58 protein-coding genes, 4 tRNA genes and 1 other annotated feature are annotated in these 55,491 nt (G+C 56.5%); of the genes, 15 read left to right on the forward strand and 47 right to left on the reverse strand.

Annotated features, from left to right (window positions below; genetic code table 11):
* The 6 genes from IDH41_RS15850 to IDH41_RS15875 form a co-directional block, all read right to left on the reverse strand.
* The coding region (locus IDH41_RS15850) for an NAD(P)-binding domain-containing protein (RefSeq protein WP_190862691.1) at positions 1–104 on the reverse strand (104 nt) is incomplete at its 3' end.
* A gap of 195 nt (positions 105–299) precedes the next feature.
* Positions 300–896, reverse strand: a complete 597-nt coding sequence (locus tag IDH41_RS15855) for a hypothetical protein (RefSeq protein WP_190862693.1) — start codon at positions 894–896, stop codon at positions 300–302.
* A gap of 211 nt (positions 897–1,107) precedes the next feature.
* Positions 1,108–2,817 (reverse strand): proline--tRNA ligase, encoded by a 1,710-nt coding sequence (locus tag IDH41_RS15860; RefSeq protein ID WP_190862695.1) that lies wholly within the window; start codon positions 2,815–2,817, stop codon positions 1,108–1,110.
* Between the two features lie 339 nt (positions 2,818–3,156).
* Entirely contained in the window at positions 3,157–4,308 is a 1,152-nt protein-coding gene (locus IDH41_RS15865; RefSeq protein WP_190862696.1) for an ABC transporter permease, read from the reverse strand.
* Positions 4,301–5,464: an ABC transporter permease gene (locus IDH41_RS15870; protein ID WP_190862698.1), complete on the reverse strand. Its 1,164-nt coding sequence runs from the start codon at positions 5,462–5,464 to the stop codon at positions 4,301–4,303. The genes IDH41_RS15865 and IDH41_RS15870 overlap by 8 nt, the downstream gene beginning before the upstream one ends.
* A gap of 13 nt (positions 5,465–5,477) precedes the next feature.
* Positions 5,478–6,422, reverse strand: coding sequence for an ABC transporter ATP-binding protein (locus IDH41_RS15875; protein WP_190862699.1), 945 nt, complete (start codon positions 6,420–6,422; stop codon positions 5,478–5,480).
* Between the two features lie 189 nt (positions 6,423–6,611).
* On the opposite strand from IDH41_RS15875, the gene IDH41_RS15880 reads away from it, so the two are divergent.
* The 3 genes from IDH41_RS15880 to IDH41_RS15890 are packed head-to-tail and all read left to right on the forward strand — an operon-like array spanning position 6,612 to position 9,110.
* Entirely contained in the window at positions 6,612–7,757 is a 1,146-nt protein-coding gene (locus IDH41_RS15880) for a sensor histidine kinase (RefSeq protein WP_190862701.1), read from the forward strand.
* A gap of 30 nt (positions 7,758–7,787) precedes the next feature.
* Positions 7,788–8,423, forward strand: coding sequence for a response regulator transcription factor (locus tag IDH41_RS15885; protein WP_190862703.1), 636 nt, complete (start codon positions 7,788–7,790; stop codon positions 8,421–8,423).
* A gap of 39 nt (positions 8,424–8,462) precedes the next feature.
* Positions 8,463–9,110, forward strand: coding sequence for a DUF1054 domain-containing protein (locus tag IDH41_RS15890; protein ID WP_190862705.1), 648 nt, complete (start codon positions 8,463–8,465; stop codon positions 9,108–9,110).
* 67 nt (positions 9,111–9,177) lie between these two features.
* Here the strand turns inward: IDH41_RS15890 and IDH41_RS15895 are convergent, their stop codons facing one another.
* The gene (locus IDH41_RS15895) at positions 9,178–10,371 is read right to left on the reverse strand and encodes an MFS transporter (protein WP_190862707.1); all 1,194 of its coding nucleotides are present in this window, start codon (positions 10,369–10,371) and stop codon (positions 9,178–9,180) included.
* A 186-nt stretch (positions 10,372–10,557) separates the two neighbouring features.
* On the opposite strand from IDH41_RS15895, the gene IDH41_RS15900 reads away from it, so the two are divergent.
* Positions 10,558–12,027: an aminotransferase class I/II-fold pyridoxal phosphate-dependent enzyme gene (locus tag IDH41_RS15900; RefSeq protein ID WP_190862709.1), complete on the forward strand. Its 1,470-nt coding sequence runs from the start codon at positions 10,558–10,560 to the stop codon at positions 12,025–12,027.
* 126 nt (positions 12,028–12,153) lie between these two features.
* Positions 12,154–12,570 (forward strand): DUF1885 family protein, encoded by a 417-nt coding sequence (locus IDH41_RS15905; RefSeq protein WP_190862710.1) that lies wholly within the window; start codon positions 12,154–12,156, stop codon positions 12,568–12,570.
* A 72-nt stretch (positions 12,571–12,642) separates the two neighbouring features.
* On the opposite strand, the gene IDH41_RS15910 is transcribed toward IDH41_RS15905, so the two are convergent.
* Both IDH41_RS15910 and IDH41_RS15915 read right to left on the reverse strand, forming a co-directional pair.
* Positions 12,643–12,951, reverse strand: coding sequence for a DUF1292 domain-containing protein (locus tag IDH41_RS15910; protein WP_190862712.1), 309 nt, complete (start codon positions 12,949–12,951; stop codon positions 12,643–12,645).
* Positions 12,952–13,071: 120 nt separating this feature from the next.
* Positions 13,072–13,635 carry a stalk domain-containing protein gene (locus IDH41_RS15915; RefSeq protein ID WP_190862714.1) on the reverse strand — a complete coding sequence of 188 codons (564 nt, stop codon included), beginning with the start codon at positions 13,633–13,635 and terminating at the stop codon, positions 13,072–13,074.
* Between the two features lie 494 nt (positions 13,636–14,129).
* Between IDH41_RS15915 and IDH41_RS15920 the strand changes: the two genes are divergently transcribed.
* Complete coding sequence (locus tag IDH41_RS15920) at positions 14,130–14,855, forward strand: MBL fold metallo-hydrolase (protein WP_190862716.1); 726 nt, start codon at positions 14,130–14,132, stop codon at positions 14,853–14,855.
* A 102-nt stretch (positions 14,856–14,957) separates the two neighbouring features.
* Here the strand turns inward: IDH41_RS15920 and IDH41_RS15925 are convergent, their stop codons facing one another.
* Positions 14,958–15,215 (reverse strand): DUF3892 domain-containing protein, encoded by a 258-nt coding sequence (locus IDH41_RS15925; RefSeq protein WP_190862717.1) that lies wholly within the window; start codon positions 15,213–15,215, stop codon positions 14,958–14,960.
* Positions 15,216–15,352: 137 nt separating this feature from the next.
* Entirely contained in the window at positions 15,353–15,520 is a 168-nt protein-coding gene (locus tag IDH41_RS15930; RefSeq protein ID WP_190862719.1) for a hypothetical protein, read from the reverse strand.
* A gap of 164 nt (positions 15,521–15,684) precedes the next feature.
* Here IDH41_RS15930 and IDH41_RS15935 point away from each other — a divergent pair, with 164 nt between their 5' ends.
* Both IDH41_RS15935 and IDH41_RS15940 read left to right on the forward strand, forming a co-directional pair.
* Complete coding sequence (locus IDH41_RS15935; protein WP_190862721.1) at positions 15,685–15,888, forward strand: DUF2524 domain-containing protein; 204 nt, start codon at positions 15,685–15,687, stop codon at positions 15,886–15,888.
* A gap of 52 nt (positions 15,889–15,940) precedes the next feature.
* Positions 15,941–16,114: a YjfB family protein gene (locus IDH41_RS15940; protein WP_190862723.1), complete on the forward strand. Its 174-nt coding sequence runs from the start codon at positions 15,941–15,943 to the stop codon at positions 16,112–16,114.
* Positions 16,115–16,160: 46 nt separating this feature from the next.
* Here IDH41_RS15940 and IDH41_RS15945 read toward each other — a convergent pair whose 3' ends face one another.
* Positions 16,161–16,511 (reverse strand): hypothetical protein, encoded by a 351-nt coding sequence (locus tag IDH41_RS15945; RefSeq protein ID WP_190862724.1) that lies wholly within the window; start codon positions 16,509–16,511, stop codon positions 16,161–16,163.
* 195 nt (positions 16,512–16,706) lie between these two features.
* Here IDH41_RS15945 and IDH41_RS31420 point away from each other — a divergent pair, with 195 nt between their 5' ends.
* The 3 genes from IDH41_RS31420 (at position 16,707) to IDH41_RS15955 (ending at position 17,786) form a co-directional block, all read left to right on the forward strand.
* A complete protein-coding gene (locus IDH41_RS31420; protein ID WP_223829778.1) occupies positions 16,707–16,823 on the forward strand; it encodes a YjcZ family sporulation protein in 117 nt (38 codons plus the stop codon).
* Between the two features lie 225 nt (positions 16,824–17,048).
* A complete protein-coding gene (locus IDH41_RS15950; protein WP_190862725.1) occupies positions 17,049–17,459 on the forward strand; it encodes a LysM peptidoglycan-binding domain-containing protein in 411 nt (136 codons plus the stop codon).
* 174 nt (positions 17,460–17,633) lie between these two features.
* The gene (locus IDH41_RS15955) at positions 17,634–17,786 is read left to right on the forward strand and encodes a hypothetical protein (protein WP_190862726.1); all 153 of its coding nucleotides are present in this window, start codon (positions 17,634–17,636) and stop codon (positions 17,784–17,786) included.
* Between the two features lie 140 nt (positions 17,787–17,926).
* On the opposite strand, the gene IDH41_RS15960 is transcribed toward IDH41_RS15955, so the two are convergent.
* Positions 17,927–17,999: transfer RNA gene (locus IDH41_RS15960), tRNA-Val, on the reverse strand.
* 203 nt (positions 18,000–18,202) lie between these two features.
* Between IDH41_RS15960 and IDH41_RS15965 the strand changes: the two genes are divergently transcribed.
* Positions 18,203–19,153 carry an S-layer homology domain-containing protein gene (locus tag IDH41_RS15965; protein WP_190862727.1) on the forward strand — a complete coding sequence of 317 codons (951 nt, stop codon included), beginning with the start codon at positions 18,203–18,205 and terminating at the stop codon, positions 19,151–19,153.
* Positions 19,154–19,216: 63 nt separating this feature from the next.
* Here the strand turns inward: IDH41_RS15965 and IDH41_RS15970 are convergent, their stop codons facing one another.
* Positions 19,217–19,891, reverse strand: coding sequence for a uracil-DNA glycosylase (locus tag IDH41_RS15970; protein ID WP_190862728.1), 675 nt, complete (start codon positions 19,889–19,891; stop codon positions 19,217–19,219).
* 29 nt (positions 19,892–19,920) lie between these two features.
* Complete coding sequence (locus IDH41_RS15975) at positions 19,921–20,409, reverse strand: hypothetical protein (RefSeq protein ID WP_190862729.1); 489 nt, start codon at positions 20,407–20,409, stop codon at positions 19,921–19,923.
* 154 nt (positions 20,410–20,563) lie between these two features.
* On the opposite strand from IDH41_RS15975, the gene IDH41_RS15980 reads away from it, so the two are divergent.
* On the forward strand, positions 20,564–21,109 hold the full coding sequence (locus tag IDH41_RS15980; RefSeq protein ID WP_190862730.1) for a CBO0543 family protein: 546 nt from the start codon (positions 20,564–20,566) through the stop codon (positions 21,107–21,109).
* A gap of 102 nt (positions 21,110–21,211) precedes the next feature.
* Here IDH41_RS15980 and IDH41_RS15985 read toward each other — a convergent pair.
* The 4 genes from IDH41_RS15985 to IDH41_RS16000 form a co-directional block, all read right to left on the reverse strand.
* Positions 21,212–21,297: transfer RNA gene (locus tag IDH41_RS15985), tRNA-Leu, on the reverse strand.
* Between the two features lie 21 nt (positions 21,298–21,318).
* Positions 21,319–21,395: transfer RNA gene (locus IDH41_RS15990), tRNA-Ile, on the reverse strand.
* Between the two features lie 37 nt (positions 21,396–21,432).
* Positions 21,433–21,509 (reverse strand) — tRNA-Met (locus IDH41_RS15995).
* A gap of 110 nt (positions 21,510–21,619) precedes the next feature.
* Positions 21,620–21,784 carry a hypothetical protein gene (locus tag IDH41_RS16000; RefSeq protein ID WP_190862731.1) on the reverse strand — a complete coding sequence of 55 codons (165 nt, stop codon included), beginning with the start codon at positions 21,782–21,784 and terminating at the stop codon, positions 21,620–21,622.
* A gap of 188 nt (positions 21,785–21,972) precedes the next feature.
* Between IDH41_RS16000 and IDH41_RS16005 the strand changes: the two genes are divergently transcribed.
* Complete coding sequence (locus IDH41_RS16005) at positions 21,973–22,485, forward strand: 2'-5' RNA ligase family protein (protein WP_190862732.1); 513 nt, start codon at positions 21,973–21,975, stop codon at positions 22,483–22,485.
* A 90-nt stretch (positions 22,486–22,575) separates the two neighbouring features.
* On the opposite strand, the gene IDH41_RS16010 is transcribed toward IDH41_RS16005, so the two are convergent.
* The 16 genes from IDH41_RS16010 to lspA form a co-directional block, all read right to left on the reverse strand.
* On the reverse strand, positions 22,576–24,081 hold the full coding sequence (locus tag IDH41_RS16010; RefSeq protein WP_223829779.1) for an ABC transporter substrate-binding protein: 1,506 nt from the start codon (positions 24,079–24,081) through the stop codon (positions 22,576–22,578).
* Positions 24,082–24,085: 4 nt separating this feature from the next.
* The gene (locus IDH41_RS16015; protein ID WP_190862964.1) at positions 24,086–24,970 is read right to left on the reverse strand and encodes an ABC transporter ATP-binding protein; all 885 of its coding nucleotides are present in this window, start codon (positions 24,968–24,970) and stop codon (positions 24,086–24,088) included.
* A gap of 5 nt (positions 24,971–24,975) precedes the next feature.
* Positions 24,976–27,900 (reverse strand): ABC transporter permease, encoded by a 2,925-nt coding sequence (locus IDH41_RS16020; RefSeq protein WP_190862733.1) that lies wholly within the window; start codon positions 27,898–27,900, stop codon positions 24,976–24,978.
* Between the two features lie 3 nt (positions 27,901–27,903).
* Positions 27,904–28,965 carry an efflux RND transporter periplasmic adaptor subunit gene (locus tag IDH41_RS16025; protein ID WP_190862735.1) on the reverse strand — a complete coding sequence of 354 codons (1,062 nt, stop codon included), beginning with the start codon at positions 28,963–28,965 and terminating at the stop codon, positions 27,904–27,906.
* Positions 28,931–29,698, reverse strand: coding sequence for an ABC transporter ATP-binding protein (locus IDH41_RS16030; RefSeq protein ID WP_223829780.1), 768 nt, complete (start codon positions 29,696–29,698; stop codon positions 28,931–28,933). The genes IDH41_RS16025 and IDH41_RS16030 overlap by 35 nt, the downstream gene beginning before the upstream one ends.
* A 181-nt stretch (positions 29,699–29,879) precedes the next feature.
* Entirely contained in the window at positions 29,880–31,607 is a 1,728-nt protein-coding gene (locus IDH41_RS16035; RefSeq protein ID WP_190862737.1) for a methyl-accepting chemotaxis protein, read from the reverse strand.
* Positions 31,608–31,787: 180 nt separating this feature from the next.
* Complete coding sequence (gene pyrE / locus IDH41_RS16040; protein ID WP_190862739.1) at positions 31,788–32,435, reverse strand: orotate phosphoribosyltransferase; 648 nt, start codon at positions 32,433–32,435, stop codon at positions 31,788–31,790.
* The gene (pyrF, locus tag IDH41_RS16045) at positions 32,428–33,165 is read right to left on the reverse strand and encodes an orotidine-5'-phosphate decarboxylase (protein WP_190862740.1); all 738 of its coding nucleotides are present in this window, start codon (positions 33,163–33,165) and stop codon (positions 32,428–32,430) included. The genes pyrE and pyrF overlap by 8 nt, the downstream gene beginning before the upstream one ends.
* Before the next feature lie 125 nt (positions 33,166–33,290).
* Complete coding sequence (gene carB, locus IDH41_RS16050) at positions 33,291–36,512, reverse strand: carbamoyl-phosphate synthase large subunit (RefSeq protein ID WP_190862745.1); 3,222 nt, start codon at positions 36,510–36,512, stop codon at positions 33,291–33,293.
* Positions 36,499–37,644 (reverse strand): carbamoyl phosphate synthase small subunit, encoded by a 1,146-nt coding sequence (locus IDH41_RS16055; RefSeq protein ID WP_190862751.1) that lies wholly within the window; start codon positions 37,642–37,644, stop codon positions 36,499–36,501. Before IDH41_RS16055 ends, carB begins: the two co-directional genes overlap by 14 nt.
* Before the next feature lie 56 nt (positions 37,645–37,700).
* Positions 37,701–38,990, reverse strand: a complete 1,290-nt coding sequence (locus IDH41_RS16060; RefSeq protein WP_190862753.1) for a dihydroorotase — start codon at positions 38,988–38,990, stop codon at positions 37,701–37,703.
* A 42-nt stretch (positions 38,991–39,032) separates the two neighbouring features.
* Positions 39,033–39,932, reverse strand: a complete 900-nt coding sequence (locus IDH41_RS16065) for an aspartate carbamoyltransferase catalytic subunit (protein ID WP_190862755.1) — start codon at positions 39,930–39,932, stop codon at positions 39,033–39,035.
* A complete protein-coding gene (pyrR, locus tag IDH41_RS16070; RefSeq protein ID WP_190862757.1) occupies positions 39,929–40,504 on the reverse strand; it encodes a bifunctional pyr operon transcriptional regulator/uracil phosphoribosyltransferase PyrR in 576 nt (191 codons plus the stop codon). The genes IDH41_RS16065 and pyrR overlap by 4 nt, the downstream gene beginning before the upstream one ends.
* 342 nt (positions 40,505–40,846) lie before the next feature.
* Positions 40,847–42,082 carry an LL-diaminopimelate aminotransferase gene (locus IDH41_RS16075; protein WP_190862759.1) on the reverse strand — a complete coding sequence of 412 codons (1,236 nt, stop codon included), beginning with the start codon at positions 42,080–42,082 and terminating at the stop codon, positions 40,847–40,849.
* A gap of 113 nt (positions 42,083–42,195) precedes the next feature.
* Positions 42,196–43,134: an RluA family pseudouridine synthase gene (locus IDH41_RS16080; RefSeq protein WP_190862761.1), complete on the reverse strand. Its 939-nt coding sequence runs from the start codon at positions 43,132–43,134 to the stop codon at positions 42,196–42,198.
* Positions 43,115–43,633, reverse strand: coding sequence for a signal peptidase II (lspA, locus tag IDH41_RS16085; protein WP_190862763.1), 519 nt, complete (start codon positions 43,631–43,633; stop codon positions 43,115–43,117). Before lspA ends, IDH41_RS16080 begins: the two co-directional genes overlap by 20 nt.
* Before the next feature lie 172 nt (positions 43,634–43,805).
* On the opposite strand from lspA, the gene IDH41_RS16090 reads away from it, so the two are divergent.
* Entirely contained in the window at positions 43,806–44,549 is a 744-nt protein-coding gene (locus IDH41_RS16090; RefSeq protein WP_190862765.1) for a TraR/DksA C4-type zinc finger protein, read from the forward strand.
* On the opposite strand, the gene IDH41_RS16095 is transcribed toward IDH41_RS16090, so the two are convergent.
* The 12 genes from IDH41_RS16095 to spoIIGA all read right to left on the reverse strand — a co-directional run bounded on the left by IDH41_RS16095 (position 44,546) and on the right by spoIIGA (position 55,379).
* Positions 44,546–44,884 (reverse strand): DUF5665 domain-containing protein, encoded by a 339-nt coding sequence (locus IDH41_RS16095; RefSeq protein ID WP_190862767.1) that lies wholly within the window; start codon positions 44,882–44,884, stop codon positions 44,546–44,548. The genes IDH41_RS16090 and IDH41_RS16095 overlap by 4 nt on opposite strands.
* A gap of 139 nt (positions 44,885–45,023) precedes the next feature.
* Complete coding sequence (ileS, locus tag IDH41_RS16100; protein WP_190862769.1) at positions 45,024–48,122, reverse strand: isoleucine--tRNA ligase; 3,099 nt, start codon at positions 48,120–48,122, stop codon at positions 45,024–45,026.
* A 46-nt stretch (positions 48,123–48,168) separates the two neighbouring features.
* Positions 48,169–48,470 (reverse strand) — a binding site (T-box leader).
* A gap of 76 nt (positions 48,471–48,546) precedes the next feature.
* Positions 48,547–49,050 carry a DivIVA domain-containing protein gene (locus IDH41_RS16105; protein ID WP_190862771.1) on the reverse strand — a complete coding sequence of 168 codons (504 nt, stop codon included), beginning with the start codon at positions 49,048–49,050 and terminating at the stop codon, positions 48,547–48,549.
* Positions 49,051–49,147: 97 nt separating this feature from the next.
* Positions 49,148–49,930, reverse strand: coding sequence for a YlmH family RNA-binding protein (locus tag IDH41_RS16110; protein ID WP_190862773.1), 783 nt, complete (start codon positions 49,928–49,930; stop codon positions 49,148–49,150).
* A gap of 14 nt (positions 49,931–49,944) precedes the next feature.
* Entirely contained in the window at positions 49,945–50,214 is a 270-nt protein-coding gene (locus IDH41_RS16115; protein ID WP_397328050.1) for a YggT family protein, read from the reverse strand.
* 10 nt (positions 50,215–50,224) lie between these two features.
* On the reverse strand, positions 50,225–50,677 hold the full coding sequence (locus IDH41_RS16120) for a cell division protein SepF (RefSeq protein WP_190862775.1): 453 nt from the start codon (positions 50,675–50,677) through the stop codon (positions 50,225–50,227).
* 3 nt (positions 50,678–50,680) lie between these two features.
* Positions 50,681–51,400: a YggS family pyridoxal phosphate-dependent enzyme gene (locus tag IDH41_RS16125; RefSeq protein WP_190862777.1), complete on the reverse strand. Its 720-nt coding sequence runs from the start codon at positions 51,398–51,400 to the stop codon at positions 50,681–50,683.
* Between the two features lie 3 nt (positions 51,401–51,403).
* Positions 51,404–52,255 (reverse strand): peptidoglycan editing factor PgeF, encoded by an 852-nt coding sequence (gene pgeF / locus IDH41_RS16130; RefSeq protein ID WP_190862779.1) that lies wholly within the window; start codon positions 52,253–52,255, stop codon positions 51,404–51,406.
* Between the two features lie 120 nt (positions 52,256–52,375).
* On the reverse strand, positions 52,376–52,657 hold the full coding sequence (locus IDH41_RS16135; RefSeq protein WP_190862780.1) for a YlmC/YmxH family sporulation protein: 282 nt from the start codon (positions 52,655–52,657) through the stop codon (positions 52,376–52,378).
* Between the two features lie 152 nt (positions 52,658–52,809).
* On the reverse strand, positions 52,810–53,592 hold the full coding sequence (gene sigG, locus IDH41_RS16140) for an RNA polymerase sporulation sigma factor SigG (protein ID WP_028611215.1): 783 nt from the start codon (positions 53,590–53,592) through the stop codon (positions 52,810–52,812).
* A 105-nt stretch (positions 53,593–53,697) separates the two neighbouring features.
* A complete protein-coding gene (sigE, locus tag IDH41_RS16145) occupies positions 53,698–54,420 on the reverse strand; it encodes an RNA polymerase sporulation sigma factor SigE (protein WP_190862782.1) in 723 nt (240 codons plus the stop codon).
* Between the two features lie 35 nt (positions 54,421–54,455).
* A complete protein-coding gene (gene spoIIGA / locus IDH41_RS16150; RefSeq protein ID WP_190862784.1) occupies positions 54,456–55,379 on the reverse strand; it encodes a sigma-E processing peptidase SpoIIGA in 924 nt (307 codons plus the stop codon).
* Positions 55,380–55,491: the final 112 nt, after the last annotated feature.

The raw sequence follows: 55,491 nt of genomic DNA on the forward strand, positions 1-55,491 counted from the left end.
GAACGGTTGTATACCGATACCGTGAAGCCTCTGCTTTCAATATTAAGGGCCAAATTTTTGCCCATGACGGCTAGTCCGATAACGCCAATTTGCTGTTTCGACATCTGGTTCTTCCATCCTTCATCTTTATTTTTTGGATCGCAATAGTTTTATTTTACTCTTTTTGCGATCAGAAGGAAACTGTTTGCATGGAAAAATGTCGCTTTCTGAAACGGACAACATAAAAACGACCAAATCCTGCAGCCTGGCGCGCAGCATCCGGTCGTCTCATGTTTTCGTATAGGGGCCGACATCCATCATCAAAGTTCCAGCTGCAGCATTTCCGAGCGAAGCGCAGCCAGCTTCTCCTTCGAAGCCGCGACCGCTTCCTCGTCATGATCGCGCAAGGCGTCGGACAAGACGGAGAGCTCGTAATCCAGCTCGTAGCGGAGCACGACCGCGCGCTCCTCCGCGCGCTTGGATTGAAACGCTTTAATCATTTCCTCTATCGTAACGAGCGGCTTCTTCTGATAGATGATCCGATGTTCCATGCCCGACACCTCCACGAGTCTTATAATCTCGCCGAACATAATGCTCTCGATGACGATCTGACGATCCTTGATGCGCTTGACTACCGCATGTCCACGTGTGTCATTGATCAGTTTCTCAATCAGCTCCGACAGCTTCTCGTCTTTAATAATATAGTCCCCGACAATTTTGTACCGGCTCTTCATGCGTTGGAACTGCAGCTTGACGAGCTTGCGGCCAGTCCGGATGGATACGAGAAACTGACCTTCCGTCTCGCTCCAGTACAAGGAGTACCCTTCCTGAATAAGATCTCGGATGAGATTTTGGATTTGCCGGCGGTCAAATCGCAGCTCCAAATTGCAATATTCGACTTCATAGCTCTTGTTCACGGCAATCCCTCCTGACTCCAGTATAGTTGACGAAATGTTCTGATAATTTGTTCTTACTAATATCTTATACTCCATCTTATGTTCTGGCAACTTGGATTATTGACTAATTTTACGCTTGCGAGCGACTTAACTTAAAAAAGGGCTCGACTGCCGCCTATTGGCGGCGGCCAAGCCCCAAGCTGTTCCAACAGGCCCTAGCGGGGCCTATTTTTTATTTTGCCCCCGCGATCGCGAGCGCTTCTTCCAGGCTGAGCGTCTCCGCGTCCGCCTCGCTTCTACGCTTCAGCTCGACCAGCCCTTCGGCCGCGCGCTTGCCGACCACGATCCGAATCGGGATGCCGATCAGGTCCGCGTCCTTGAATTTGACGCCCGGCCGCTCGTCCCGATCGTCCAGCAGCGTCTCAATTCCCGCTTCCGCAAGCCGGGCCGCGATATGCTCGGCCATGTCCGTCTGCACCCGGTCCTTGGCCGAGACGGGTATGACGTGCACCGCGAACGGGGCGATCGACTCCGGCCATACGATGCCGCTGCCATCATGGTGCTGCTCGAGCACGGCGGACAGCAGCCGCGATACGCCGATGCCGTAGCAGCCCATAATGAACGGGCGCTCTTCGCCTGCTGCATTCACAAACTTGGCGTTCAGCGCTTCGCTGTATTTGGTGCCGAGCTTGAAGACGTGGCCGACCTCGATGCCGCGATGGAAGCGAAGCCTGCCGCGCTCGCAGCGCGGGCAAGCGTCTCCCGCCGCCGCGTTGCGGAAATCGCCCGCCTGCGCACCGGCCAGATGGACGGCCGGAATAATGCCTTTTATATGGTAATCCTTCTCGTTTGCTCCCGCGATGCCCTCTTCCATCTCCATGGCCGCATAATCGGCCAGAACCGGAATGCCAAGTCCGATCGGGCCGGCAAAGCCGACGGGCGCTCCCGTTACGCGCTCAGTCGTCTCCGGATCCGCCAGTTCGAGCGCAGCTGCGGCCAGCGCATTTTTCACCTTGATCTCGTTAACCTCGTGATCGCCCCGGACGACGACCGCCACCGGGCGGCCGTCCGCCATGTAAATCAACGTTTTCATGAACGCCTCCGCCCCTTTTTGGAACAACGCGGCCAGCTCTTCGATCCTCCTCGCGTCCGGCGTATGGACTTTTGCCGGTACACCTGCCTGCGGGGTTATCCCTGCCGACCCTTCGGAAGAAGCCCGCTCATATTCCGCCTTCTCCAAATTCGCCGCGTAATCGCAGCAGTCGCAGGCCGCGATCGTATCTTCTCCGATTTCGGCCAATGCCATGAACTCATGCGTACCGCCTTCGCCGCCGATCGAGCCGGGATCGGCTTCGACCGCCCGGTAGCGCAGGCCCGCGCGGGTAAAAATCCGGTTATACGCATCGTACATACCCATATAGCTGCGGTGCAGCCCTTCCCAGTCCTCGTCGAAGGAATAGGCGTCCTTCATCAGAAACTCCCTGCCCCGCAGCAAGCCGTAGCGGGGACGCTTCTCGTCGCGGAACTTGGTCTGAATCTGATACAGCGTCATCGGCAGCTGCCGGTACGAGCCGACCTCGCCGCCGACGAGCATCGTAACGACCTCCTCGTGCGTCGGCCCAAGCGCAAACTCCCGGTCATGCCTGTCGCGCAGGCGGACGAGCTCCGGCCCATATACGTCGTAGCGGCCGGATTGCTTCCACAGCTCCGCAGGCTGCATCGCGGGCAGCAGCGTCTCCTGCGCGCCCGCTTCGTCCATTTCCTCGCGCACGATTTGTTCGAGCTTCCTCAGCACCCGCCGCCCGAGGGGCAAATACGTATATACGCCGGCTGCAAGCTGCCGGATCAATCCCGCGCGCAGCATCAGCCGGTGGCTGGCCGCTTCCGCGTCCGAAGGCGCTTCCCTTAAGGTCGGCAGCAATAACTGGCTTTGTCTCGTCATTTTACTTGTCCTCCGTTCGTTCGGATAATAAAAAAAAGAACGCATTCGCAAGGGACGAATGCGTTCGTGGTACCACCCTCATTTAGCCGGCCGCGCCAAAGCGCAGCCCTGCTCTCCAAGATTAACGGAACGATATTCCGGCAGCGCGCATCCAAAGACCGCGCTGCAGCTCGCAAGGTGGGGATCATTCAATCGTTCATGGAAGCCTCGCAGCCTGAGGGCCTCCTCTCTGTCATGAACGGGCGCTGAATGTCATAGCCTCGGTCGGCGCTGTTGCTATATGTGAATTCATTTTTGACAAATTTACAATAGTTCGCCCGCGAAAGTCAAGACCCATTATCACGTGCGGTTCGGCCTAAGCACCGCCGCGCCGAACGCCAGCAGCACCGCCGCGAACAGAACCAGGATGGCAAGATGAAGGCCGATCTCCCCGATCCCCTGTCCTCCGCCAAGCCGATCGATCGCTTGCAGCGCCCATTTCTGCGGCATGAAGTTCGCGAGCTTTTGGATAAAATCAGGCAGCATCGACAAGGGGAAGAAGCAGCCGCTGATCATGCAGGTCGGTAGAATGATCAGCGTATTGAGCTGCTGAAGCTGCGTTCGGTTGCGGACAAGCCCCGCTGCGGCGGAGACGAGGCCGAGCGCCGCAAGCAGGAAGCATTCCAGGACGAGCAGCATCGAACCGAACGGAATGCCCGGCGCATAACCGAATGCGAAATAGGTTAGTCCGAGCACGATCGTCAGCTGAAGCGAACCGATGATCAAGCTGCCCGCGAAATTGCCGACGGCGATGTCGATCGCCCGCAGAGGGGCGGTGAACATTCGGGCCATGGTCCGCTTCTCGCGGTCCTCCAGGACGAAGCCGATCGTCTGGCCGAGCAGCAGCATGACGAACATCAGCATAAGTCCGATCACCATCGGTTCGGACAAGACGCGGCCAAGCTTCATGCTGACGTTGTCCGCCGTGACCGCCGGCGATTGCTGCGCCTTCACGAACTCGGCCAGCATGCCGGCATCCGCCGTACCGCCTCCGCCCGCGCCGCGTACGATGCTCGCGGACGCCGCAAGCCGACTCGTCTCCGCTTCGAGCAGCATGGCAAGCGAAGCGTTCCACAGCTGCTCGTCCAGCCGGTACAGAATCGCCTTCGTATCCCCGCCGCCTGCGATTTGTTGCGTAAAGTCCGTAGGTACGTAGATCGCGGCGTCCGCCCCCCCTTCCTCGACCGCGTCTTTGACCGCTTGCTCGTCCCAATCCGTTTCCCGTCTTACGTCGTACAAGCTTTCGTTTTCCACGGCTGCGGCCAGATAAGCGCCCAACGGACCCGCGTCGGCATTATTTACGACGATGACGGGTTTGCCGCCCTGCAGTCCCGCGAACAAACCGGCCATGACGGACAGGATGGCCGCCGGAAGCAATACGTTCATCAGCAGCCCGCGGCGGGTGCCCATCGTCCTTCTTATTAAATGAGCTGCGATATGCAAGCTAGGCATGCCGCATCACCACCTTCGGCAATCGGAATATCGCGATGAGGGACAGGACGGCCGCGATGGCGGCCAGCACGCCGATCGCATTCCAGGCGGCCGCGGCGTCCGAGCCGCTCATGATCGCGCGCAGACTGATATTCGCCCAGTGATTGATCGTCAGCTTGCTTGCGATTCCGACCATATTTTGAATGCCGGCCATCATCCCTCCGCTCAGGAACGTCATCGTCGTCACAAGAATCGTAAACAACGTTTGCGTCGATTTGCTCGTGCCGGCTACGGACGCGACAATGATCGCCAGCCCCGTACCGGCCGCAGTCGTCAACAGGCATACCGCAGCGATCGCCAAATAATGGCCGCTCCACTCCACGTCGTACACGTATTTGGTAAAAACAATAACGACGAGCGATTGCAAACACGCCAGCATAACGGCACCCGTTACGACGCCGAATACGGCGGCGCGGAACGAGGAAGGCATTGCGTAGAGCCGGCGCAGCGTCCCGTCTTCCTTCTGACCCAGCAGCGCGAGCGCCGCCGACATGCCGCTGAACAGCAAAAACATGATCAAATAAGCCGCCGCGTAATATTGCATGGCGGACGTCTCCCCGAACAGGCGGTCTTCCGTGTTGCCGAGGTTGCCAATCGCTACTAGCGATTGCCGCCGGGCGTCCGCATTCCCGATTCTCACGGGCGCGTCCGTCCCTAACGTCGCCATCGCCGCGAACTTCAGGTTAAGCTCCGCCATATAGCGGCCTATAACGGCATCCGCCGCGACGTTCTTCTCCGCATAACGGCCGGAGAAGGTTTTCCATACCGCCTTCTCTCCGGCCAATACTTTCTGGGAGAAATCGGCGGGCACATAGACGCCGTAATCGGCGATGCCCTCCGTCACGTAATCTTCGACCTCTTGCCCGGAATCGGTCTTCAGCACGAACACGAAAGGCTTGATCGCTTCCCCGTTCCAAAATTCGCCGATGCTCCCGCTAAGCTCCCCTTGATCGGCTACGTACAACGCCACTTTCGCCGGCTTGAGGTCGGTATCGAACGCGCTTCCGAGCAGCAGGATCAGCAGCAGCGGTAGTCCGATCAAGATGACGAGAACGGACTTCATTCGGCCGTACTTCACCAGCTCGTAATAAGCCGTCGTCAGCCATACCCGTATCATAAATGCATCCCTCCTATTCGTCCCTAAGCGTGCGCCCGGTCATTTGCAGAAAGAGCGACTCGAGGTTCGGCTCGATCCGAGTCAGCTGGCGCAGCGCAATGCCGTGCTTTTGGATAATGAACAACAGATCCTGCAAAATCGACGGCGAATCCTTCACGGTAACGATGAGCGTCCTCCCGTCATCGCTCTCTTCTACGCGCTTGACGCCGGGATGGCCCTCCATTTCCGCCAGCGCCGGCTCGTCACGCCGATCGATTTCGAATACGAGCCTCTCCGCTTGGCCGGCTTGTCGCTTCAATTCCTCTTTCGTGCCGACCGCGATCAGCTTCCCTTGGTCGAGAATGCCGATTCTCGAGCAAATCGCGTCTACCTCCTCCATGTAATGGCTCGTATAAATGACAGTGGAGCCCAACCTGTTCAGCTCTCTTACCGATTCCAGAATATGATTGCGTGACTGCGGATCGATGCCTACCGTCGGTTCGTCCATAATGATGAGCTTCGGCCGGTGCATAATGGCGCAGGCGATGTTGAGCCGGCGCTTCATGCCTCCGGAATAGGTGGACGGCTTATCCTTCGCCCGATCCAGCAAGCCGACGAACCGCAGCGCTTCGTCGACCCGCTCGCGCAGCAGCTTCCCGGGGAGTCCGTACAGCTTGGCGAAGAACGTTACGTTCTCCCTGGCCGTCAACGTCTCGTAGATCGCAAGCTCCTGAGGAACAAGGCCGATCCTCCGTTTCACTTCGAGCGGCTGCTTGCGGATCGAGCGGCCGTCGACGGCGATGTCTCCTCCGCTTAACTCGAGCAGCCCTGACAGCATGTTGATCGTCGTGCTCTTGCCCGCGCCGTTCGGGCCGAGCAGCCCGAAAATTTCTCCTTCTTCGATCTTAAAATTAAGGTAATTAACTATTAACGACGTATCGTATTTTTTGACTACGTCGCGAAACGTGATGAGACCCATATGCCGCCCTCCCCTCCCCTTCAATTCGTATTCATTAACTTCATTTTAACCAACCCTTAGCGGTCCCGCAGGTCTACAAAGTCACCTTTCGAAGGTGACGAAAGTCATATCGCTCGCGAAGGCGAGGCGCTCGTCGGTCTTGCCGCCGTATGCTATAATGAAGCAAATTCATCGTTGGAGCTAACCGATATGAATATGCTGCTGTACCGGATTCGGATCGGCCTGGCGGCGGTGCCCGCTCTCGTCAGCATCGCGGGCGTCGAGGCAGGAGCCTACGGTCCTTATGTCGCCTATGCGCTGCTTGCCTTGCTTCTCGCGAAGGCAGCCACCTTCATGCCGAAGTATGCATCCTTGCTGCTGTTCGTCGAGCTGATCGGCTTTGCCTGGTTCGCCTATGCTTACGGCGGCATCTTGTACCTGCTCCTCTTCTCGACGCTCGTCGCGATATTCCGGACCGGACCGGATAAGCTGCCCGCGGTCGGCTGGACGGCGCTCGGACTTGTCCTGCTCGCGGCCTGCCTTTACGGGAGCGCGGACAACGGGACGATGCTGGCCGTCGCCGTGCTGTGGATCGCGACCGCGGCAATCTTGCATGCGGCCAACGATTTCGAGGACAAGCGCCACCGGTTCGAGGATTTGTACGAGGCGCTGGCGGCAAGCCATGAGGAGCTTGACGCCGCGAGGCGCCGGATGCTTGATTACGCGTCCCAAATCGAGCGCTACGCGCAGTCGGAGGAACGCAGCCGGATCGCGAAGGACATTCACGACGACCTCGGGCACCGGCTGATTCGCGTTAAAATGATGTCCGAAGCGGCGCTTCATCTGTTCGATGCCGATACGGCCAGGGCGAAGGGGATGGTCGAGCAGATGCGCGATCAGCTGCAGGACAGCATGGAGCGAATGCGACGCACGGTGCGAAGGCTTGCCGCTGTGGACGAGCGGGACGCAAGGCGTTACGCGCTTGACCGGCTCGTGCAGGAATCCGCGGACGCGCTTGGCATCGAGATCCGCTTCGAGGTGAGCGGCAGCCCTCATCCGTTGTATCCGAGCTTGGAGCTTATCCTGTTCAATAATGCCCGTGAAGCCATTACGAACGCCGTGCGCCACGGCCAAGCGACCGAGGTGGCCATCGAGCTCCGCTTTCGGGAAGACAGCGTCTCCTTGACGGTCGCCAATAACGGCGCTCTGCCGGATGAGCCGATTGAACCGGGACTCGGGATGCGCGGAATGAAGGAACGAATCGCGTTAATCGGAGGAAGGCTCGAATGGCACCGCGGGGAACGATTCTCGGTCACGACGGTATTGCCGCTCCTGGGCGGTCGAACGCCGCCCTGACCGATAATAGGAAATGGAGATGCAGACCCAATGATAAGAGTACTGGTCGTCGACGACGACCCCTTTATCCGCGAAAGCATGAGGGTCATCCTCTCCCTTGATCCGGAACTGGAAGTAGTCGGCGTATGCGGCAACGGGAAGGAAGCGGCCGAATTCGCGCTCTTGCAGCAAGTCGACGTCGTCCTGATGGACATCCGGATGCCCGTCTGCGACGGCGTGGAAGGCGCGAAGCTGCTGCGGTCGCTCGATCGGCCGCCTGCCGTCCTCATCCTGACGACGTTCGACGACGACGAATATATCGCGCAGGCCATTCGCAACGGCGCGAACGGCTACCTGCTTAAGAACGTCCCGCCGAGCCGCATTATTAGCGGCATCAAGACGGTGCATGAAGGCTCGGTCCTCATTCATCCGGACGTCGCGCGGAAGCTGGTGGGCATGCTCGACGCGACGCGCGGCGGCGACCCGGGCAAGGCGCTCGCGATTCAAGGGCTCACCCAGACCGAATCCCAGATCGTCCGGCTGATCTCGGAAGGTCAGTCGAATAAGGAAATCGCGGCTGCCTTGTTCTTGAGCGAAGGGACGGTCAAAAATTACATTTCGGATATTTTAAGCAAGCTCGAGCTTCGGGACCGCACCCAAATCGCGATCTATTATTTGAAATTATGACAGACCGCAATGACCGATCAGGAGAGGAAGAAACCTACTATGACGACAAATACGACGACCGCCGGGGTACCCGGCTTCACGCAGCAGGATTTCGACGTCTTCCGGCTTCAGGGGCTTGAGGAGCGGATGGCGGCGATCCAAAACCGGATTCAACCGAAATTCCGCGCGATCGGCGAGCGGCTCGCCGCCGACGCAGCCGTTCATGCCGGCAACGAAATGCATCTGCACATCGCGAGGCACCTACGGCGCAAAGTGAACCCGCCGAAGGACACCTGGCTTGCCATTTGCGGCAATAAGCGGGGGTACAAAGCGCATCCGCATTTTCAACTCGGACTGTTCGACGACCATTTGTTCATGTGGCTTGCGTTTATATACGAACTGCCGAACAAGTCCGGGATCGCGACGGCGCTCTTGAACCGGATCGACGACGTCATTGCGGCCGTTCCGGACGATTTCGTCGTCTCGATGGACCATATGAAGAAGGATTCCGCGGCGGTCAGCGGCATGACGAAGCGGGATTGGACAGAAACGCTCATCCGCTTCAGAGACGTGCAGAAGGCGGAGCTTCTCATCGGCCGGCATGTCTTAGCGGGTGACGAGCTGCTCCAAGACGGCGAGGCGCTGCTCGGGCTCGCGTCTTCCACCTTCGAGACGCTGATGCCGATTTATCGGATGGCGAGCGTTTAATCGAAATAGAGGCTATGCCCGAAGGTTCGAGTGACCTTTGGACATAGCCTCTTTTCTTGTTTGACGATTAGTCGGTATTGCCCGCTTGTTCGGACTGCAGCCCGTTCTTGTCCAACTGGCGGAATCGGATGAGCAGCAGCAGCGCCGCAAGGCACAGAATGCCGCCGAGCAAATACGGCAGCCCCATCTGCACCGTGAAGATAAACGAGCCGAGCAGCGGTCCCGCGATCCGCCCGAGGCTGTCCATGGAAGAGCTTAAGCCGGAAGCGACCCCTTGTCCGACCGTCGTTTTCTGGGTAATAAGCGACGTTACGCACGGACGGATAAGCGCGTTGCCGATCCCGAATACGGCCAGCGACATCGTCGCCCACCACAGCGTATGGGCGGCGAGCAGCAGGAAGAAGCCGAGCGCCGAGATCGCCAGTCCGATCGCGATATACTTCGTCTCCTCGCCAATCTTGATTCTCCGCCGCACGAAGCCGCCCTGGACGAGCGCCCCGACGAAGCCGCACACGAAAAACAAAATGCCGACCTGCAGAGGCGTCACGTCGAAGCGGCGCATTCCGAAAAACTGCAGCGTCGCTTCCATTCCCGCCAGCGTGAACGTAACGAAGAAAGCGAGCACGTACAAATATTTGAGCGGGCCCGTAAAAGCCGTCCAGCGGGATACCCGCTTCGCTGCCCGCTCCTTCCGCTTCTCCGGCGCCAGCGACTCCTTCAGCTTGGCCGCCGCCAGTGCGAAGGTGACGAGCGCAAGCGCGGACGCCGCGTAGAACGGCGTCTCAAGCGAGACGACGCTGAGCAGGCCGCCGAAGCCGGGACCGATCGTAAAGCCGAGGCCGATCGACATGCCGACGAGCCCCATCCCCTTGGTCCGGTTCTCGGCCGTCGTAATGTCCGCGACGTAGGCGACGATGACGGAAGCAACCGCGCCGGAGAAAAATCCGCCCAATATTCGGGACAAGTACATAAGCGGCAAATGGCCTGCGGACAGCCCGAACAATAGAAAGCTTGCCGCGAAGCCGAGCACGCCGACGAGGATGATCGGCCTGCGCCCGATCCGATCCGACATGCCGCCCCATAGCGGCGACAGGACGAACGATATGGCCGAATAGACGGCCAGCATCCAGCCCGTATGGATTTCCGCGTTCTCCGGGTCGGCTTCCTGTATAATTTCCGGCATAACCGGGATGATAATTCCGAATCCAATAAAGGTCGTCATTAATATGGCCATTACGACAAGCAAGCGTTTATCTTTCATGATGCAACCCCTCCACCAACCTATGTTACCATAATCGTCCTGCCGTCATGTATGAACAATTCAAGAACAAATCCCTACCCGGTACGGAAATATCGGAAAATCAAGCTTGCAATCGCCCCCGTATTTGCTATACTCAAGCTTGTTTGTTATCTCGAATTTTTGAAGCGAAAGGCAGGGACGAACGTCATGGATCATAACAAAACCCCGCTCTTCAGCGCGCTTCGCCGGCATGCGGAGCAGGATCCCGTTCAATTTCATATACCCGGACATAAAAAAGGACTCGGCAGCGATTCGGAATTCCGCGAATTTATCGGCGATAACGCGCTGTCCATCGATCTGATCAATATTGCCCCGCTGGACGATTTGCACCAGCCGACCGGCGTCATCGAGGAAGCGCAGCAGCTCGCTGCGGACGCTTTCGGCGCCGACTACACGTACTTCTCCGTACAAGGAACGAGCGGCGCGATCATCACGATGATCCTCACCGTCTGCGCGCCCGGAGAGAAAATCATCGTGCCGCGCAACGTTCATAAATCCATTATGGCCGCGATCATTTTCGCCGGAGCCAGACCCGTCTTTATATCGCCGGCGCGCGACAATAACCTCGGCATCGACCACGGCATCACGACCCGCTCGGTGCGAAAGGCGCTGGAACGCCATCCCGATGCCAAAGCGGTGCTCGTCATCAATCCGACCTATTTCGGCATCTGCGCCAATTTGAAGGAGATCGTCGATCTCGTCCACAGCTACGACATACCGGTTCTCGTCGACGAAGCGCACGGCGTGCTCATCCACTTTCACGAGAAGCTCCCGATGTCGGCTATGCAGGCGGGCGCGGACATGGCCGCGACGAGCGTCCATAAGCTTGGCGGCTCCATGACGCAAAGCTCGGTGCTTAACGTCAAGAAGGGACGGGTCAATCCGCATCGCATTCAGACTGTCATCAGCATGCTGACGACGACCTCGACCTCGTATATATTGCTCGCGTCGCTTGATACGTCGAGGCGCAATCTCGCGCTTAACGGACATGCCTTAGCGGAGCGGGCCATCGAGCTCGCCCAGGATGCCCGGCGGCAAATCAACGAAATTCCGGGCTTGCAATGCTTCGGGGAAGACATTCTCGGCGGAGAAGCCACCTACGACTACGATCCGACCAAGGTGTCGATCCATGTCCGGCATCTCGGCATAACCGGCTACGAAACGGAAAACTGGCTCCGCGAGCATTATAATGTAGAAATCGAAATGAGCGATATGTATAACATTTTGTGCCTTGTTACGCCGGGAGATACATCCGAATCCGTGGCCAAATTAATTGCCGCGCTGCGCGGCTTGTCGGACCGCTTCTTCGAAGGCGCGGAAGCGAGGGAGCTCGTCGTCAAAATTCCGGATATCCCGCAGCTGTCGCTGACGCCGCGCGACGCCTTCTACGGCGAGACGGAAATTATCCCGTTCAAGGAATCGGCCGGACGGATCATCGCGGAGTTCATTTACGTCTATCCGCCGGGCATTCCGATTTTGCTGCCGGGCGAAGTCATTTCGCAAAAAAACATCGATTACATCGTCGACCATGTCGAGGTCGGGCTTCCGGTCAAAGGGCCCGAAGACCGAAGCATCGAATTCGTCAAAGTCATCGTCGAGGAAACCGCGATTTCTTAATGGCATTAATAAACAGCCGCCGCCGTCTGCGCATGACGGCGGCGGCTTTTTGGCGTTCCGATCGGCGCTGCCGATTATTGTAAACCCAATAGGCGCATGCTATGATGTTGTCAGAGGTGAGATGCAATGAGTCAAAGCGCTTACATAAAATTCGTGCAAGGGTCGACCGTCGAACGATTGACCGTGGAGGACATTCGAAGCAAGCTGCTTCATTACCGGGAGCAGACCGCATTGACCGGCTCGCAGCTGGATTGGGACTACTCGGAAGCCGCCTTCCCCTATACGATCGAATCGAAGCAGGACGACCGCTGGTTTTATTTAAAGGGAATCAATCCGTTATACAAGCATATTATTTTCGGTCCCGGCGAGACGCTCAGCACGGACGGGCAGACCGTTCCGTGCGTCCAGGTCGTCCTACCCGACGAAGCGACGCACGGCGACAAAGCCAAAGCGAACGAGCTGTGCAAATATATGGCGAAGCACTACCAAGCCGAACTTACCATGTTCAACGGACGAACGATTTACTACAATCCGAGAAAATAGTCCAAAGAAGAGATCCGCCGGCATGCGCCCGCGGATCTCTTCTTCCCTATTAACCGTCTTTGAAGGAAGGCGTTACTTGCCTTCGTTCTCCGTGCGGGCGATTTCCTCGTAGATCGCCGTGACGCGATCCCACTCGGCGTCGTCTTCGATGCCTACAAGGAAGGACTCGTCGTTTTCTTCTTCAATACGGAAAATGACGCCGTCCGCTTCAGGATCGTTGCGATCCAGCAAAACGGCATACACATTGTTCTCGGATTCAAACGTGTAGACCATGACCATCTCGCGTTCCTGGCCCTCGTCGTCAGTCACGATAAAGACGTGCTCCTCATGCTCGTGGTCGTGGCCACAGCCGCAATCGTCCCCATGCTGATGCTCGCTCATGCAATTCCCTCATTTCAAAAGTATATACAGACTACCGTATCGTACCATGTCGGCCCATAAGCGGTCAAACCAAACGCCTCTTCAGAAGAAGAGGCGTTTGAAGAAGAGAAGACGTAGCGGCTACAGCGAGGAAATGATTTTCTCCGATACGGGCGTCCATTCGTCCGAGCCTTTCAGCTTGACGAAGAAGCGAATCGGGTATTTCCCGCTGGATTCGAATTTGTATTCGATATCTTCCGTCGCGTACCAGAAATTGTCGTTCGTAGGACTCACGTTCCCCGTTTGGATCACTTTCTCTTTGCCGGCCGGATCGAAGATGGACACTTTGACGGCCGTAATGTCGGTCTTCAAATTATCGATTTGGGCAAATACTTTGAAGTTTCCTTGATAGCCTTTCGTTACGTTCCCGAAGACCGTATTGTTCCGGAATAGAAACATGTGCACGTTCGGCTTATATACGGTCGCTCGTTTAGCTTGGTTATCCCATTCCACGATCGCCTGAAGCGACGTAGCGATTTGGCGAAGCGGCAAATACGTCCTGCTCTCGCTTACCAGACCGCCGTCGTCCTGCTCGATCCCGTTAATGAATACGCGAACCTTCTGCGTGGCGGCGTCGGCGAACAGCATCGTACCGCCCCACAGCGACAGCAACATTAGCAATAGAACTACTTTTCTGAACTTCATAGCTGTAAAACCTCCATCCGATTGCCTGGATGTATGGTTATACTCGCCAATTTCCGCAAAGTTGCGCCTGTCCTTAAACTTTTTTTTGGCCCGGCGTCATTCGACCGGACCTGTCACTTCGTGTTGAATGCTGCGCTTGCCGGGGAAATATTCGCGAATTACCCGTATGTCCTCGTCAGAATGCACGGAACGCCCTTTCCGACCGCGCCCGGCTGCCGCATCCTCGCCAAATAGCTCATACCGCGCGCGCACGGGGTTTTGCATACCGCGCATGTATCCGAAAGGACGAGTTTGTAAGAGTACTGCTTTCGATCGCTCGAAACCTTCTTTTTCTTTGCCGTCTTCCCTTTGCCCTTGCTGCTCATCCTGGCTTCCCCTCCACTAAGCGTATCGCTATTGCATTGTATGTAGGAAAGGGCGTTTGCGCATCGGCGTTTGTCAGGGATTCTCCACATTTGGTACATTAGAGTTGGAAACGATAAGGAGGTTATCCCATGCAGATTCGAATGGTCGGCACCGGAAGCGCTTTTGCCAAAAAATACGACAACAACAACGCCTTGATCGAGACGGACGGCTATCGCCTGCTCGTCGATTGCGGCATTACGCTGCCGAAGGCTTTGCATCAGATGGGGCACACGTTCGAGGACATCGATGCGGTGTTGATCAGCCACATTCACGGCGATCATGTCGGCGGACTTGAGGAGTTCGCGTTTCAAATGATGTTCAAGTACAATCGCAAGCCGGTGCTCTTTATCGCCGACACGCTGATCGAGCCATTATGGGAGCAAACGCTGCGCGGCGGATTAACGCAGGACCCGCTCAACAAGCTGGAGCATTTTTTCGATGTAAGGCCAATCGCCGAAGGGGTTGAAACGGAGCTTCATCCCGGGCTGAAGGTTAAGCTGCTTCAAACGAAGCATATCCCGAACAAGCGGAGCTACTCATTCTTGTTCAATGGATGTTTCTTCTACTCCGCCGATATGAAGTTCGACAGAGAGCTGCTGCTTCGGCTTGCCGACGAAGGAGTGAAGGCGATCTATCACGATTGTCAGCTCGAAGCGCCGGGTGCGGTGCACGCTACGTTGGACGAGCTGCTGACGCTTCCCGAGAACGTTCAGAAAATAACGTGGCTGATGCATTACGGCGACGCGATGGAGCAATATGCCGGCCGAACCGGGCATTTGCGCATCGTCGAACCTCGCAAGCGATACGATATTTAGCCCGAGCATTCAAAAAACCTCCAGCTGCGTCATGCCGCAATTGGAGGTTTTGGTTTGCCATCGTTCGAATCGGTCCGTCATACGCTTCCGTCTTCGGTTCCGTCAGAAATTAGGCAGGTTGTCCAGGTTGTTCGACGGATCGCCGTCGGCGTCGCCGCGGATGTGCAGCTCGCCGTCCCTGCCCTTGAACGCGTTCACGCCGGCGATATGGCCGGCTTGCACTTCCTCCAGCGCGGTCTGGTAATCAAGCACGCGTCCGCCGGACGTCTTGAAGGCCGTCAAATCGCCGTCCCCGTTTTTCTGCACGGCCACGATTTGCTCTCTCGCATCTTGTCCGCCCGCTTGGTTCTGTTCATTCATAGCTTCCAGCTCCTTCTTATTGACAGATTGTACAGCCAACCTTTATTTTGCGCAGCTAGCGTCCATTTCTATGCATGAAATGCGCATAAAAAAATCCGGTTCCCGCAAATTTGGCGCGGAAGCCGGAAGCCGGACGCTTATTTCGTTTTTTTTCGATCGGCCGGCACTTTCCTTCCCCATACGAATTGCTCGTCATAAGCAAGCGTATCCTCCGCGACGAGCTTGGCGACCGCCCCGAGCACGATCCCGATAAACCCGAACATCCCGATTACCCATACCGCCAAAAAAGCATATTGTGCAGCCATTCGAAACCGCCTCCCGAGCGCTTTCTAGTATCGTATGCCGGGGCCAAACCGTCTAGAATGCGTTTACGCGACGAATAGCGCGGGAGGATCGGATCATACTAATCGAGTCAATCGAAAATCAATCGAATTGCGGCGCGCAGCCCAATCTAAGTGGAGGGATCACGATGCTTGAAAATTTGGAAAGCGGCTACGATTGCGCGAGTGCTTCAACCGATCTGCCGAACCTGTTAAGCGAGCTCGAGCAGCTGGAGCAAGCCGGTCACGCCGGACATTCGGAAGAACAGAAGCAGCAGCTTAATCGGCTTCGGAATCAAATCGACTTCATCCGGAACAAATGCGATATCCCGCATGCGCATGGCGAGCAATAAACCGTAAAAATTTTCCTCCCGCCAGCCGATAACAATGGTAGGAGGTGTCACGATGGATATTGCGGCATTATCGATGTCCTTGAGTCAAAACAGCTTACAGCTGTCGGCCAGCCTCCGCGTCATGGCCATAGCCAAAGACCAGGCCGCCGAGCAAGGACAAAATCTCGTTCAAATGTTAAGCAGCGTCCAGCCCCACTTGGGCCGAAACGTGGATATTCGCGCTTAACCGGCAAACCCCTAACGCCCGCGAAGGAGCTTAGGGGTTTGTTTCGTTAATCGCCATAGAAGTCGATGGCGTTGCTGTCATCCTTAACGGCGGAAAACGCGAACCGCAGACCGAAGCTGTCGGCCGCTTCCGCTGCGTCCGGGTGCTCGAATGTTATGGCCGAAATCGCGCTGTCCCATATTTCGATCGCATCCTCGCTCCCCTCGCCGTTAAGGAAATTTATTCGAAAAATCATCGGATCCGTCTCGTCATCGTAATGGTCCGCAACGGAGAACCCGGTATACCGCCGCACGATAAGCTTGTAATCGACGTCGTTTTGCAAATGGATCAAACCGGACCTTCCGATCAGCTTCCCGACCTCGTCTTTAAACACATTAAATACCTCTTGCGTATACATGCCGATCCCTGCCTATCTTTTTCATTTTTTAGGGACTGTCCCTTTTATTTATACCATTTTACGGCAGATCGATTCAAGATTGCGCGCAGAGGACTCCGGCAGGGCGAATGCCCCTCCGGAACAAACACCCAATCATCGTACATCTATCATGCATAACCTACATTGTACTCAACAAACAAGGAGGTGCATTCAACAATGTCCGGTCTTGTAGGTGGTGCTTTTACTAGTACTGGCGCAATTCTCGTATTGTTCATCTTGTTGGTGATTATCGCTTGTAGCTGCGGATTCTTCGGCGGCGGTCTGGGCTATTGATCTCTCTCGCGACGCAACCTACGTGCGTCCACTCCCTAAGATAGCCTTAATGAGAAAGCCCACTCGATGGGCTTTCTTTTGCTTTCAATGGAATAAGCGGCGCCTCGGCGCCGTTTTCTGTTCCAACCTCCGAACGAGCCTATTTTTATAGGCGAATGGAACCCTTTTTGGGCTCCTTCATAAGGTATATAGTCAAATGACCAAACACATACGGAGGTACAAATGATGAACCGAGCCTTTTTCCCGCACGGCGGCTTCGGTCGGCCGTTCCGACCGTTCCCCCACCCTTTTTTTCCCGGACGCTTCCTGTTCCCGTTCTTCTTCTTCTCGCCGTTCTTCTTTCCTTTTTTCCGGGAGGAAAACGGCGGCGACCCCAACGATTACTTTGCCCAGCACCAAGCGCAGCAAGGCGATACGTTCGATAAAATCGCGCATATGTACAATATTCCGAAGCCAATTCTCGAAGAAGGGAATCCCCACATCGGAAAACAGGGCATGATCCAGCCGGGATCGACCGTCTACATCCCCCGCATTTCCCATATGTACTGCCACAAAACGTACATCGAACGGGAAGTGGAAGGAACGGCGCAGAAGCAGCACGGCCAGAATATGCCTTATCCAGGCGTGCCGTACTAATCGCGCAAGAGCAATATCCATGCAAAGAGCCTATCGCCGCCGATAGGCTCTTTGCTCGTTAAAGAGCCGCATTTGCGCCATTTACCCAAATTGCACCGAATGATCAAGCGTCCAATCAAAACCATTTGCCGCCGAATAATATTACATTACCTTGATGAAAAGGAGATGATATGAATGGGTTACTGGAAATGCGACGATCACAAAAAAGAGAAAAAGGTAAAAGTCGTTTTCGTTAAGCCTGGCCACAAAGTTCTTATTATCGGCAAAAAAATGAAGAAAAAGCATCACGGCAAAAAGCATCACGGCAAAAAGAAACACTACTACTAAAATCGCGGGGCGCTTGAGCTTCAAGCGCCTTTACATAGGCGAAACAGGAGATCCGGTACAGCCTTAGCACGCGCGGACGATTTCGCCAAACAAAACGAAAAACCCGCAATCCGTAAGGATTTGCGGGTTTCTCTGTCGTATGATCTGGACAGGGTTCGAACCTGTGACCCCTACCCTGTCAAGATAGTGCTCTCCCAGCTGAGCTACCAGATCGCATCGGCGACAATTAATAATATATCAGGTTCATAGAATGAAGTCAACCTGTTGATCACATTTTTTTAACAAAATTTTAATCGCTTGTACTACCCGTTTTATTGCGGTCAAAGGAGACGATAATGTTTCTAATTCCATTGCAACTTTTTTTTATCCGCTTTCGTCAAGTAAGTGCTGCAGCAATATACAAAAGAGGTGAACGTATGAAAAAAAGATCGATCATCATGCTGGCACTCGTTTCCTTGCTTCTTCTCACGCTCGGTCAGACCGTTTGGGCGTTCAAGGACATTAAGAACGACGCTAACGAGCAAAAAATCGCCGAGCTACAGAAGCGGGGTATCGTAAACGGAGACAAGCACGACCGCTTCAATCCGAAAGGCAAGCTTACTTACGCGGAAGGCGTAACGCTGCTCGTTAGAGGCTTCGATCTCAATATCGACAACATCCGGTTCATCAAGGAGCCGAAGGCGACCGATTATTTCCCGAATCTGAAGGATAACGCCTGGTACTCGCAAAGCTTCATTATCGCCCAGCTGAACGGCCTCGAGATTCCGAAGGACGTGAAAGCAAGCGACGCGATGACGCGCGAGCAGTTCGCCCATCACCTGTTCAAGGCGATTATGAAGCAAGGCGATTATGCGTTTATCGAGATCTTCCTGCTTATCGCCGACGTGGCCGACGTAGACAAAGCGTACATGGACAGCATTCAAAAGCTGCTCATCAGCAAAATCGCGACGCTCGACGATACGAACAAGTTTTATCCGAAGCAGGCGATTACCCGCGGCATTGCCGCAGGCTGGCTGTATGACGCGCTCAAATTCGTGAAGGAAACGGAGCCGATCCCTCCGCAGCCCGAAGTGCCTGCCTTTGATTTGAAGCTTGCCGTAACGCCGGTTAACGACGAAGTGAACAAAGTAACCGTCAGCACGCAGGTTCCTCATCCCGGTTACGGCATCCGCATCGCCTCGATAGCTTTCGAGGGTGAGGAAGCCGTCATTTACGTCGAAACGGTGCTTCCGGATCCGGACAAAATGTATCCGCAAGTCGTGACGGACGTTTCGGCGGTCACCTATGTGGATGCGGCGTTCAAGCCCGTACTTCCGGCAACCGGAGGCGGCAGCGATCCGTCCGTGGGCAGTGAATCCGCGCAATAACAACAAAGAAAGGCTTCTCGAATCTGTCTGAGCATCGCTACAGACGGCCGAGAAGCCTTTTTTCTATGATCGGATCGACCAATCGACCGGACTAATGCCTGCGTCCTTCAGGAAAGCATTCGCCCGCGAGAAAGGCCGGCTACCGAAAAACCCTTTGCGGGCAGCCAGAGGGCTCGGGTGGGCGGAGACGATCAGATGATGCTTGTCCGCGTCTATGAACGCCGCTTTCGCCTCCGCATTCTTGCCCCACAGCATAAACACGACCGGCTGCTTCCGCGCGCTCAGCGCGCCGATAATCGCGTCCGTCAACCGTTCCCAGCCGATTCCCCGATGGGAATTCGGACTTCCCTCCTCGACCGTCAGCACCGTATTGAGCAGCAGCACCCCCTGCTTCGCCCAGCCTTCCAGACTGCCGTGATCCGGGATCGGACAGCCGATGTCCGCCTGCAGCTCCTTATAAATATTTTGCAGCGACGGAGGCACCTTGACGCCTCTCTGGACGGAGAAGCTGAGCCCGTGAGCCTGCTGCGGGCCATGATACGGATCCTGGCCCAAAATGACGACCTTCGTTCGTTCGAACGGTGTATAGTGAAGGGCATTAAAGATATGCTCCTTGCCCGGGTAGACGGTAGCCGTATCGTACTTCCGCTCGATCAAGCCGAGCAGTTCCTTCATATAAGGCGCCGCCAGCTCGCTCTCAAGCACCTTCGACCAGTCGTTGGATAACGTAATATTCATCATGCCCGCTCCCTTGCGTTCCCGATGCCTTACTTCGCCTCGTCAAACCAATTGAAGAAATTGTTGTTAATGAACTGCGCGACCAATAAGTAAGGCGTAGTCTCGTCGATCATTAGCTGTTCCTTGCCCCTGATATGGAAATAAAGCCATAACGCGATCGTATCCGTGAACGCGATCGGATCGTAATCCGTCCGGTTCATAAAGTCAGCGATCAAGCCGATGCATTCCTCGATGGCCGATTCGCCGCCCGACGAATGTTCGCTCAGCTTTATTTTAAAATACGCATAAATGACCGGGTATTCCTTGTTGCCGGCAAGCGCTCTGCTGAATAAAGCGGTTGAAATCGACGCGACCATGATGCCGAGCTTCCACTTCGCTTCCTGCTCCCCGATTGTTTTGTCCTGCCTGAACCTCTCCAGCAAGTCCGCGTACAGACTTTCCTTCAACGAATCGACCTGAGCGTACAGCAAGCGCGACCTTTCCTTGAGTGAAGACTGTTCCTTATTTGCCGAAAACATCGTCGTTGTCCCCCTTCGCAAGAAATGAATGCTCCTGTTATTGTATCGTCTCCCGTGCATGAAAGTCTACTGCGGGGTTGGGCGGCAAACGGATAAAAACGGCGATTTTGGAACATACCAACAGCATGGCATTTTTTTTCGAGAGGGAGCTATAATGAACAGTCATATAACCGAACGCTTCAAGGAAATCCAGCAAGCCAGGGAACACTTGCACGAATTGGGAATGATTCAGTGGAAGACGGAGAACGTATTCACATGGCAGTGGTGGCTGCTCGTTTCCCTGACGATACTGCCGCTCATCATTTGGTGGAACCTTCTGGACAAGAAAAGAGCGTATGAAATTGCTTTCTACGGCTGCATGATCAACATAATGGCGCTGGTGCTGGACAATATCGGCACCGAATGGCTATGGTGGGGTTACCCGGTAAAGCTGCTTCCGAGCACGCCGCCGCTGTTCACGGCCGATTCGATCTTGGTGCCCATCTTTCTGATGCTCGTCTATCAGCGATACTCGCAGTCATGGAAAGCTTTTTTCGTCGCGAATTTCGTCACGGCGCTCGCGATCGTTACATTAGCCGAGCCCCTCTTTGTATGGCTAGGGTATTATCAGCTTAACTCTTGGAAGTTCGCGTATTCCTTCCTCTTCTACATGTCGGCGAGCACGCTTGCGCGGTTCATCGTCTGGAAGATCGTCCGGTAAACGAAAAAACTCTATTTCGACGTATGCTTGCGGCACTCGTTGAAATAGAGTTTTGATGTTTGGTTATGATCTGTGTACCTACGGGACACAGAACCGTTCGTATGCCGAGGACGGGAATCGAACCCGTACGGTGGTCACCCACCGCAGGATTTTAAGTCCTGTGCGTCTGCCAGTTCCGCCACCCCGGCACGTAGGAAGAGCTTTGCAAATGGTGGGCCCTGAGGGACTCGAACCCCCGACCAATCGGTTATGAGCCGACCGCTCTAACCAACTGAGCTAAGGGCCCTCGAAAAACGTATATTTCAACGCATTCATCGAAAGGTTGGTTGCGGGGGCAGGATTTGAACCTGCGGCCTTCGGGTTATGAGCCCGACGAGCTACCGGGCTGCTCCACCCCGCGACGATGACCATTTAAATCAAAGCTATTTGAATGGCGACATCAATTAATATACTATAGAAGAAGGATTTAAGTCAAGCAAAATATTCTAATTCCGGATCGTCCACTGCGCGTTAAGGAATGAACCGAACGCCGTATCGCCCTTTGCGCGATCGGAATACCTCCACCTCCCGCGGGCTGTCGTAGCCGTATACCCACCAGTCGTTCTCCATCCGCCTTACCAGGCACCCGGCTTGAAATTTCGTCTCGTACAAACGAACCCAATATACCCATCTCATTCGAATCCCCCCGTAATCGCTCCATGATTCCAAAATGATAAATTCGGCGGCCTCCCGCCGCAACGAGTGCCTGTCGCGATTAGAATGCCCAAAAATTCGGGGATTACATGCAGAAATGCCGGCAAGTTCTATTATTTCAAGCAAATCGGGTATACTCAAATTAGGACATTACGAAGGAGCTGATCACGATGTTTTACGGTATCGCCGTTTTCCCGGAAAAGCATGTCCAGGATCTCGCGAACAGCTGGCGCAGACGTTACGATCCGCACTATGCCGCCATTCCCGCGCATATGACGGTCAGGGATCAAGAGGACTGGACGGAGCAGCAGCTGCAAACCGCGGTCGACTATTTGGAGCAGGCGACCGCAGCCTTGTCCCCGTTTACCGTCCGCTTCAACCGCGTCTCCTCCTTCTTCCCGGTTAGTCACGTGCTCTATTTGGCGCTGGAGGACACGGCAGCGATGCAGGAGCTTCGCAATGCCGTATGCAGCGGTCCTCTGACCGTCAAGGCACCGAAGCACGTATACACGCCGCATCTCACCATTGGCCAGAAGATGTCCGCAGACGAGCTTCACGACATGTACGGCAATTTGCGAATGCAGTCCATCGACGCCGTTTCCAGAATCGATCGCATCCACCTGCTATACCAGACGGATAACGGCTCCTGGACCGCTTACCAATCGTTTCTGCTTCGGGGGTAGGCTTCGGGCTGCGCGAATTGGCGCGACGATTAAAAAAAGCCCGCATGCGTCGCAGCGACGCATGCGGGCTTTTCGTATTAAGATGGAGGACTAACGCGGCATCGGCATTACTTCTACGCCGCCTCCGCCGCCGGTCGGATCGGTTTTAAGCTTCTCCAGCACCGCATTGCCGCGCGTTTCCCACTCGGTCAACGCTTCGCGAGCCGTCTTCGTTTCGTTGATGACTTCCTGGAACAGCTCGTAGCCCGGCTGCTGCGCTTCCCAGATGCCCGGCTTGTCGCGCCAGATGTTGTCGGCGTCCGAGCTTGTAGGCGGCAGCGGCTTAAGCGTCGTGAAGGCGTCCATGTTGTACTGAAGGCCGCCGATCGGCTTCAGAAACTCCTTGCGCGCGACCATTTCGTACACGCTTCTGGATTTCAGCTTCGCCCAGTCTTTGCCGTTCGTGAATTTAATAAACTCCCATGCGTCTTTATCGTTTTGCGCTTTGCTGTTAATGCCCATCAGCTGGCTAAGGTAAATATTGCCCCCGGTTTCGGGATCCTTCGGATTGACGGGAACTGTCACGACATCCCAATCGACCGGCACGTAGTCTTTGATCTTCGAGGCGTTGTCGGCCGCGCGCTTCAGCTCGTTAATGTAGCCGTAATCGCCGATCGTCATCGCTACTCTGCCTTTGATGAACATGTCGCCGTAGAACGGATCGGTGCCGCCGTCCTCGCCGATCTTCTGGTTCAATTGGTTCATGAATTCATGGGTAGGAACGACCTTCTCTTTGTACAACGAAGCGACGGATGACCATACGCCTTCCCACTCGTCGCTGTTCACGAGCATTTTCTCGCCTTTGTCGTCCCACATCTTCAGCTGCAGGGCGGCGCTGTATACTTGCGTGTCGTTGAAGCCGTCGGAGGACCAGCGGTTGAAGCTGAATCCGAAGTTGCGGTTCTCGCCTTCCCCGCTCGCGACTTGCCGCGCCAGGTTGAACACGTCCTGCCATTCCATTTTGTCCGTAGGAGGCGTGACGCCCGCGTCGGCGAACAGCTTCTTATTATAGAAGAGAGCGGAAGAGCTGAAGGTCGGCGTCAAGGCGTACAGGTTGCCGTCTCCCGCCGATTTGATGCCCTCGATGACCGTCGGCACGTAATCGGCCAGATCGAATTTGTCCTGCGTTACGAGCGGATCAAGCTGCGTCAGCAAATTGTCCTGCGTCATGCGGCGAAGCATGTTGTAATCGAACACGACGACGTCCACCGGATTTTGACCGGTCAGCATTTCCTTCATCTTCTCGTAAGGATCCGGCTGGTCCGGCTGCTTGCCCGGCTCCGACGTTTGGAACCGCTGGTCGTCGTAATTGATCGCGCCCACGATTTCGAATTGGATGTTCGGATGCATCATTTCGTACATGTCCGTATATTGCTGGCGGAAATACGGCTCATTATCGGAACCGCCGTACAGCACGCCGATCCGAAGCACCCGCGTTTCGGACGATTCGTTCGACCCGCCGCTGCATGCGGCCAACAAGCCGACGAGCAGCGCCAGCGTCAGGCCGAGCAGCATAATATTGCGAAAAGGTAATCCCGTCGATCGTTTATTGTTCATCGATTTAACCCCCTAATGATTTAGGCGGAGTAATAATAATCCGCTCACCGTCAAATTCCATCGTTGCCTTGTCTTTAATGTTAAGAGCCGATAAATATTCCTTCGGTACTTGCAGGCGCCCGACCCGGTCCACGACGACGTACGCTTCGTGCACATGCTGCAGCCCGCCGGCCGTCGGAAGCGCAACCTCACCTCCATCCGCAATATTCGGATTGCGCTTAATAAACTCGGTGCTCGTCAAGCCGTCGCGGATGGCGACGACCCGATCCACTTTGCTGGCCAGCGTCAGGTCATGCGTAACGATGACGACGGTAATGCCGATCTCGCGGTTAAGCTGCCGGAAGATGCCCATGATCCTATCCGACGTGGTCGTGTCGACCGAGCCCGTCGGCTCGTCGGCGAGCAGCAGCTTCGGCCGGTTCGCGAGCGAAATGGCGATGGCGACCCGCTGCTGTTCCCCACCGGATAATTGATGCAGCTTGTTGTGCATCCGTTCCTTCAGGCCGACCCACTCAAGCAGCTGCATCGCGTATGCGCGATCCACCTTGCCGGAGAGCATCATCGGCATTTCCACGTTTTCGAGCGCGGATAAATACGGCAGCAGATTGCGGGCGTTGTTTTGCCAAATAAAGCCTACCGTATCCCGCTTGTATTGCACGAGCTCTTCGTCGGTAATTTTGAGCAGATCCCACTTGCCGACCCGCACCTGCCCCGCCGAAGGGCGGTCGAGGCCGCCCAGCGTATTCAGAAGCGTCGATTTGCCGCTGCCGCTGTTGCCGATAATCGCCATCAGCTCGCCTTCCTCGACCTTCAGGTTGAGGCCTTGCAGCGCGACGACCTCCAGATCGTCGGTTTTGTAAATTTTGACCAAGCCTTCGCAATCGATCATCGCCGTCATCGCTCCTCTCCCATCTTGACCGCTTGATGCACCCTAAGCCTGCGGATATGCAGGAAGAGCAGCATGGCGCCGATCACCATCATGAAGCCGACGACGTAGAACAGCTGGTTCGTATCGTTTGAATCAAATACGACCCGGAACGGCGGCACCGTCTCCGCCACGTTCTCGGTCGTCTGCAGGAACGGCAGGAAGAGCAGGCTGACCACCTTGCCGATGAGAACGCCGAGCCCGATCGCGAGACCGGCCGTGAACAGCTGCTCCAGGAGAAGCATGCCGGTCAACTGCTTGCGGGACAATCCCATCGCGCGCAGAACGCCGAACTGCACGACCCTGCCGGATAAGTTAAAGAACCAATACAGGACGTATCCCGCAAGCGTAATGATGACGGAAACGAGGAACCCGAGGCTCAAGATGCCGAATACGCCGCCTCTGGTCGGATGCTTCGATTGCGTGATCAGCTCGCTCCTCACGTCCTTCACGGACGCAAGCTCGACGCCCGCCTTCTGCAGCGCTTCGACGATCGGCGCCACCTTCGCGTCTGGCTTCATCTTCAGCCATACCTCGTAAGGGATGAGCGGCAGCTGGTCGTAAATGTAATCCAAATTCGTGATGACGAACGGGGATTTATCCGGGTATTGGCTAGGCCAGTAAGGCAGGATGCCGACGACCGTAAATTCGAGCATGCCTTCCGGAAAGCCGACGGACACGATATCGCCCAGCTTCAGCTGGTACTTCTCCGCCACGCCAGTCGGAATGAGCGCGGCGTGCTCGTATGCCCCCAAGTAGTTCAAATAATGGAACGGATGAGCCGGATACAGGTCGTTGCGGAACCACGCGACTTTGGAGAAATCGACGTTATCGATTCCGACCACGGTGCCCTGGCCGATGGACTTGCCGGATATGACGACATTTCCTTTCGTCTGCATGACGCGCGCCGCGGCTTCCACGCCGTCCATCGTCCGGAACAGCTCGAATGGAGGCTCGCTGTACAGCATGCGCGTCGGGACGGAAGTCCCGCCGCCTCCGCCGCCTCCACCGTTGCCGCCACCATTACCGCCGCCATTTCCTCCACCGTTGCCGCCGCCATTGCCTCCTCCTCCTCCGTTCCCGCCGCCTCCTCCGCCGGAACCTCCGCCCGGCGTCGTAACGACCTCGGCTGAACCTTCCCAGACGGTTTGGATGATGACGTCGGAGCCGTACTTATACAGCGTGCGCTCCGTCGAGTTCAAATCGATCGTCCGCGCCGCGGAAGCGTTGTATACGCCAAGGCCGAGCGTCAGAACGAGCAGGATCATGAGCGGATAATAGCCTTTGGACGAACGCGACAGCTGCGTCAGCGTCAAGTACAGCGGCACGGGCAGAAACTTGCGGCCGAGCCAATTGAACAGCTTGAGCAGCCACGGGAACAGCCTCAGGAAGAACAGCCCGATCGCAAAGATCGACAGTGCCGGCACGAAGAACAGAAACGGCTGAACGTTCAGCTGGTCGGTCGTTAGGCCGGTCTGGAACGTCAGCATTTGGCGTTCATTGAACATGTACCAGCCGTAACCGGACGCCGCCAGCAGCAGGACATCCAGGTACCAGCGCTGCCAGACGGGCTTCCGGTCGGACCTGGCCAGCTCCTGCTTATAGCTGACGATCGACGACCTGGCATAGATGACGGCCGGAATGACCGTGGCCAGCAAGGCGAGCAGCACCGCAGCGCCGCCGGCAATGATCGCTTCGGTCGAGAAGCCGACCGGAATCGATTTGCGATTGACGAAGGACAGGAAGCCGTTCGCCGAACCGATGCTCTTCGCCATGAACCAGCCCAAGAACGGGCCGGTCGCGAGCGCGATGCCCCCGAGGAGGAGGCCTTCGAGCAAATAGATCCAGATGATTTGCCGCGTGCCCGCTCCCCGGCTTCGCAGCACCGCGATGTCGCTGCGCTGCTTGTCGAGCGACTGACGGGCGTTCATCGCGATAAAATAGAACACCATCGCCAGCATGGGCGCCGCAAGCGTGAACAGCAGCGTCTGCAGCTGCAAGCTTTGCTTCTTGAACTCGGACAGCGTCGACGCGAACGAAATTTCCACCCGCGTCTCCTTCAGGCGCTGATACAGCTCGATGTTGAGCCGCTCCAGCGTCCGCCCGAGCGGCGACAGCTGGCTCGTTTGGATGTCCGACAGGTCGAACGCGTAATACCAGCTCGCGTTATGAAGCGGAATGCCGCTCTTGTCGAGCAGCGCTTTGTTGAACGCTTCTCCGCTGATTTGCAGCGTGTTAAGTAGTCCCTCGAGGCCTTGATACCAATAGGGACTCGCATCGTTAAGCGGTTTGACCGCTCCGACGATTTTGACCCGAAGCGTAAGATCAAGACCGCCGTATACCGGATATTCGAAAATATCGCCGATATGTATGTCGTTACGGTACATCGCTTCCTCGAACATGACGGCTTCGAGCAGCTCGCCGTCGCCTTCGGCGTTCACGAACCATCGCCCTTGGACCAGCTCCGTATTGTCCTCCAGCCCTTTGATCGACATGATCGTCAGCTGGCGGTTCCGGCCCGCGTCGATCTTCGACGTATCCTCCGGCACGACCTCCGAGCTGCGGATCGAATAGCTGTGCACGAACGTATCGAAATCGAAGCCGATTTCCTTCGGCACGCCTTCCGCGATGAATCGCTCCAGCTCCGACAAGGCCGCCAAGTCCGTCTTTCCGCCGGCGGGAGATTGATACCGCATCAGAAGTGAACCCGCGGGCAAGCCTGCGCTCTTCTGCTGAAGCGAATCGGCTACGACCCGCTTGAGCGCTCCGTCGGCGTACATCGGGATGCTGGTGGCGAACGCTACGGCGAGCGTTAGTCCAGCCAGCGTGCTAAGCGTAAGCCAGCGCGTGTTCCACATTTTGCGAAACAAAAAACGAAACAACGGAATTCCCATGAGCTATCTACCTACAACTTTCTGCCCCGGCGTGAGCCCCTTCAATACTTCGACCTGCGTAGCGGTCTGCTGCCCGATCTCGACGTCCACCTCGCGCTTGCCTTCCTCGTCGATTACCTGCACGTAGGTGCGCGAGCCGATCGAACGAAGCGTGGAAGGAGGGATAACGATGGCATTCTCGGTACGCTTCGTTATGATGTTCAGCGAAAGCGGCGTTCCGCGGTTTAAGTTTTTGGGCAGATCCTTGATCTCGACGATCAGGAAGTCCTCGGGTCGCTCCGGCTCAGGCTCGCCCGGCTGGCCGCCGTTGCCGGGCTCCTCGGACGTGCTCGGAAGCTGCTTGACCGTCCCCTTGAAGTCGCCGACGCTGTTAATGTTCACGGCGACCTCCATCCCGGCGGCCACCTTCTCGAGCTCGGTTTTGGACAGCTTCGCGGCGGGGGTAATTTGATTCGTGTCGGCCACGATCGCGATCGGATCGTACGCTTTGATCAAATCGCCCTTCTCCGCGTTTAACGAGACGATCGTCCCGCCGAACGGCGCTTTCAGCGTAGCCTTGGCGATCTCTTCCTCCATGTCGGCCAGCTTCTGCTTCCGCTCCTCGAAGGCGATCGACCTTTCCTCGAACTCGATCGGATCCATCTCGTCGCGCTGGCGAAGCGTCTCCTTCATCGCGATTTCTTCCTTCTTGAAGGCGAGCCGCTCCAGACGCAGCGTTTTCACCAGATCGTCGACGTCGAGCTCGCCGATCACCTGCCCGGCCGTGACCTTGTCTCCCGGCTTCACGTAGAGCTCCTTCAAATGCTTGCCGTCAAGCGTGAAAAACAGCGTCTCCTCTTCCAGCGAAATCAGCTTGCCGATCACCTGCACCTTGGTCTCCAGCGTAGCCGTCGTCACTTCGTACTCGGGCTTCTTGGAAATTTGCGGCGGAGCGATCTCAGGCAGGACCTCCTCCTCTTGCTCCGGGGGAAGCAGCGAGCATCCGCTCGCGAATAATAGGGAAACGCTCGCGGCGACGACGAACGACCGCTTAAATAAATTTCCCGTCCACCATTTCATAGACATGGTCGGCAACCTCCAAAATCGTAGGATCGTGTGTAGTCATGCAAATCGTAACGTGTTCGGTGCGGATAATATTTTGAAAGACCGCCATGATTTGGGCGGACATGCCCGTATCCAGCTCCGCCGTCGGTTCGTCGGCCAGCAGAAGCTTCGGCTTGTGCGCGATCGCCTTGGCGATTGCCACGCGCTGCTGTTCGCCGCCCGACAGCTCGAATGGGCGGTGATGCATCCGCTTCTCAAGGCCGACGAGCTCCAGACATTGCGCGACGCGCTCCTTCCATTGCGAGCGCGGCACGCCGGCCATGCGCAGCGACAGCTCGACGTTCTCCCACGCCGACAAGAGCGGCATGAGCGCGAAAGCCTGGAAAATAAACCCCATCTCCTTGCGCCGTATCAATGTCCGCTGGTCGTCGCTCATCGTGTGGAACGGTAAGCCGTCAAACCATATTTCTCCTTTGCTCGGCGTATCGAGACCGCCCAGGCAATTGAGCAGCGTCGTCTTGCCGGAGCCCGAACGGCCTCTCAGCATGACGAGCTGGCGCTGCCGGAGCTCCATCTGAATACCCTTCAAAACGTGCAGCGGCGACCCGCCGACCTGGAACGTTCGTTCGACCTGATTGACGGTTAGCAGCTGCCGCGGTTCGTCCGCGGGCTCCGGATGCCGCTCGATCGATTGTTCTTCTTCCTGCGAAATGGCCATGAGCGCTTCCGATCCCCCTCCTTGCTCTACTTTCATAATTCTCATCTTAAATGATAGACGCAGGACATGCTCAAAAAGTTCCATCATTTCCAAACAACTTTTTATAATCCCTTGTGAAGGCTGGCCAGCAAGTGCCAGCGCACTCTGCAAACGAAAAAAAGCCGCAGCCGGCGAGACATTTCGTCGACGACGGTTGCGGCATTTATCGTTCCTCCGGTTATTTCAATTCGAAACGGGAAATGGCCAGCTCCAGCTTGCTGACGATTTCGGATAAGCGGCTCGCGGACGCCGAAATATTGTCCATATGCGCGAGCTGCTCTTCCGTAGCCGCCGCGACGCTTTCGGTTTTCTCCAGGTTGACGGCGGCACCCGACGCGGCTTGCTCCATCGAGGCGCTTACCTGCTCGGAGCTTGCCGACATCTGCTGCGTGATCGCCGAATTTTCGTGCGCCTGCTCGTTCATTTTGACGATGGATGCCGCGATGGCGTTCAGGCTCAGATGGACGTCCTTCACTCTGTCGCCGCCTTTCTCCATTTCCCTGGCGGTTTGCGCCATATAAGCCGAAGCGCCTTTGATTTCGCCGCGCGTCTCCTCCACGAGCTTATGAATGCCGTCGGCCGATGCGAGGGAGCTAGCCGCCAGCTTGCGAATTTCGCCGGCCACGACGGCGAAGCCTTTGCCATGCTCGCCCGCCCGTGCCGCTTCGATCGAAGCGTTAAGCGACAGAATGTTCGTCTGGTTCGAGAAGGACGTAATATTTTCGGCGATGGCGCCGATTTCCTGCGACCGGGATTCCAACGTGGCGATCGTCTCCGAAAGCTTGCCAATGACGGCTTTCGCCTCGTTCATTTGGTCAATCAATCGGTCCAGCGCCGCTTGCCCTTGACCGGCTTGATGCGATGTCGACATTGATCGTTCGGCGATTTCGCATGTGTTTAAGGCTATATTTTGAATGCCGATCGCCATCTCCTCAATGACCTTGGACGACTCCTTCGCCCCTCTGGCCTGCACCTCGGAACCGGCGGCTACGTCCTGAATTTGCATGGTGACATGACGGGCGGCCGATGCCGATTCCGCTGCGGCCGTCGCCAGCTGAGAGGAGGTTTGGCCGACCTCGCCCGCGCAAGCGGCAATCTCCGCGATGAGCGCTCTCATATTTTCGATCATCGAATCGACGGAGATCGAAATATGGCCGAGCTCGTCTTTGCCGTATTTCGCATCGGGCTGTACGGTCAAATCCCCTTCGGCCACCTTGTTCGTTTTGCCGATGACGCTGCGGACCGTCTTCATGATCAGATGAACGGTCAGGAACACCGCGGCGGCCAGAGCGAGCGAGATGACAAGGATCGCAATAAAGGTCGTCGTCCGCGTCTCGTCCATTTGCCGCTTGATTTCCGCCATTTTCAGCTTCGTGTGCGAATCCATGCTGGCTCCGACCTCGTCAAGACCCGAACGGCTAATGTCGAAATTATTGTTGATTTGCCTATCCTCGAAGCGGCTAACCCCGTCTGCAGCCGCTTTCGCCGCGGCAACCGTCCAATTGTCGAAAGTGGACTTGAACTCGGTCAATATTTGCTCGATCGTCCGTTCCGTTTCCCCGTAAGCCAGATGCTGCAGCCCGTTCGTTTCGATCAGCCGCTTCGCTTCGGCGATGCGTTCATCCGCCTGCTTAATATTAGCCTCGAGCTCCGCTCTGGCCGCATCCGCGTTCGTTTCATCAAGCGTGCCGGATTCCACCTTCAAATACTCCTGGAACGCCTGGTACAAATCCCTGTCCGCGTTAAGGATCAAGGAATCGATCGCATTCGTCGTCTCGTAGATTTCCTTCGTCATTTGCTCGGCGACTTTTCGCTGCTCGCCAAGCAAATAAAAGCCTGAAAACGCGTAAAACGCAAGCGGCACGGCGGCCAATAAAATCATTCTCCAGCGCAAGGATAGTCTCATACTTTCTAATCCGCCCTTCGTATCATTTCGAACCCTACCTATATATCGGGAAAAAATAAGGTTATCGGTACAATTGCAGCGAAAATCTTCAAAAATAAGTGTCGAATCCGCTATTTCAACCATAAAAAAAGCGCATGCTCCAAACTGGAGCATGCGCCAAGCGGCTAAGGAAACCGAACCTTATTTACCGAACGACTGCGGATCCTTGCGCCATGCTTGCAGCGCGGCCACGTCGCCCGGCGCTACTTTACCGAGCTCAACCGCCGTTTCGATCAGCGCGCCGTAGCTGGATAAGGTCGCAAGCGGCATTTGCTCTGCGGCGAATGCCGCCGCCGCCGTCTCGAACTCGTACGTGAAAATCGCGAGCACGGCCAATACCTCGGCGCCCGCCTCGCGGACGGCCAGCGCCGCTTTCAGGGAGCTGCCTCCCGTCGAAATCAAGTCTTCAATGACAATGACCTTCTGCCCGGGCACAATCCGGCCTTCGATTTGATTTTGCTTTCCGTGGCCCTTCGCTTTGTCGCGGATATACGCCATCGGCAAATTCAGCTTCTGGGCGACCCAAGCGGCATGCGGAATGCCCGCCGTCGACGTTCCCGCGATGACCTCGGCGTCCGGATAGTTCTCGCGGATGATCGCGACAAAGCCTTCCGCCACGAGATCGCGGATGGCCGGGTAAGCCATCGTGAGGCGATTATCGCAATAGATCGGCGATTTGATGCCGGATGTCCAAGTGAACGGCTCGTTCGGGCGGAGCGCGACCGCTTCGATTTCAAGCAGGCTCGTCGCGATCGCTTTCGGCAATTCCGCCAATGTTTGGTTACTCATTCGAAATCAGCTCCTCGATAATGGATTCGAGCGCGGCGCGGGGCTCCCGCGCAGCCGTAATCGGACGGCCGATAACCATATAGTCCGTCCCTTGCCTAAGCGCTTCTTCCGGCGTCATGATGCGGGATTGATCGTTTACGTCCGACCCGGCCGGTCGAATGCCCGGCGTCACCGTCCGGAAGGAGGCGCCACACGCGGCCTTGATCGCCGCCACTTCGGACGGGGAGGCGACGACGCCGTCGAGGCCCGCGGCCTTCGTCAGCTTCGCATACCGGATAACGGCCTCTTCCACCGTTCCCGGAATGCCGATTTGCTCGTTTAGCGTCGTTTGGTTCGTGCTTGTAAGCTGCGTGACCGCGATGACGGACGGCCTGCCGAGGCCGCCGCCCGCGGTCGCCGAATCGACGCCTTCCAGCGCGGCCTCCAGCATGGCGCTTCCGCCGGCGGCATGGACATTGAACATATCGACGCCAAGCTTCGTCACGCTGTTCGCTCCGCCTTTGACGGTATTCGGAATATCATGCATCTTCACATCGAGAAAAACGTAGTAGCCTCTCTTCTTCAAGCTTTCCACGAAGGAAGGGCCCGCGGCGTAAAACAACTGCATGCCGACCTTCATAAAGCATGGAATGCCTTCCAGCTCGGCGATCAGCCGCTCCGCCGCCGCAGCGTCCGGATAATCCAGCGCGACCATGATCTTCGCCGCCGCCTGTTCGCTTGTCAGCTTCATTCGTACCCTCTCCTTTTTCTCCGTCAATTTGCATAATAAACGGCCATACGCCGCCGCTTTCCATCCGGGCTGCCAAGATACGGGGCGGATGGAAAGCGGCTGACGCTGGCCGTGCTATAAAGCTTTTACTTCCGCTGCGCCACCGGCATCGAGCGCGAGGAGAAGTTGATCGTTTCCAGCATGACGAGCAGGGCGCGCACCGTATCCAGCGACGTCATGCAGACGACGCCGTTCTCGACCGCCTCGCGGCGAATCCGGAAACCGTCACGCTCCGGCGTCTTGCCTTTCGTAAGCGTATTGACCACGAAATGCGCCTGGCCCTCGCGGACGAGATCGAGAATGTTCGGCGAGCCTTCGCTCAGCTTGTTGACCGTCGTGACATGCAGGCCGGCGGCTTCAAGCGCGGCCGCCGTGCCGCCCGTCGCGATAATTTTGTAGCCGAGGTTATAGAATCCGCGAAGCAGCTCGGTCGCTTCCGCTTTATCCTTATCGGCCACGGTTGCGATAATCGCCCCGGACGTCGGTATTTTCATTCCTGCGCCGATCAGCCCTTTGTACAGCGCTTTGGCATATTTCACGTCGCGGCCCATCACTTCGCCCGTCGATTTCATTTCGGGCGTCAGCGTCGGGTCGACGCGGCGCAGCTTCGCGAAGGAGAATACCGGCACCTTCACGGATACGTATTCGTCTTCCGGCCACAAGCCGTCCGTGTAGCCGAGCTCGGCGAGCTTTGTGCCGAGTATCGCTTTCGTCGCCAGGTTCGCCATCGGCAAGTTCGTCACTTTGCTGAGGAACGGAACCGTACGCGACGAACGCGGATTCACTTCGATGACGTACGCTTTGTCGTTATGAATGACGAATTGGATATTGACAAGTCCGACGACCTTCAGCGCTTTCGAGATGTTGATCGTAATGTCGACGATTTGCTGCTTGATCTCGTCGGATAGCGATTGCGGCGGGTAGACCGCGATCGAGTCGCCGGAGTGTACGCCCGCACGCTCGACATGCTCCATGATGCCCGGAATGAGCACCGTCTCGCCGTCGCAGATCGCGTCGACCTCGGCTTCCTTGCCCAGCATGTAACGGTCGATCAGAACCGGGTGCTCCGGATTGATCTTAACGGCAACTTCCATATAGCCCAGAAGCTCCTCGTCGGAATATACGATTTCCATCGCGCGTCCGCCAAGGACGTAAGACGGGCGAACAAGCACCGGATAGCCGAGTCGCTGCGCCGTCGTAACCGCCTCGTCGATCGACGTAACCGTGCTGCCTTCCGGCTGCGCGATATTCAGACCTCGAAGCAGCGCTTCGAATTTTTTGCGATCCTCCGCCGTATCGATGCTCTCCAGGCTGGAGCCGAGAATGCGGACGCCGGCTTTCGCGAGCGGAGCCGCGAGGTTGATCGCCGTCTGCCCGCCGAACTGCACGATGACGCCGAGCGGCTTCTCCTGCTCGATGACGTTCATGACGTCCTCGAAGAACAACGGCTCGAAGTACAAGCGGTCGGACGTGCTGAAGTCGGTCGATACCGTCTCCGGGTTGTTGTTGATGATGACGGCCTCGTAGCCGGCGTTTTGAATCGCCCATACGGCGTGCACCGTCGAATAGTCGAATTCGATGCCTTGGCCGATCCGGATCGGGCCGGAGCCGAGCACGAGCACCTTCTGCTTATCCGACTCGACGACTTCGTTCTCCACTTCGTAGGTCGAATAGTAGTAAGGCGTCGACGCTTCGAATTCGGCGGCGCAAGTATCGACCATTTTGTAGACGGGTTTCAGGTTGTTCTGCAGGCGGTAGGCGCGCACTTCCTCTTCGGTCGTATGGCTTCCGTTCGGGAACCCTTCGCGGCGAATTTCCGCGATCGAACGGTCGGAGAAGCCCTTGCGCTTCGCCTCGTACAGCGTGGACGGCGACAACGTCGCTTCGCCGCGAAGGCGATTCTCGAACGCGACGATCGCTTGCAGCTTGTCGAGGAACCACCAATCGATCTTCGTGATGTCTTGGATATCCTGCAAGTTGTAGCCGCGGCGGAACGCTTCCGCCACGAGGAACATCCGCTCGTCGTCCGGCTTGGCAAGGCGCGAGCGAAGCATAGCATCATCCAGCGAGGATGCGTCCTTCAAATGAATGCGGTGCGTGCCGATCTCTAGCGAGCGGACCGCTTTATGAATCGATTCTTCGAACGTCCGGCCGATGGCCATGACTTCGCCCGTCGCTTTCATCTGCGTGCCCAGCTTGCGATTCGCGTTCACGAACTTGTCGAACGGCCAGCGAGGAATTTTCGATACGATGTAGTCGAGCGTCGGCTCGAAGCAAGCGTACGTTTGTCCCGTAACCGGGTTGACGATTTCGTCAAGCGTGTAGCCGATGGCGATTTTGGCCGCCATCTTCGCGATCGGATAGCCGGTTGCTTTGGATGCGAGCGCCGACGAACGGCTGACGCGCGGATTCACTTCGATGACGTAGTATTGGTAGCTATGCGGGTCCAGCGCGAACTGTACGTTGCAGCCGCCTTCGATGTTCAGCGCGCGGATGATCTTAAGCGACGCCGAACGAAGCATTTGGTATTCGCGATCCGACAGCGTCTGGCTAGGCGCCACCACGATGCTGTCGCCGGTATGGACGCCGACCGGGTCGAAGTTCTCCATGTTGCAGACGACGATACAATTGTCGTTCGCGTCGCGCATCACTTCGTACTCCACTTCCTTCATGCCGGCGATCGACTTCTCGATCAAGCACTGGCTGATCGGGCTGTAACGGATGCCGGAAGCGACGGTCTCGCGAAGCTCCTCTTCGTTCGCGCAGATGCCGCCGCCCGTGCCGCCGAGCGTGTAAGCGGGACGCACGATGATCGGGTAGCCGATTTTATGCGCAAAGTCGACCGCATCCTCGACCGTCGTCACGATTTCGCTGTCCGGTACCGGCTGCTCCAGCTCGCGCATCAACTCGCGGAACAGGTCGCGGTCCTCCGCTTTCTCGATCGCGGTCAGCTGCGTGCCGAGCAGCTTGACTCTCTCGCGTTCCAGCACGCCGGCGCGGGCAAGCTCGACCGCCATGTTCAGGCCGGTCTGGCCGCCCAGCGTAGGGAGCAGGCCGTCGGGACGCTCCTGTCGGATGATTTGCGAGACGAAGTCGAGCGTGATCGGCTCGATGTATACTTTGTCGGCCATGTTCGTATCCGTCATGATCGTTGCCGGATTGCTGTTGATCAGGACGACTTCGTAGCCCTCTTCCTTAAGCGCTTGGCAAGCCTGCGTGCCGGCGTAGTCGAACTCCGCCGCTTGTCCGATGACGATCGGGCCGGAGCCGATCACGAGAATTTTTTTGAGCGAATTATTTTTGAGCATACTGAAGCTCTCCTTTCAACGTCTCCGTTAACACGACTTGACGAGGTTTTTGCGGGTTGTTTTTCTTGTGCTCACGGATCATTTGCAGGAACTCGTCGAACAGGTAGCTCGAATCAAACGGTCCGGGCGCCGCTTCCGGATGGTACTGCACGGAAAAAGCAGGGAACTTGTTATGCTTTAAGCCTTCGATCGTACGGTCGTTATTGTTGATGTGCGTAACGGTGAGCGGCGCGTTCGCGACCGATTCCTCAAGCACGGTGTAGCCGTGGTTCTGAGACGTGATGAAGCAGCGGTTCGTCGCGAGCTCCTTCACCGGATGGTTGCCGCCGCGGTGGCCGAATTTCAGCTTCGTCGTGTCCGCTCCGCATGCGAGGGCGAACAGCTGATGGCCGAGACAGATGCCGAAAATCGGATACTCGCCGAGCAGCTCGGCAATCATTTTGACTGCGTACGGCACGTCCTTCGGATCCCCCGGCCCGTTCGACAATTGAATGCCGTCCGGCGCCAGGCGGCGGATTTCGTCGGCCGTCGTGTCGTGAGGTACGACGACGACGTCGCAGCCGCGCTTCGTCAGCTCGCGCAGAATGCCGCTCTTCGCGCCGAAGTCGACCAGGACGATCCGCTCGCCTTGGCCCGGACTCGAGAACAGATGGGGCGTGGACGTGCGGGCGACCTGATCGTTCATCAGCTTCGAAGCGTTAAGACGTTCCGCCAGCTCTTCGACGCGCTCGTTGCCCGTCGTGATGAGGCCCTTCATCGTGCCGTAATGACGAAGCTTGCGGGTCAGCATTCTCGTATCGATGTCGCTGATGCCCGGAATGCCGTATTCCTTCAGAAGTCGGCCGAGCGAGTATTGCGCCCGCCAGTTGCTTGGCACTTCTTCGTGTCTGCGGACGGCGAAGCCGTGAATGTAAGGGCGGACCGCTTCGAAATCGTCGCGGGTAATACCGTAATTGCCGATCAGCGGATACGTCATCGTGACGATCTGGCCGCAGTAGGACGGATCGGACAATACTTCCTGGTAGCCCGTAATGCCTGTATTAAAAACAACCTCGCCCGTCGTTTGCGCCTCGGCGCCGAACGAGATGCCCGTGAACAACGTACCGTCTTCCAACAATAATCTTGCTTGCATCCGTATCACTCCTCAGGTGTTGATATTTCCCCGTATGGCTAATGTAAGTATCGTCGTTATTGTTCGGACCAAACGACCTTGCCGTTCACGATCGTCGAGACCGGCCAACCGCTTAGCTTCCAGCCGCCGAACGGCGTATTGCCGCTCTTCGAAGCGAAGGAGCTCGGGTCGACCGCACGTTCGCTCTCCAGGTCGACGATCGTCAGATCGGCCGGTGCGCCTTGTGCAAGGCGGCCTTCGTGCAGGCGGAACACGCGTGCCGGATCCGAAGTCATGCGCTTCAGCAGGAAGCCCAGCGTCCACTTGCCGGTCCGTACGAACTTCGTGTAGAGAAGCGGGAACGCCGTCTCGAAGCCGACGATGCCGAACGGCGCAAGCTGCACGCCGCGCGCCTTCTCTTCCGCGCTGTGAGGGGCGTGGTCGGTGACGATCATGTCGATCGTGCCGTCCTCCAGCGCTTCGATGACCGCCTTGACGTCGCGCGGAGTGCGCAGCGGAGGATTCATCTTCCAGTTGGCGTCGTCCAGCCCCGGAATGTCTTCGTCCGAGAGAACCAGGTGATGCGGGCACACTTCCGCGGTTACCCGCACGCCGATCTGCTTCGCCAGCCGAATGAACCGGACCGATTGCTCCGTGCTCACGTGGCAGACGTGGTAGTGCGCGCCCGTCGCTTCGGCCAGAAGCACATCGCGTCCGACATGGATCGCTTCCGACTCGTTCGGGATGCCCTTTATGCCGTGTTTGCGGGAAAATTCGCCTTCCGACGCCCACGCTCCCTCGACAAGCGAATCGTCCTCGCAATGCGCGATGATCGGCATATCCATCGACGTCGCAAGCGCCATCGCGTTTTTCATCATTTGCGCGTTCTGCACGCCGACGCCGTCGTCCGTAAACCCGATGGCTCCTGCTTCCTTCAGCGCGGCAAAATCCGTCAGCTCGCGGCCGAGCTCGTTTTTGGTGATGGCCGCGTAAGGCAGCACTTTCACGATGCCGACCTGTTCGGCTTTGTTCAAAATGTACCGCACAGTATCCGGCGTATCCGTAACCGGGCGCGTATTCGGCATGCAGGCGATCGTCGTAAAGCCGCCCTTGGCAGCTGATCGAGTGCCTGTCGCGATATCTTCCTTATGTTCGAAGCCAGGGTCCCTTAAATGGACGTGCATATCGATAAAACCCGCGGATACAAGCTTGCCCCCCGCGTCGATAACCTCCGCGCCACCCGTATCCGGCGCCAAAGCGCCGTCAACGATTTGTTCGATGACGCCGTTCTCGACGCGGATATGCTTGCTCTCCAGCTTTCCGGCCGATTCGCTCCATACGTTGCCGTTTATGATCCATAATGACATTGTTTGTTCACCCTCCGGAATTATTCGCATTTTAGCCAATTATTAGTTAAGCGCCCGTTCGATGACGGCCATCCGGACCGGAACGCCGTTTTCCATTTGCGGGAAAATTCTCGATTGCGGGTGCTCGACCAGCTCGTCGTCGATTTCGACGTTCCGGTTAATCGGAGCCGGATGCATGATGATCGCATGCTCGGCAAGTTTGGCGGCCCGTTGCACCGTTAAGCCGTATTGCTCGCGGTAGTTCTCGGCTGAGCTCAGCATGCCGCTCTCGTGCCGTTCAAGCTGTACCCGCAGCATCATGACGACGTCCGCCTTAAGCGCTTCGTCCATCGAAATGTATGAAGCGTCGAGCTCCGGAGCCTGCATATTCGGCGGCGTGCAGAAGCTGACGTTCGCGCCGAACTTTCGAAGCGCCCACAGGTTCGATCTCGCCACCCGGCTGTGCAGCACGTCGCCGACGATCGAAACCGACAATCCTTTAAGTTGGCCAAAATGTTTGCGCATCGTATACAAATCGAGCAGCGCCTGCGTCGGATGCTCGTTATTGCCGTCGCCCGCGTTGATTAGCGGTACTTTAATTTTCGTCGCCAGCTCGGCGAGCACGCCGATCGGCTTCAACCGAATGATCCCGACATCGATCCCCATGGATTCGAGCGTTCTCACCGTATCGTATATCGATTCGCCTTTTTGCACGCTGGATACCGCGGCCGAGAAGTTCAGCACTTCCGCGCCGAGCCGTTTCTCCGCGACTTCGAAGGAGAAGCGCGTCCTCGTGCTGTTCTCGAAAAACATGTTCGCCGCGAATTTCCCCTGCATCGCCTGATGGACTTTAACGGGATGATCTTCCCAGTAAGCCGCGCGATCCAGGATCGATTCGATTTCCTCTTTGCTTAGCGCTTTTAACCCGAGCAAACTCCGCTGCTTCAGCTGCGTCAACGTCATCCGGTCTGCCCCCTCTGATTGATTAATGTGACTTGATCGGCCGCGTCGATTTCGCTTAGCGCGACTTCGATCTGTTCCTGCTTCGAGGTCGGCACGTTCTTGCCGACGAAATCCGGCCTGATCGGAAGCTCCCGGTGCCCGCGGTCGACGAGCACCGCGAGCTGGATGCTTTGCGGTCTGCCGCAGTCCATAATCGCGTCCATCGCCGCGCGAATCGTCCGGCCCGTGTAGAGGACGTCGTCGAATAGGATTACCCGTTTGTTTTGCACGTTGAACGGCGCGGCTGCGTGTTCGCCGATCGCCGAAGCGATCTCGACGTCCGCCGCGTCGGCGGCCTTCCTGTCGTCGCGGTACCGGGTAATGTCAAGCTCGCTTACCGGCACGGGCTTGCCTTCGATTTCCTTGATCCGGTCGGCCACCCGGCGGGCGAGGTAGATGCCCCGCGTGCGGATGCCGACAATGACGCAGTCGTCGATCCCTTTGTTCTTCTCGACGATCTCGTGAGCGATTCGCGTCAATGCCCGGCGAATCGCCGTCTCGTCCATGATGACCAAATGCTCTTCCTCCGCCATTTCGGCTTGTCTCCTCTCGTATTGGCCCGTTTGCCCGGCTGCGACAAAAAAAGCTCCTTGCGATTGTTCGCAAGGAGCCGGTGAGCAGTCACGAAAAGACTGGGTACATCCGCCGAGGCTTCCGTCGCAGAAAGTCTCGTCCATATGGACATCCCATGCTTCTCATGTATTGAACTGTTATTCACGCTACCTTGCCAGCCTCACGGGACTGAGTTAAAGGTACTGCTGTTTATCAAATGAATTATCCCACGTTCGACAAAACTTGTCAAGCGCAAACGACGATGTCTGCCTATGCCTTAGTGTGGATCAATCCGGAACAGCTATGCAAGGATAGCGATGGTTCTACAGGCTGAGCTTGCGGATCCGCTCGACGGCCTTTTCCGTATTCTCGCGGCTGCCGAAAGCCGTCAGGCGGAAGTAGCCTTGGCCGCTTTGGCCGAAGCCTACTCCCGGCGTGCCGACGATGTTCGCCTCGGACAGCAGCTTGTCGAAGAACGTCCAGGAGTCCATGCCGTTTGGCGTCTTCAGCCAGATGTACGGAGCGTTGACGCCGCCGTATACTTCAAGCCCGATCGAAGCCAGTCCGTCGCGGATGATCGCCGCGTTCGTCATGTAGTAGTCGACGAGCTCTTTGATTTGCTTCTTGCCTTCTTCCGAATAGATCGCGGCTGCGCCGCGCTGGGTCACGTACGACACCCCGTTGAACTTCGTCGTGTGGCGGCGGTTCCACAGGTCGTTGATCAGCACTTCGTTGCCGGACGCGTCGAAGCCCTTCAACTCGCGCGGCACGACGGTGTACGCGCAGCGCACGCCCGTGAAGCCGGCCGTCTTGGAGAAGCTGCGGAATTCGATGGCGACTTCGCGGGCGCCTTCGATTTCGTAGATGCTGTGCGGCACGTCCGCTTCCTGAATGAACGCCTCGTAAGCCGAATCGTACAAAATAATGCAGTTGTTCGCTTTCGCGTAGTCGACCCAAACCTTCAATTCTTCCTTCGTCAGCGTCATGCCCGTCGGATTGTTCGGGTAGCACAGGTAAATAATGTCGACTTTGCGGTCGGGCAAGCTCGGCTTGAAGTTATTTTCCGACGTGCATTCGAGGTAAGCGATGTTCTCGTAGCGTTTGGTTTCCTGGCTGTACTTGCCCGAGCGGCCGGCCATGACGTTCGTATCGACATAAACCGGATAGACGGGGTCTTGCACGGCTACGACGCTGTTCTCGCTGAAAATTTCCTGGATGTTGCCGACGTCGCATTTGGAACCGTCGCTGACGAACACTTCGTTCGTAGCGATGTCGATGCCGCGCGCTTTGTAATCATTTTCGATGATCGCGTTAATTAAGAAATCATAGCCCTGCTCCGGACCGTAACCGCGGAACGATCCCGGGGAAGCCAGCTCGTCCACGGCGGCGTGCATGGCTTTCAGTACGGCTTCCGGCAATCCGCGCGTCACGTCGCCGATGCCGAGGCTAATAATTTCGGCGTTCGGATTTTCTTGGATGAATTTCGTGCGGCGCTTCGCGATTTCCGAGAAGAGATAGCTGCCCTGCAGCTCTAAATAATTTTGATTAATAGCTGTCATAGCTCTTGTCACCTGTCCTTATTTCAACATATTTCTGTCGTTTACGTTAAGAATATCGCACTTCGTGTCCCGAAATAATGAAGGAAGTGGCGAAAAGTTTGCACTTTTTTATACTACCTGAGCCGCAGGCTGTTCAACACGTGTTCAAAATCGTCCGGCAGCGGCACGGAAAATTGCAGCCGCTCTCCGCTGCGAGGATGCGTGAAGCCAAGCACCGCCGCATGCAAAGCCTGTCCGTTCAGCGCGACGGTCTTGTTGCGGCCGTATACCGGATCGCCCGCCAGCGGATGACCGATATATTTCATATGAACGCGAATTTGATGCGTCCGTCCCGTCTCCAGCTGCAGTTCCACCAGCGTGTAGTCGCCCAGTCGTTCCAATACGACGAAATGAGTAACCGCATGCCGGCTGTTGCGATCGGTTACGGCAAACAGCTTGCGGTCGTAGGCGTCGCGGCCGATCGGCGCATCCACCGTTCCTTGGTCGTGCGGCAAGTTGCCGTGCGCGAGCGCGATGTACTTGCGCGTGACGGAATGCTCCTTCAGCTGCTCGGCAAGCGAGACATGGGCCAGATCGTTCTTGGCGGCCATGAGCAGCCCCGTCGTATCCTTGTCGATCCGGTGGACGATGCCCGGGCGGATCATCCCGTTTATGCCGGACAAGTCGCGGCAATGATGCATGAGCGCGTTCACAAGCGTACCCGACGAGTGGCCGGGCGCCGGGTGAACGACCATGCCGCGCGGCTTGTTCACGACGATGAGATCGGCGTCCTCGTACAGGATGTCGAGCGGAATCGCTTCGGGGACGATTGCCGCGTCCTCGGGCTCGGGAATGAGCAGCGCGACCCGATCGCCTTCGGCCACCTTGTAGTTGGCCTTCGCGATTTTGCCGTCGACCTGCGCCGCGCCCCCCTTGATCCACTCCTGTACCTGCGTGCGCGATATGGCCGGATCGTCCAAGCTGTCCGTCACGAATTTATCCAGCCGCTCGCCGGCTTGATCCGCGCTTACGAGCCATTCCAATGCTTCTTCGTTATACAGTCTGCTGTTCATGGTTGTTCGGTTCCTTGTCCTCTCCGTCCCGCGCCTTCTTCTCGTCCCGGGAGGAGAGGAGCGTATCGATTAAAATTAGGATAACCCCGCATACGATTCCGGAGTCCGCCACGTTGAAAATCGGAAACTGGTAACTGCCGAAATTAAATTGCAGGAAGTCGACAACTTCGCCGAAACGGGCGCGGTCGAGGAAGTTGCCGACCGCTCCTCCCAATACAAGGCCGAGGCCGACGAGAAGCCAAGGCTTGGCCGATTTGCGCACCGCTTGAATATACCAAACGATTCCGATCAGGATGACGATCGTAATAATGATGAAGAACAAGCGCTGCCCCTGCAAGATGCCGAAGGCGGCACCGCGGTTGCGATGCGAAGTGATGAGGAAAAAATTGCCGATGACGCTGATTTGCTCGCCCAGCTCCAGCTGCGTCGCAATGATTTTTTTCGTTACGTAATCCAGCACGAACACGAATAACGCGATCCAATAGTAATAAAAACGCATCCCATCACTCCTAAATGCAATCCATATTTATCAAGTTATTTGATTGTAGCATATCGCCCGCGGCGAGAGCCAGCGACTGCCCCTCCCGCTTCCATCGATGTCCATACTGAAAAGGCTCCGAGCGGCAAAAGCTAATGAAGCAAATCGAAAATCCGAAAGGACGGTGCCTTGCATGACAACTCTGACCGACTCTCAGCTCGCCGAGCTTCGGAGAAGGCTGCTGGACGAACAGGACGACATCAACAGGCGTCTCTCGGCGGGCGAGCATTACGGGCTGGCCAGCTCGTTGCGGGACGATACCGGCGAGCTCTCGCCGATCGATAACCACCCGGGCGACGTGGCGACCGAGGTGTACGAGCGAGGGAAGGACATCGCCCTGCTTGAGCAGGAGGATCTGCATCTAAGCCGGATCGACGCCGCCTTGAAAGCGATGGATAACGGCACGTACGGCAATTGCAAAGCTTGCGGCAAGCCGATTCCGCTTGAGCGCCTCGAAGCGCTGCCCGATACGCTGTATTGCGTCGAGCATGCCCCCAGGCAGGAAACGTCGCATGTTCAGCCTGCGGAAGAATCGCTTCTGAATCCGCCGTTCGGCAGAAGCAGCATGGATCAGCAGAGCTCCTATAACGGCTTTGACGGCGAGGACGCCTGGCAAATCGTCGAGCAATGGGGCAATGCGGATTCCCCCGCCTTCTCCGAAAACCGCGACGTTACCGACTATGGCCATATGGGCATCGAGAACGACGAGAACGACGGCTTCGTCGAGCCGCTCGAAAGCTTCGTAGCGACCGACATTACCGGTCGCCGCGTATCCGTTATCCGCAACAGGGAATACATGCATTACATGCATAACGGCGAAGGCGATCACGGGCTCGAATTCGAAGATCCTTACGACGACGACGATTACCGAACCTAATACGTCTTTCCTTCCAGTTGGATTTGCACGATTCGGACGATATCGGCGATGTAATCGCCGATGATCGGCAAATTCAGCGCGCCCAAAATGCGCAGCACGTATAGGATCGTTGCGGCAAAAAAAGTAAAGCCGATCGCGATGCCGACGCCTCTGGCCGTTCCCGAGAGCATGTTCTTCCATATGAGCGTCCATGGCCTGTTCAACAGCTTCACATATTCGGCGATCTGCGTCCGCTCCATATCGGCGGCAACGCCTTGCAGCCGCTGTTCCAGCCTGCCGAGCGATTGCCGCAGCTCTTGCATATCTTTCGGTTGTTCCGGTTGATTCGATTTCATAAGAGGCACCCCTTTGCCAAACAATAAAACGAGGCCCGCCCTGCCGGCATATGCGGCAGGGCGCATATGCTGTCGCTTGCTGCCGCGGCCGGAAGGCGGCCTCGTGTATCGAATGATCGTAGCTCCTCTATTATAACCTTTATCCTCGAATGTGAATCCCGATTTCTTTGTCGCCGAGCGTTACGCGCTCCATTTCCGAAGCGGACTCGAACGCCACCGATTGCAAAAGCACGTTCTCGTGAAGCACATCGGAGAACGCGTCAAGCGCCGCCTTCAGCTCCGCATCGACGTCGAGGACGAGCTCGATCCGCTTCTCGATCGGCAGATCGAGCTTCTTGCGCGTGTCCTGAACGGCGCGGATCACCTCGCGAACCCAGCCCTCCTGCTCAAGCTCCGGCGTAATGTCCGTGTTCAGCGCAACCGTGACGCCGCTTCCCGAAGCGGAAGCAAATCCGGACTTCGCTTGCTTCTCGACCAGAAGCTCGCTTGTCGAGATCGTCAACCGCTCGCCCTCGGGACTTGTAAAGTCGAAGCTTCCGCCATTTACGATGCCGCGCGTCTCTTCCGGCGCGAGGCTTTTAAGCTGCGCCTGGATCGGGCCGACGTTTTTGCCGTACTTCTTCCCTGCCGCCTTGAGATTCAGCTTCAACGTGAAATCCACGAAGCCGCTGTCGGAAGTTTGCACCGCAATCGCCTTGACGTTGATCTCGTCCTTGATGATTTCCTCGTAATCCTCGACGTTGAACTCGCGGTCGAGCGATACGATCAGCTCGGACAAAGGCTGGCGCGTCTTGATGCCCGTCTCGTTGCGCACGTTGCGCGCAAGCTCGACGACCTGCCTCGCGCTCTCCATGTCTCGCTCCAGCGTCTCGTCGATCAATGCGTCGTCCGCTTTTGGATAGTCGGCCAGGTGCACGCTGCCTTCGCCGCCCAAGTTGCGGTACACGTCGTCGGCAAGCAGCGGCGCGTATGGCGCGATCAGGCGAGACAGCATCAGCAATACGCCGCGCAGCGTCCGGTAAGCCGCCACCTTGTCTTCGCTAAGCCCGCTTCCCCAGAAGCGGTCGCGCGAACGGCGGATATACCAGTTGCTAAGCTCGTCGACGAAACCTTCGATCGCCTTGGCCGGATTCAGGAAGTCGTTCGCTTCGAGCCCTTTGTTCACCGCATGGATCAGGCTGTTCAGTCTAGAAACGATCCAGCGGTCAAGCTTGTTGCCGGACTTGCTGTCCGGATGAGCCGCATAGTCGAAGCCGTCGATCGATGCGTACAAAGCGTAGAACGCATGCGTATTTACGATCGTGTCGATGACTTTGGACTTCGCCTCGCCTACGATGCCGCGGGAGAAGCGCTTGCTGTTCCAAGGCGCGCTGTCGGCGAGCAAGGCCCAGCGGAACGCGTCCGTGCCGTATTCGTTGATGATCTCCCACGGATCGATGACGTTCCCCTTCGACTTGGACATTTTCTGGCCGTTCTCATCCAAAATATGACCGGTCGAAATAACGGCCTTATACGGCGCCTTGCCGTTATACAGCGTGGACACCGCAAGCAGGCTGTAGAACCAGCCGCGCGTCTGGTCGATCCCTTCGCAAATGATGTCCGCGGGGTACTGCTCCGCGAACGTATCGCCGTTCTCGAACGGATGGTGATGCTGGGCGAAAGGCATGGAGCCGCTGTCGAACCAGACGTCGATCACTTCCGGCGTGCGGGTCATGACCGCCCCTTCGGCATATGGCGATTTCAGCTTAATATCGTCGACGTACGGCTTGTGAAGCTCGATATCCTCTGGTACGTCCCCTACGGCCATCGCCCTTAGATCGGCGATGCTGCCCGGCGAATATTCCTTGCCCGTCGCTTCGCACACCCAGACGTTGAGCGGCGTTCCCCAGTAGCGGTTGCGGCTGATGTTCCAGTCGACCAAGTCCTCCAAAAACTTGCCGAAACGCCCTTCGCGGATATGGCCCGGGTACCAGTCTACGCCGTTGTTGTTGGCGATCAGTTGATCCTTTACCGCCGTCGTCTTGATGAACCAGCTTTCCATCGCGTAGTAGATGAGCGGCGTTTTGCAGCGCCAACAGAACGGGTAGCTGTGCTCGTAGCGCTCCTTCGAGAATAGCAGTCCGCGCTCGCTCAGCATCTTCACGATTTCGATGTCGAGCTCAGAATCCTTGACGAACCGTCCGGCAAAATCCGTCACCTCGGCGGTATAACGGCCGGCAAGATCGACGACGTTCAGCATGCTGATGCCATTCTCGCGAGATACGCGGTAGTCGTCTTCGCCGTGCGCCGGCGCGATATGGACGATACCCGTACCGCTTGCGTCGCTGACGAAGTCGCCGGCAATGACGATATGCCCCTTCTCCACCTTCGAGTAGCGGAACGGCGGCTCGTAGCTGCGTCCGACAAGCTCGGCGCCTTTGACGACGGACAACACTTCGTACCCTTCCTTCAGCACGTTCTCCGCCAGCGCCTCGGCGACGATGAACACTTCGCCGTTTCTGGATGCCCGGACGTAGTTCAGCTCGGGATTTACGGCAAGCGCCACGTTCGCCGGGAGCGTCCAAGGCGTCGTGGTCCAGGCAAGGATCGATTCGCCGGAATCGGCAAGCTTGAACTTGACGGTGGCGCTCAGATCCTTCACGTCCTCATAGCCTTGCGCGACCTCGTGCGAGCTGAGCGTCGTCTGGCAATCCGGGCAGTACGGGCTGACGCGGTGACCGCGATACAGCAAGCCTTTGCCGTGAATGGTCGATAAAATATGCCAGACGCTCTCGATGTACTCGTTTTTCAGCGTAATATACGGATCATCGAGATCGGTCCAATAAGCGATCGCCTCGGTCAGCTCGCGCCATTGCTTCTCGTACTCGAAGACGCTGTCTTTGCATTTCTTGACGAACTTCTCGACGCCGTACGCCTCGATTTCCTGTTTGCCGGAAATGCCAAGCTGCTTCTCGACGCCAAGCTCGACCGGCAAGCCGTGCGTATCCCAGCCCGCTTTGCGGACGACGCGGTAGCCTGCCATCGTCTTATAGCGGCAAATGAAGTCCTTAATGACGCGGCCTAGAACGTGGCCGATATGCGGCGCCCCGTTCGCGGTCGGCGGTCCTTCATAAAACACGAAATTCGGCTTTCCCTCGCGGTGCAAGATCGATTGTTTAAACGTATCCTCTGTTTTCCATTGCTCCAGCACGCGCAGCTCGCGGCTGCGGGCGCGTTCCTTCACGTCCACGCGTTGCATGGCTCCTGCCTCCTCGTTTCAACAAAAATAAAGCCCCGTCCCTATCGAAAGGGACGAGGCTTAGTCGCGTTACCACCCTTGTTCCGCGCCTGCCGGAATCGTCCGGCAAGGCTAACCATCACGTCGGCTCATCGAACCGGCGCACGGTGCGGCACCTTAGCAGCGAGCCCGCGGGCTCGCGTTCCCTGTAACGGGGGACGTCCGTCAGCGCTTATTGCCGCCTAACGCGGGTTCGGCGCCGCTTCTCGGAGAGGATATTCCGCTAACGGCACACACGCCGGCTCTCAGCAACCGCCGGCTCTCTGGGGAGTGGTCCAAAAGCGTACTCGTTCTCGTCAACGAAGTTCGCATCAACTTAATTATTATAGTTATAGCGTATTTGCGTGAGAAAAGTCAAATGTCCATTCGCCTATTTCAGACGAAATTACCCGCGCTGCAGCTCGTGCTCTTGCAGTCTGGCCGGCTGCGGCGGCTCAAGCGTCTCCCAGCCGTCCGCGCTCAGCAGCTCAAGCTGCGCTTCCACGAGGGTGCGGAACCGCGCGCGATAGACGGAAGCCTGCTTCTTCAGCTCTTCCACCTCAAGCGAAACTTTGCGCGATTTGGCAAGCGAATCATTTATGATTCGATCGGCGTTTTTCTCCGATTCCTTAATGATCAGCTGCGCTTCCTTCTTTGCGTTGTTCTTCACTTCATCCGCCGCTTCCTGCGCGATGATGATCGTCTTGCTTAACGTTTCCTCGATATTCGTAAAATGGTTCAGCCGCTCCTGCAGGCCGAGCACTTGGTTTTGCATTTCTTTGTTCTCGCGGATGAGCGATTCGTAGTCCTTGATGACCTGATCGAGGAATTCGTTGACTTCGTCCTCGTCGTAGCCGCGCAGTCTCCGGCTAAACTCTTTGTTATGTATGTCCAATGGCGATAACGGCATTGGCGCACCTCCTCAAGGTATTTGTGACACTGTTTACCGGATCACAGAATGGATTGAGAACAGATTCGACAACCGCGCTAAAAATCCTGCAATTCCGTTAAATAAATTTACCAATATGGACGCGAATTCTGCCTTTTTTTGTCACACCGTCGACCTCTAGCACCTTAAATCTTCCCAGCCCTTTAAAGGAAACGACGTCTCCTTCGCGGAGCGGCGAAGACGGATCCTCCTCGGCCTTCCAGTTCACGCGGCATCTGCCCGCGCGGATCGGGTCCACGATCTTGGAGCGGCTTACCCGGTAGACGTCGCTTGCGATCCCGTCGAGGCGCATGGAGGCGACGGTAATGCTTATCTCCTCCAGCTTCGGAACGACGGCCTGTAGCTCGGCAAGCGGGAGGATGTCCGTAAGCACGTTCATCCGGTGCACTTGCCTGAGGTGTATATTTAAATAATCGGCAATTTCATCCGTAACGATAATATGGCAGAAGCCTTCGTGCACATGTATATCGCCGATCCGGTCGCGCTTGATGCCAAGACCGAGCAGCGCGCCGAGAAAATCGCCGTGATCCAGCTCGAGCCGAGCCTGCCCCGGACCGTGAACCGCAAGCACCGACAGGCCGATCGCCTCGCCGTCCAGATCGCGGTAATCCGGTCCGATCAAAGCCCGCTTCCTCTCCGCCAGCGCGTAACCGCCGTCGAACCGCACGCGAACGTCCGGGTTCCGATTCGCCAGCATGGCTACGATCTGAGCTTGCCTCGGATCCAAAAAATCGGTCCGCTTCAGCTCATGCTGCTGTGCGGACCGCTCTATCCATTCCAAGGCCCGATCGACGAATGGCTTCTCCTCGGGCTGGAAATGATCATATAGGCCTTGCTTCATTCGGCTTCATTCCTTTAAATGAAAAAGTCGATTACCGCGATCAGCCCGAACGCCACGAAGCGCAACGCGAATACGGCTAAAATCGGGGACAAATCCAGCATTCCGCCGATCGGCGGAATAAATCTTCTGAAGATGCTTAAGTACGGCTCGACAAGCTTGCCGAGAAAAACGCCGATAAAGCTCTCGCGGGCGTTCGGCAGCCAGGACAGCAGCACGTAACCGATAATCATAAAGGTGTAGATGTTTTGCAGCAGCATAACCACGTCGTATACTTGATCCATCATGAACTCAAGGTCACCTCTTTTTGTTGTAATCGTTGTCCTCCGCCAGCATTTCCGTTATGGCACCTTGAATTTCTACCGTATCCGGCGTGCATAGAAAAATATTGGGACCAAGCTTTGAGATGCTTCCGTTCAAAGCGTACACCGTGCCGCTGAGGAAATCAACGACCCGGACGGCCAGGTCTGTCCGAACCCTCTGCAGGTTCACGATAACCGCTCTGCGCGAACGAAGATGATCGGCAATCTCTTGCGCTTCGTCGTAGGAACGCGGCTCGCTGAGCACGACCCGGACATTTTTCTGCGAATGAATGCTGACGACGTTATTGCTCTTCATGTTTTTACGCGCTTCGAAAGGAGAGGTTTCAGGTTCTTGCTCCTCCTGCTGCACGACGCGTTCGCGCTCTACGACTTCTTCCTCCTCGTCCTGCAGTCCAAGAAAGTTCATAAACCGGTTCATTACGCTCATGATTTAGTCCTCCTCTTTCCCAACTAGTATGGTGCCGAGTCGTATCCAAGTTGCGCCTTCTTCGATCGCGACCTCAAAGTCGTTCGACATCCCCATGGACAAATGGGCGATCGTCTCGGCGTAGGGCAAGCGGGCGCGAAGCTCGTCCCGCAGCTCCCGCAAAGCTCTGAATACGGGTCTCGTCTGTTCGGGCTCCGCCTCGTACGGAGCCATCGTCATTAATCCGACCGGCTCGATGCCGGGATAATCGCGAAGCCGCTCCACGAACGGATGCAGCTCCTCCGGAGTGAGGCCGTGCTTGGAGTCTTCCCCGGAAACGTTCACTTGTATGAAGCATGGCACGATAATGCCCAGCTGCTGCGCGCGCTTATTGACGGCTTCCGCAAGCGGCAGCCTGTCCAGCGAATGCATGTATGTAAACTTACCGATGACGTCCTTCACTTTATTCGTCTGAAGGGAGCCGATAAAATGCCAGACCGGCCGTTCCTCACCGATAGACGGCTCTCCGCCGCTGATCGCGTTCCACTTGGCCTGCGCGTCCTGCCAGCGGTTCTCCCCGAGATGCTTGAGGCCGCTTCTGAGCGCCTCCCTCGTCGTCTCGAGCGAGACGTATTTCGTAACGGCGATGATCCGCACGTCTTCCCTGCTCCGGCCCGCCCGCTCGCAGGCTTGCCGGATGCGCTCTTCGACGAGCGTCAATCTGTCATCCATCGTATTCGACATGCTTCACCTCTCCATAATGCCGATCCAACTGGCCATCCGGCCAGTCTTGCCGCCTTCCTTGCGGTGGGAATAGAACAGATCCCGCCTGCATCCGGTGCACCACTGAGATATTTCGATATGGCTCGGCAAAATTCCTGCTTTTATCATAATCTGTCGGTTTATTTCTTTCAAGTTCAAGTTTGCTTTGCCGTTTTCTTTCGCTTGCATGCACGCGAGTCTCGCGCCCGCGTTAACATGCAAGCGGTCGAGCAGCTGGCCGACTTGGGAAATGACGGCTCCGTCCACTTCATAGCAGCAATCGCCGATGGACGGTCCGATCGCCGCCTCGATTTCCTCCGGCTTCGATCCGTAGTCTCGCTCCATCGCCTTTATCGTTTCGGTCGCGATCCGCTGCACCGTGCCCTTCCAGCCCGCGTGAGCGAGCGCCACGGCACCGCGCCTCGCATCGTGGAAGTACAAAGGTACGCAGTCGGCGTAATACGAAGCGAGCAGAACGCCAGTCACATCGGTCGTGATCGCGTCGCAGCCCGGAATGGCATCCTCATGCGCCAACCGGCCCCGGCCGCGGTCCCGCTTCGTTACGCGATGAACGCGGCTGCCGTGCACCTGTTCGGCGCAGGTCCAAGCCTCGAGGGGCCAGTGAAGCGCCTCGGCCGCCCGCTGCCGGTTTCGGACGACGTCCTCCGCCCGGTCGCCGACGTGCAGCCCCATATTCAAAGAAGCCCACGGCGCTTTGCTCGTTCCGCCTTCCCGGCCCGTAAAGCCCGCCGTCAGACCCTCATGCCGCCCCTTCCATTTGGACAACAAAAAAAGCGAAGGACCCTTCGCCGATTTTATCCGTTCAAACGCATCCATTCGTCTATTCACCTCGTCAAAAGGTTTGCGGAACAAGCTCCGCTCTCGATTCTATCCGCTTCGGCGCGGGATGCAATCCATTCATCTGCTCCTCGCTACGCCTAGACTCAGTTTATCTCGTTACGAACGGGCTTGCAAATCCTCCTCGTCCGAGCGGATCGCCTTGGCGTCGTCCATTCGTACGAGTACGACGTCCGCGCCGATTTTTACGATATTTCTCCACGGTATGACGATTTCGGTTCCGCTGCTGCCGAACATCCCGAGAAATTTCGTGAACTGGGGAACGACGATCGAGTCGATGCGCCCCTGCCTCAGGTCGAGCTCCAGATCGGTAATCTGGCCTAGCTTTTTCCCGTCCACGATATTGATGACGTCCTTTGTTTGGAAATCCGATATTTTCATTGCGGTCACCACTTTTCCCCATAAGTTATCGTCCGAATGCTTCTCCTATAACTATATGAGCCATTTGCCCAAAATGTCCTCCTTTGCAAAAAAACGAGCCCGCTTTGGCCTGCCGGGCTTGTCCATTAAAAAGCGGCGCCTCGCGGCGCCGCTTATGTTTTAACATGCTTTTGCATTTGTTGGATGGCCGATTTTTCCAGCCGCGACACTTGCGCCTGCGAGATGCCGATCTCATCGGCGACCTCCATTTGCGTTTTTCCTTCGAAGAAGCGCATCGACAAAATCATTTTTTCCCGGTCATTCAGCTTGTGCATCGCTTCCCGGAGGGCGATTTCTTCGATCCAGGACACGTCCTTGTTGCGGTCGTCGCTGATCTGATCCATCACGTAGATCGGATCGCCGCCGTCATGGTAGATCGGCTCGAATAGAGAGACCGGATCCTGAATGGCGTCGAGCGCGAAAACGACGTCTTCCTTCGGCACGTTGAGCGCCTCCGATATTTCGAAAATCGTCGGCTCGCGCGAATTCCGGTTCGTCAAGCTGTCTCTCACCTGAAGTGCCTTGTAGGCGATGTCCCGAAGGCTTCTGGAGACGCGTATCGGATTGTTGTCTCGCAAATAACGGCGTATTTCCCCGATGATCATCGGAACGGCATAGGTGGAAAATTTAACGTTCTGCCCAAGGTCAAAGTTATCTATCGCCTTCATAAGGCCGATGCATCCGACTTGAAACAAGTCGTCCACAAACTCTCCCCTATTGTTGAACCGTTGTATGACGCTAAGAACAAGCCGTAAATTGCCGTTTACCAATTTCTCTCTTGCTGCCCACTCGTTGCGGGTTTGCAATGCCGTGAACAGTTCCCTCATCTCGGCATTCGTTAGGACAGGCAGTTTCGCGGTATCCACTCCACAGATCTCGACTTTATTTCGGGTCAACGTGATTACCTCCCAAGGAGAAACATTAATGTACATTATCTCCTCGGAAGGTCATTTTATTCCTGACCCGACATCGTTCGACATGAGCGGCCGATCGTCAGGCGGCTATACCATTTTATTGAATTCCTTGCGTAAACGCTTAATAATGCGCTTCTCGAGACGGGAAATGTACGATTGCGAAATGCCCAGCAGGTCCGCGACGTCCTTCTGCGTTTTTTCTTCGCCGTCGGCAAGGCCGAACCGCAGCTCCATAATGATGCGCTCCCGCTCGGACAGCTTTTCGAGCGCTTTATGAAGCAGCTTGCGATCCACCTGCTCCTCGATGTTGCGGTAGATCGTATCGTTCTCGGTGCCGAGTACGTCGGACAGCAGCAGCTCGTTCCCGTCCCAATCGATATTCAGCGGCTCGTCGAACGACACCTCGGTTCTCGTCTTGCTGTTGCGGCGCAAATACATTAATATTTCGTTCTCGATGCAGCGCGAGGCATAAGTTGCGAGCTTGATCTTCTTCTCAGGATCGAACGTGTTGACCGCCTTGATCAGGCCGATCGCTCCGATCGACACCAGATCTTCGATATGAATGCCTGTATTTTCGAACTTGCGGGCAATGTAGACGACAAGTCTGAGATTCCGCTCGATAAGCATCGCACGGATGGCCGTATCGCCCGAAGGGAGCTTCTCGAGCAAATATTCCTCTTCTTCTCGCGTGAGCGGCGGCGGGAGCGCTTCGCTGCCGCCAATATAATAAATTTCCTCGCTCTTTAGCCCGAATAAAAATAAAATTCGATAATAGTATAACTGAAGGATCAATTTATACTTGACGAGCATCCGGCCCATCCCTCCTTGATTGTGTTGGCTTGCGTTCACGTTTGCTGCTGTACCATTGACGGATGGATAATCGCTCGATATGCCCCATCGGACGCAAGCTTTCCGCCATCAAGTCCGATCAGGACCTTCCGCGTTTCATATACTCGTCCCTCCTGCGTAATTTCGACCGAATCCGGTTTAAGCGCGAGCATGAACTGCGACCCGCGGTTGACGCCTCGGAAGGGCACGAGCCTCAGTCGGTCCTGCCACGCAAAAGGCTGTTCATCCATTCCCGCTACAAGTCGATCCACCTGCGCGCTGCGTATGCTGCTCAGCCACGATTCCGGCAAATCCTCCTGCCACAGAGCGGCTTCCGTCACCATGACCGGCGTTCGGGTGAGCGGATCGTACAATTGATTGCCGGTGTCGATCAGCCCCGTGCACGTTTGGATTTTTTCGCCGATTCTAATTTTCACTTCCGCCAGATGTGCGCGCACCAGCTCCCGTTCTCTTTTTTGCGTCAATACGGAACGGTAAACATACAATCCGATACAAAACGCAGCGATAAAATAAAACAAGCCCATCTTAAGCTCTACCCGCATGCTTCCGTTCGCGAAAGTAATCGTCCTCCATACCTCGCCGGAGCCTTGCATGAACAAATAATAAAGCCCCAACACGGCGCCCGCGGCGACGAAATTGACCGCGTAGAACGCGCCGATGTTTCGCAAATAGTGTTGTATGGACGTAAAGCCGAACGCGATCCATACCATCAGCAGCGACATCGCAATTTTTACGGCTAGCGTAAACAAGAACGATAATTGCGGAAACAGCATCAGAACGACGTAACAAGCTCCGACAGAAGAAGCCAGGAGCACCCGCCACGGCGGCGGCTTCAAATGGCGGGCCCAAGCGGAAGTTAATAGAATCGCCCCGTCGATTAGAAGCTCGCGCAAAAACATAACATCCACGTATACAGCCACTTCGGTCACCTTCCTGCCACTGGCGATAACGGGTATGCAGCAGGCACCCGGGAGAACGATTGAGACTAGTATATTAAAATCCTATTTCAAAGTCTGTCTATTCATGACGCCT

The organism is Paenibacillus arenilitoris (genome assembly GCF_014705655.1).
Taxonomy (GTDB): Bacteria; Bacillota; Bacilli; order Paenibacillales; family Paenibacillaceae; genus Pristimantibacillus; species Pristimantibacillus arenilitoris.

What these genes read in the sequence shown, in the direction of transcription:
- IDH41_RS16075 (WP_190862759.1), bottom strand. Translation starts at nt 42,082, where the DNA reads ATGACAGCTATTAATCAAAATTATTTAGAGCTGCAGGGCAGCTATCTC.
- IDH41_RS16090 (WP_190862765.1), top strand. Translation starts at nt 43,806, where the DNA reads ATGACAACTCTGACCGACTCTCAGCTCGCCGAGCTTCGGAGAAGGCTG.
- IDH41_RS31420 (WP_223829778.1), top strand. Translation starts at nt 16,707, where the DNA reads ATGTCCGGTCTTGTAGGTGGTGCTTTTACTAGTACTGGCGCAATTCTC.
- IDH41_RS15895 (WP_190862707.1), bottom strand. Translation starts at nt 10,371, where the DNA reads ATGAAAGATAAACGCTTGCTTGTCGTAATGGCCATATTAATGACGACC.
- pyrF (WP_190862740.1), bottom strand. Translation starts at nt 33,165, where the DNA reads ATGAAGCTGACAAGCGAACAGGCGGCGGCGAAGATCATGGTCGCGCTG.
- pyrE (WP_190862739.1), bottom strand. Translation starts at nt 32,435, where the DNA reads ATGAGTAACCAAACATTGGCGGAATTGCCGAAAGCGATCGCGACGAGC.
- IDH41_RS15910 (WP_190862712.1), bottom strand. Translation starts at nt 12,951, where the DNA reads ATGAGCGAGCATCAGCATGGGGACGATTGCGGCTGTGGCCACGACCAC.
- IDH41_RS16020 (WP_190862733.1), bottom strand. Translation starts at nt 27,900, where the DNA reads ATGGGAATTCCGTTGTTTCGTTTTTTGTTTCGCAAAATGTGGAACACG.
- IDH41_RS16095 (WP_190862767.1), bottom strand. Translation starts at nt 44,884, where the DNA reads ATGAAATCGAATCAACCGGAACAACCGAAAGATATGCAAGAGCTGCGG.
- IDH41_RS15885 (WP_190862703.1), top strand. Translation starts at nt 7,788, where the DNA reads ATGATAAGAGTACTGGTCGTCGACGACGACCCCTTTATCCGCGAAAGC.
- lspA (WP_190862763.1), bottom strand. Translation starts at nt 43,633, where the DNA reads ATGCGTTTTTATTACTATTGGATCGCGTTATTCGTGTTCGTGCTGGAT.
- IDH41_RS16080 (WP_190862761.1), bottom strand. Translation starts at nt 43,134, where the DNA reads ATGAACAGCAGACTGTATAACGAAGAAGCATTGGAATGGCTCGTAAGC.
- IDH41_RS16065 (WP_190862755.1), bottom strand. Translation starts at nt 39,932, where the DNA reads ATGACGTTGACGCAGCTGAAGCAGCGGAGTTTGCTCGGGTTAAAAGCG.
- carB (WP_190862745.1), bottom strand. Translation starts at nt 36,512, where the DNA reads ATGCTCAAAAATAATTCGCTCAAAAAAATTCTCGTGATCGGCTCCGGC.
- IDH41_RS15975 (WP_190862729.1), bottom strand. Translation starts at nt 20,409, where the DNA reads ATGTTTTCGGCAAATAAGGAACAGTCTTCACTCAAGGAAAGGTCGCGC.
- IDH41_RS16005 (WP_190862732.1), top strand. Translation starts at nt 21,973, where the DNA reads ATGTTTTACGGTATCGCCGTTTTCCCGGAAAAGCATGTCCAGGATCTC.
- IDH41_RS15865 (WP_190862696.1), bottom strand. Translation starts at nt 4,308, where the DNA reads ATGCCTAGCTTGCATATCGCAGCTCATTTAATAAGAAGGACGATGGGC.
- IDH41_RS15945 (WP_190862724.1), bottom strand. Translation starts at nt 16,511, where the DNA reads ATGTATACGCAAGAGGTATTTAATGTGTTTAAAGACGAGGTCGGGAAG.
- IDH41_RS15890 (WP_190862705.1), top strand. Translation starts at nt 8,463, where the DNA reads ATGACGACAAATACGACGACCGCCGGGGTACCCGGCTTCACGCAGCAG.
- IDH41_RS16000 (WP_190862731.1), bottom strand. Translation starts at nt 21,784, where the DNA reads ATGAGATGGGTATATTGGGTTCGTTTGTACGAGACGAAATTTCAAGCC.
- ileS (WP_190862769.1), bottom strand. Translation starts at nt 48,122, where the DNA reads ATGCAACGCGTGGACGTGAAGGAACGCGCCCGCAGCCGCGAGCTGCGC.
- IDH41_RS15980 (WP_190862730.1), top strand. Translation starts at nt 20,564, where the DNA reads ATGAACAGTCATATAACCGAACGCTTCAAGGAAATCCAGCAAGCCAGG.
- IDH41_RS16035 (WP_190862737.1), bottom strand. Translation starts at nt 31,607, where the DNA reads ATGAGACTATCCTTGCGCTGGAGAATGATTTTATTGGCCGCCGTGCCG.
- IDH41_RS15965 (WP_190862727.1), top strand. Translation starts at nt 18,203, where the DNA reads ATGAAAAAAAGATCGATCATCATGCTGGCACTCGTTTCCTTGCTTCTT.
- IDH41_RS15940 (WP_190862723.1), top strand. Translation starts at nt 15,941, where the DNA reads ATGGATATTGCGGCATTATCGATGTCCTTGAGTCAAAACAGCTTACAG.
- IDH41_RS15955 (WP_190862726.1), top strand. Translation starts at nt 17,634, where the DNA reads ATGGGTTACTGGAAATGCGACGATCACAAAAAAGAGAAAAAGGTAAAA.
- IDH41_RS15905 (WP_190862710.1), top strand. Translation starts at nt 12,154, where the DNA reads ATGAGTCAAAGCGCTTACATAAAATTCGTGCAAGGGTCGACCGTCGAA.
- IDH41_RS15875 (WP_190862699.1), bottom strand. Translation starts at nt 6,422, where the DNA reads ATGGGTCTCATCACGTTTCGCGACGTAGTCAAAAAATACGATACGTCG.
- IDH41_RS15915 (WP_190862714.1), bottom strand. Translation starts at nt 13,635, where the DNA reads ATGAAGTTCAGAAAAGTAGTTCTATTGCTAATGTTGCTGTCGCTGTGG.
- IDH41_RS15970 (WP_190862728.1), bottom strand. Translation starts at nt 19,891, where the DNA reads ATGAATATTACGTTATCCAACGACTGGTCGAAGGTGCTTGAGAGCGAG.
- IDH41_RS16125 (WP_190862777.1), bottom strand. Translation starts at nt 51,400, where the DNA reads ATGTCGAATACGATGGATGACAGATTGACGCTCGTCGAAGAGCGCATC.
- IDH41_RS16055 (WP_190862751.1), bottom strand. Translation starts at nt 37,644, where the DNA reads ATGCAAGCAAGATTATTGTTGGAAGACGGTACGTTGTTCACGGGCATC.
- sigE (WP_190862782.1), bottom strand. Translation starts at nt 54,420, where the DNA reads ATGCTCGTCAAGTATAAATTGATCCTTCAGTTATACTATTATCGAATT.
- IDH41_RS16105 (WP_190862771.1), bottom strand. Translation starts at nt 49,050, where the DNA reads ATGCCGTTATCGCCATTGGACATACATAACAAAGAGTTTAGCCGGAGA.
- IDH41_RS15900 (WP_190862709.1), top strand. Translation starts at nt 10,558, where the DNA reads ATGGATCATAACAAAACCCCGCTCTTCAGCGCGCTTCGCCGGCATGCG.
- IDH41_RS15925 (WP_190862717.1), bottom strand. Translation starts at nt 15,215, where the DNA reads ATGAATGAACAGAACCAAGCGGGCGGACAAGATGCGAGAGAGCAAATC.
- IDH41_RS15870 (WP_190862698.1), bottom strand. Translation starts at nt 5,464, where the DNA reads ATGATACGGGTATGGCTGACGACGGCTTATTACGAGCTGGTGAAGTAC.
- IDH41_RS16135 (WP_190862780.1), bottom strand. Translation starts at nt 52,657, where the DNA reads ATGAAAATATCGGATTTCCAAACAAAGGACGTCATCAATATCGTGGAC.
- IDH41_RS15880 (WP_190862701.1), top strand. Translation starts at nt 6,612, where the DNA reads ATGAATATGCTGCTGTACCGGATTCGGATCGGCCTGGCGGCGGTGCCC.
- IDH41_RS16030 (WP_223829780.1), bottom strand. Translation starts at nt 29,698, where the DNA reads ATGAAAGTAGAGCAAGGAGGGGGATCGGAAGCGCTCATGGCCATTTCG.
- IDH41_RS15930 (WP_190862719.1), bottom strand. Translation starts at nt 15,520, where the DNA reads ATGGCTGCACAATATGCTTTTTTGGCGGTATGGGTAATCGGGATGTTC.
- IDH41_RS16110 (WP_190862773.1), bottom strand. Translation starts at nt 49,930, where the DNA reads ATGAAGCAAGGCCTATATGATCATTTCCAGCCCGAGGAGAAGCCATTC.
- pyrR (WP_190862757.1), bottom strand. Translation starts at nt 40,504, where the DNA reads ATGGCGGAGGAAGAGCATTTGGTCATCATGGACGAGACGGCGATTCGC.
- IDH41_RS15860 (WP_190862695.1), bottom strand. Translation starts at nt 2,817, where the DNA reads ATGACGAGACAAAGCCAGTTATTGCTGCCGACCTTAAGGGAAGCGCCT.
- IDH41_RS15920 (WP_190862716.1), top strand. Translation starts at nt 14,130, where the DNA reads ATGCAGATTCGAATGGTCGGCACCGGAAGCGCTTTTGCCAAAAAATAC.
- pgeF (WP_190862779.1), bottom strand. Translation starts at nt 52,255, where the DNA reads ATGGATGCGTTTGAACGGATAAAATCGGCGAAGGGTCCTTCGCTTTTT.
- IDH41_RS16115 (WP_397328050.1), bottom strand. Translation starts at nt 50,214, where the DNA reads ATGATGGATCAAGTATACGACGTGGTTATGCTGCTGCAAAACATCTAC.
- IDH41_RS16025 (WP_190862735.1), bottom strand. Translation starts at nt 28,965, where the DNA reads ATGTCTATGAAATGGTGGACGGGAAATTTATTTAAGCGGTCGTTCGTC.
- IDH41_RS16010 (WP_223829779.1), bottom strand. Translation starts at nt 24,081, where the DNA reads ATGAACAATAAACGATCGACGGGATTACCTTTTCGCAATATTATGCTG.
- IDH41_RS15935 (WP_190862721.1), top strand. Translation starts at nt 15,685, where the DNA reads ATGCTTGAAAATTTGGAAAGCGGCTACGATTGCGCGAGTGCTTCAACC.
- IDH41_RS15950 (WP_190862725.1), top strand. Translation starts at nt 17,049, where the DNA reads ATGAACCGAGCCTTTTTCCCGCACGGCGGCTTCGGTCGGCCGTTCCGA.
- IDH41_RS16060 (WP_190862753.1), bottom strand. Translation starts at nt 38,990, where the DNA reads ATGTCATTATGGATCATAAACGGCAACGTATGGAGCGAATCGGCCGGA.
- IDH41_RS16120 (WP_190862775.1), bottom strand. Translation starts at nt 50,677, where the DNA reads ATGAGCGTAATGAACCGGTTTATGAACTTTCTTGGACTGCAGGACGAG.
- IDH41_RS16015 (WP_190862964.1), bottom strand. Translation starts at nt 24,970, where the DNA reads ATGATCGATTGCGAAGGCTTGGTCAAAATTTACAAAACCGACGATCTG.